This is a genomic window from Aquabacterium commune, assembly GCF_004362855.1.
GTDB lineage: Bacteria > Pseudomonadota > Gammaproteobacteria > Burkholderiales > Burkholderiaceae_C > Aquabacterium > Aquabacterium commune.
The window spans coordinates 1-55,007 of the sequence record NZ_SNXW01000001.1; the positions used below are offsets into that span (position 1 = coordinate 1).

Consider the following 55,007-nt stretch of genomic DNA (forward strand, 5'->3'; position numbering starts at 1 on the left):
TCCCAATCCAAGGCTGCTCTGCTTCATGGGCTCAATGCTCTCAGGCAATCAGGTCTGCGCCAAGCACGTGTCTGGGCGGTTTGTGCAGACCTTCCCTAAGCTCGACCCATGCCCGCCCTCGTCTGGTTCAAGCGCGACCTGCGCCTCACCGACCACGCTGCCGCCCACGCCGCGGGCCAAGCTGCGCCTGACCAGCCCCTGCGCGGCCTCTACATCGCCGAACCCGGCCTGTGGGCCCTGCCCGACGCCGCGGCCCAGCACTGGGCCTTCGTGCGCGAAAGCCTGCTCGACCTGGGCGTGGCGATGCGCTCGGTGGGCGGTGAACTGGCGGTGGACACCGGCGAGGCCGTGGCGGTGCTGGAGCGCCACTGGCAGGCCCAGCCCTTCGACACCATGCTGTCCCACGAGGAAACCGGCAACGACTTCACCTTCCAGCGCGACATCGCCGTGGCCCGCTGGTGCCGTGAGCGCGGCGTGCGCTGGCAGGAGTGGCCGCAGTTCGGCGTGGTGCGCCGGCTGCGCGACCGCGACCACTGGCACCGACACTGGCAGGCCTTCATGTCGGCGCCCACCTGGGCCGCACCCATTGAGCACGGCCTGTCCGACGACGAGGCGATGCGCACCCGCGCCCGGCTGGACCTCGCCCTGCCCACCCTCGCCGACCTGGGGCTGGATGGCGGCATTCCGCCCGCCCGCCAGCGCGGTGGCCGCCTGGCCGCGCTCGGTGTGCTCCACGACTTCCTTCACGACCGCTGCGGCCAGTACCGCGGCGGCATCTCCTCGCCGTTGTCAGCGCCCACGGCCTGCTCGCGGCTGTCGCCCTACCTGGCGCACGGCTGCCTGGGTGCGCGCGAGGTGGTGCAGGCCACCGTGGCGCGCATGGCCGAGCTCGACGCCATCGACAGCCCCAGCGCCAAGCGCCAACGCGCCGGCCTGAGCGCCTTCATGAGCCGCATGCACTGGCACTGCCACTTCATCCAGAAGCTGGAAAGCGAGCCGGAGCTGGAGTGGCGCAACCTGCACCGCGGCTACGACGGCCTGCGCGAGCCCGACTTCAACCAAGCCCACTTCGACGCCCTGCGCCAAGGCCGCACCGGCTGGCCCATGGTGGACGCCTGCGTGGCCATGCTGCGCCACACCGGTTGGGTGAACTTCCGCATGCGCGCCATGCTGGTCTCGGTGGCGAGCTACCCGCTGTGGCTGCACTGGCGGCCGGTGGGCGAGTGGCTGGCCACGCAGTTCCTGGACTACGAGCCCGGCATCCACTGGAGCCAGATGCAGATGCAGGCGGGCACCACGGGCATCAACACCACGCGGGTTTACAACCCCATCAAACAGGCGCAAGACCACGACCCGCACGGCCATTTCGTGCGGCGCTGGCTGCCGGCGATGCGGCGCGTGCCACCCGAGTGGTTGTTCGAACCCTGGCAGATGCCGCCCGAGCTGCAGGCCAGCCTGGGCCTGCGCGTGGGCCGCGACGCCGAAGCCGACATCCCCCAGCCCCTGGTGGCCCTGGACGTGGCCACGCGCGAGGCCAAAGCGCGCGTGCACGGCCTGCGCGCCCAGCCCGAGGTCAAGGCCGCCAAGGCCGAGATCGTGCGCAAACACGGCTCGCGGACCTTCCGCAACGGCAAGCCCAAGCGCGTGGCGAAAGACGCGCCCGAGCCCTCGCCCCAACTGTCCCTGGAGTTCTGAGATGCGCATGCGCCAAAAATCCGAGCTGCCCACCAAGGTGTGCGTGTGCTGCCAACGCCCCTTCGCCTGGCGCAAGAAGTGGGAGCGCGACTGGGAGGGCGTCAAGTACTGCTCCGACCGCTGCCGCCAGACGGGAACCAAGACCAGCGGCAAGGCCGCCCAAGCATGAGCTGCGTCGTCCACTGGTTCCGCAACGATCTGCGGGTGTCGGACAACCCCGCGCTGCTGGCCGCCATCGCCGAGGCCAAGGCGCGCAGTCTGCCCTTGCTGCCCGTCCTCGTCTGGGACCCGGCCCAGGCAGACGCCAGCCGCTGGCTGCCACAACGCATCGGCCCGCACCGCCAGGCCTGGCTGGCCGGCACCGTGGCCGCGCTGGACGCCGAACTGCGCGCCCGCGGCAGCCGCCTGCTGGTGCTGCACGGCGCGCCCGAGGTCGTGCTGCCTGAACTCATGTCGGCCACCGAGGCCGTGGCCCTGCACTCCGAAGACATCCCCGCCCCGGAAGAAGCAGATCAGGCCAAAGCGATCGCCCGCGCGGCCAAGCGCCTGGAGGCGTCCTGCACGTGGTCATGCACCTGGCATTGGCAGTCCACCATGCTGGCGCCCGACGACCTGCCCTTCTCGCAGCGGGACCTGCCCGCCGTCTTCACCACCTTCCGCCAGCACGTTGAGCAAGCCGGCATCGCGCCCCGCACGCCCCTGCCCGCACCGCAGGCCCTGCCGCCGGTGCCCGAGCTGCCAGCCCCGCACAAGGGCCAGCCCCTGCCCGTGGCCGTGCCTTCACCTGACGCGCGCTCGTCATTCCCCTTCCACCAACCGGCCTTCGCGGCCGGTGAACGCGGCGCCCAGGCCCACCTGGCCCAGTACTTCGCGCGCCGCCTGCCGCACAGCTACAAGGCCACGCGCAACGGCCTGAGCGGCACCGACTTCTCCAGCAAACTCTCGCCCTGGCTGGCCACCGGGGCGCTGTCGGCGGCCCAGGCCATCGCGGCCATCCGGGCGTTCGAAGCCGAGCATGGCGCCAACGACGGCTCCTACTGGCTCTGGTTCGAGCTGCTGTGGCGCGAACACTTCCGCCTGCTGCACCTGAAGCACGGCAGCGCGCTGTACCGCGCCCGCGGCCTGAGCCAGCTGCCCACGCCGCCGCACGACGAAGCCGCCTTCCGGTGCTGGTGCGAAGGCCGCACGGGCGAGCCCCTGGTGGACGCCGGCATGCGCGAGCTGGCTGCCACCGGCTGGCTGTCCAACCGCCTGCGCCAGGTGGTGGCCAGCTACCTGATCCATGACCTGGCCTGCGACTGGCGCGCCGGTGCCGCCTGGTTCGAGGCCTGCCTGATCGACTTCGACGTGCACAGCAACCAGGGCAACTGGCTCTACGTGTCGGGCCGCGGCACCGACCCGCGCGGCGGCCGCCGCTTCAACCCCGACAAGCAAACCCGCGAGCACGACCCCGACGGCGCCTACCGCCGCCTGTGGGGCACCGCCTGAGAGCATTTGCATGAAAGCTTCGGCATGACCACCCTGCGCCTGCTGCTGGCCGACCAGCTCGACCCCCAGCACCCCTGGTTCGACAGCGTCGATGAGGGCGTGGTCCACGTCTTCATGGAGGTGCGCCAGGAAACCGACCACGTCCTGCACCACGCGCAGAAAGTGCTGGCCATGTTCGCCGGCATGCGCGAGCTGGCGCGCCAGCTGCGCGAGGCCGGCCACCGCGTGCGCCACGTCGCCGTCGACGACCCAAGCAACCGCCAGTCCTTCACCGACAACCTCGACGCCTTGGTTGCGCACTACCAGGCCACTGCCGTGCAGTACCAGGCGCCCGACGACTGGCGGGTGGACGCGCAACTGGCCCGCTGGGCAGATGCCAGGCGCGCCGAAGGCCTGCAGGTGGACATGGTCGACACCGACCATTTCCTCACCACCCGCGATGAAGCCGCTGAGATTTTTGCCAAGCGCAAGCAGTGGCTGATGGAGCACTTCTACCGCCAGATGCGGCTCAAGCACCGCGTGCTGCTGGACGCCGAAGGCCAGCCCGAAGGCGGCCAGTGGAACTTCGACCACGACAACCGCAAGCCCTGGCCCGGCACCCCGGCCGAGCCTGCCGACTGGCGCACCCCGCACGACCACAGCGCCCTGTGGGCCACCATCGAAGCCGCGGGCGTGAAAACCTTCGGTGACCCGCAGGCCGAGCGCCTGGCCTGGCCCCTGAACCGCGCCGAGGCCTTGCAGCACCTGCAGGCCTTCGTCACCCACGCCCTGCCGCACTTTGGCGACTACCAGGACGCCCTCACCGGCAAGGCCTGGCGGCTCTTCCACTCGCTGCTGTCCTTCGCGCTCAACGTGAAGATGCTGCGGCCGCGCGAGGTGATCGACGCGGCAGAAGCCGCCTGGCACGCAGGCCACGTGCCCCTGGCCGCCGCCGAAGGCTTCATCCGTCAAATATTGGGATGGCGCGAGTACGTGCGCGGCGTCTATTGGGCGCAGATGCCCGGCTACGACGAGAAGAACCACTTCGGCCACGCCCTGCCCTTGCCACCCTGGTTCTGGACGGGCGACACGCAGATGGCCTGCATGGCCCAGGCGGTGGGGCAATCGCTGCGCGAAGCCTATGCCCACCACATCCAGCGCCTGATGGTCATCGGCAACTTCGCCTTGCTGGCGGGCCTGGACCCGCAAGCCGTGCACCGCTGGTACCTGGGCGTTTACATCGACGCCATCGAGTGGGTCGAGCTGCCCAACACGCTGGGCATGAGCCAGTTCGCCGACGGCGGCCTGCTGGCCACCAAACCTTACGTGTCCAGCGCGGCCTACATCGACCGCATGGGCGACCACTGCAAGGGCTGCCATTACCGCAAGAAGGAACGCATCGGCGAGCGCGCCTGCCCCTTCAACGCGCTCTACTGGGACTTCCACCTGCGCTACGACGACCAGCTGCGCCGCAACCCGCGCATCGGCATGGTCTATCGCAACATCGACAAGATGGACGAGGCCGAGCGCGACGCCATCCAGCAGCAGGCCCGCGGCATCCAGGCGCGGCTGGACAGGCTCTGAGCGCCTGCCTCAGCGCTTCAACGCTTCAAACGCCAGCCCGTCTTGAAGATCCAGCCCACCACGCCCAGCGAGCCCAGCATGAAGGCCAGCGTCATGCCCAGGCTGGTGCCCACGCTCACGTCGGCCTGGCCGAGGAAGCACCAGCGGAAGCCGCTGACCAGATAGACCACCGGGTTGAACAGCGAGACCGTCTGCCAGAACGCCGGCAGCATCTTGATGGAGTAGAAGCTGCCGCCCAGGAAGGTCAGCGGCGTGATGATCAGCAGCGGCACCACCTGCAGCTTCTCGAAGTTGTCGGCCCACAGCCCGATGATGAAGCCCACCAGGCTGAAGGTCACCGAGGTCAGCACCAGGAACACCAGCATCCACAGCGGGTGTTCGATGTGCAGCGGCACGAACAGGCCCGCCGTGGCCAGGATGATCAGGCCCAGCACCATCGACTTCGTGGCCGCCGCGCCCACATAGCTCAGCACGATCTCCAGCGGCGACACCGGCGCCGACAGCAGCTCGTAAATCGTCCCGGTGAACTTCGGGAAGTAGATGCCGAAGGACGCGTTCGAGATGCTTTGCGTCAGCAGCGACAGCATGATCAGGCCCGGCACGATGAAGGCGCCGTAGGCCACGCCGTCCACCTCCTGGATGCGCGAGCCGATGGCCGCGCCGAACACCACGAAGTACAGCGAGGTGGAAATGACCGGCGAGACGATGCTCTGCATCAGCGTGCGCCGCGTGCGGGCCATCTCGAAGGCGTAGATCGCACGGATGGCGTGGATGTTCAAGCTCATGCGCGCTCCTCCAGCAGGTTGACGAAGATGTCTTCCAGCGAACTCTGGGTGGTGTGGATGTCACTGAAGCGGATGCCCGCGTCCTGCACGGCCTGCAGCAGGCCGGGCACATCGACGCTGGCGTCGGCGGCGTCGTAGCTGAAGCTCAGGGCCTCGCCGCCCTCGGCCAGGCTCAGGCCCAGCGACAGCAGCCCCGAGGGCAAGGCGTCCAGAGGCTCGGGCAGGCTCAGGGTCAGCTGCTTCTTGCCCAGCTTGCGCATCAGCTCGTCCTTGTCCTCGACCAGCAACAGCTCGCCCTGGCGGATGACGCCGATGCGGTCGGCCATCTCCTGGGCCTCTTCGATGTAGTGCGTGGTCAGGATGATGGTCACGCCCGACTGCTGCAGGCGGCGCACCAGGGCCCACATGTCGCGGCGCAGGGCCACGTCCACGCCTGCGGTCGGCTCGTCGAGGAAGAGCACCCGCGGCTCGTGCGACAGCGCCTTGGCGATCATCACCCGCCGCTTCATGCCGCCCGAGAGCGTCATGATCATGTTGTCCTTCTTGTCCCACAGCGAGAGGTCGCGCAGCACCTGCTCGATCAGCGCCGGGTTCTTCGGCTTGCCGAACAGGCCGCGGCTGAAGCTCACGGTGTTCCAGACGGTCTCGAAGGCGTCGGTGGTCAGCTCCTGGGGCACCAGGCCGATCAGCGCTCGGCTGGCGCGGTAGTCCTGCACCGTGTCGAAGCCGCCCACCGACACGCGCCCGGCGCTGGCCGTGACGATGCCGCAAACGATGCTGATGAGCGTGGTCTTGCCCGCCCCGTTCGGCCCCAGCAGGGCCAGGATTTCGCCCTGGCGGATGTCCAGGTTGACGCCCTTGAGCGCCTGGAAACCCGAGGCATAGGACTTCGACAGCCCTTCGATGGCGATGATGTTCTGCATGGGCTCCAGTGCAGCGGGAAAGGCCTGTCAGGCGGAAAACCCAGCATACCAGCGCGCTAGACTGAACGTCCCGATGCAAGGCCTTGTCCCCAAGGCGCCAACCCATGTCCGGCCCCACCTCCGCCTTCTGGCAAGAACGCTTCGACAAACAGGAAACCCGCTGGGACCGCGGCGCCCCCAGCCCGCAACTGCTGGCCTGGCTGGACAGCGGCGCCCTGGCACCCTGCCGCATCGCCGTGCCCGGCTGCGGTGGCGGCTGGGAGGTGGCCGAACTGGCCCGCCGTGGCTTCGACGTCATCGGCATCGACTACACCGAGGCGGCGGTCGAGCGCTCGCGGGCGCTGCTGGCCTCGCAGCACCTGACGGCCCGCATCGAGCGCGCCGACGTGCTGGCCTGGCAGCCCGACGCCCCGCTGGACGCCATCTACGAGCAAACCTGCCTCTGCGCCATCCACCCCGACCACTGGACGGCCTACGCCGCGCAGCTGCAGCGCTGGCTGAAGCCCGGCGGCACCCTGTTCGCGCTGTTCATGCAGATGGTGCGGCCCGGGGCCACGCAGGAAGGGCTGATCGAAGGCCCGCCCTACCACTGCGACATCAACGCCATGCGCGCCCTCTTCCCCGCCACGCAGTGGGACTGGCCCAAGCCGCCTTATGCCCAGGTGCAGCACCCCAGCCTCTCGCACGAGCTGGCGGTGCCGCTGCGGCGGCGCTGAAGCACATCCAGGCACGCCCACGCAAACACACACACCAACACACACAGGAAGCCATCCCATGCCATTGACCGACGCCCAACGCCAGGCCATCCGAGACGAAGAACTCTTCCGCGACGAAGTGCGCCGCGAACTGACGGCCCTGGGCGGCAAGAAGGCCCCGCCCGGCTGGCTGGAGCGCATCTCCAGCTTCTTCGAATCGAAGACCGGCTTCTGGCTGCTCACCACGGTGCTGGCGGGCGTCACGGCCACGGGCTTCACCGAGCTGCGCAACTACCTCAACCGCGAGGAGATCGCGCAGCGCCAGGCGGCCGAGCGCTCACGCACCGACATGGAAACCGTGCTCAAGCTCGGCCCCATGCTCACCTCGGACAACCGCACCGAGGCCGACATGGCCATCATCCTGCTTGACGCCCTGCTGGTGGACAAGGCCGTGAACGACCGCATCGCCAAGCCCGTGCTGCTGCTGGTGCAGAACACCGTGACCAAGGGCCAGCGCCCCAACGCCACGCCGGCCGAACAAGGCAACGCCAACGCCATCCTGGCCTACATGGACAGCGCCCGCATCGACGCCATCCGCCGGCCCGACACGGCAGGTGCGAGCGCCGCACCGGCAGCGGCTGCGCCCACACCGCTGCTCAAGGCCCTGGACCAGACCGTCCTGCCCGCCCGCGTGTACCTGCAGATCGGCCGCGAAACCGACCGCCCCGTGGCCACCGCGGCGCAGAAGGCCCTGCGCGAAGCGGGCCTGATCGTGCCGGGCATCGAGGTGGTCAGCGACCGCCGGGCACCGGCCCGCAACGACCTTCGCTACTGCGCCGACCGCGTGGACGAGGCCGTGCTGGCGCGCGTGCGCAGCGCCGTGGACAGCGCCATCCAGCCGGCGCCCGTGGCCCTCACCCTGCCGCCCGCCATGTGCACCAAGGTGCGCCACAACCACTTTGAAATCTGGTACGCCCTGCAGCCGACCTGAGGCCCGACGCCGTCAACAGGCCAGGGATGGCCGGGGCACGCCGGCATCCGGCAGCACCACCGCCAGGCCCTGTGCCTGCAGCGTCCACACCGTGCCCAGGGCCGTGCACAAGCGCAGCGTGAGCGGCCCGGTCAGGGTGCCCGGCAAGTCGAAAGCCACACGGGCCCGCCCCTCGCCCGCCACCCGAAGTTCGCTGTCGGCCAAGCGGCCCCACAGGCCCTCGGGCGCAGGCTCGGCGCCCACCGCCGTGGCACCCAGCAAGCGCCACACCACACCGGCCAGGTAGGCCGTGTCGTCGCCCTGGCCGAGGCGTGGCGGCGTGGCGGGCTGCACCTGGGCCACGGCGAAGGCCAGCACGAGGTCATCGCCCTCCCGGGTGATGCGCGCCAGCTCAGAGCCCGACAGGCTCATGCGCCACAGGGGCGGGTCGGCCGTCACACGTCGATCTCAACGTCGTCCCCGCGCAGCTCCATCAGCTCGCGGCGCGAGGCGGCCTCGCCCTTGCCCATCAGCTTGTTGAAGGAAGTCTCGGTCAGCTCGAAGCCCGGCTCGCCATAGGCCACGGGCAGCAGGCGGCGGGTGTCGGGGTTCAGGGTGGTGTCCCACAGCTGCTCGGCGTTCATCTCGCCCAGGCCCTTGAAGCGGCTGATGCTCCAGGCGCCTTCGCGGCAACCTTCCTTGCGCAACTTGTCGAGGATGGCGGTGAGCTCGCCCTCGTCCAGCGCGTAGAGCTTGGCCGCCGGCTTCTTGCCACGCGCCGGCGCATCGACACGGTACAGCGGCGGGCGGGCGATGTGGATGTGCCCTGCCTCGATCAGCTTGGGGAAGTGGCGGAAGAACAGCGTGAGCAGCAGCACCTGGATGTGCGAGCCATCGACATCGGCGTCCGACAGGATGCAGACCTTGCCGTAGCGCAGGCCGCTCAGGTCGGGCGAGTCGTTGGGGCCGTGCGGGTCCACACCGATGGCCACCGAGATGTCGTGGATTTCGTTGTTCTTGAACAGCAGGTCGCGCTCAACCTCCCAGGCGTTGAGCACCTTGCCGCGCAGGGGCAGGATGGCCTGCGTCTCCTTGTTGCGGCCCATCTTGGCGCTGCCGCCGGCCGAATCGCCCTCGACCAGGAAGACTTCGTTCAGGCTGAGGTCGCGGCTTTCGCAATCGGTCAGCTTGCCGGGCAGCACGGCCACGCCGGAGCCCTTTTTCTTCTCGACCTTTTGCCCTGCGCGCTGGCGGGCCTGGGCCTGCTTGATGACCAGCTCGGCCAGCTTCTTGCCGTGGTCCACGTGCTGGTTGAGCCACAGCTCCAGCGCGGGCTTGACGAAGGTGCCCACCAGGCGCACGGCGTCGCGGCTGTTCAGGCGCTCCTTGGTCTGGCCCTGGAACTGCGGGTCCAGCACCTTGGCGCTCAGCACAAAGCTGGCGCGTGAAAAAACGTCATCGGGCATCAGCTTGACGCCCTTCGGGGTCAGCGCGTGCATCTCGATGAAGCCCTTGACCGCCTGGAACAGCCCGTCCTTCAGGCCCGCCTCGTGCGTGCCACCGGCCACCGTCGGGATGAGGTTGACGTAGCTCTCGCGCATGGGCGCGCCGTCTTCGGTGAAGGCCACGCACCAGGCGGCGCCCTCGCCTTCGGCGAAGTTCTCGCTCTCGGAGCTGGTGGCGTACTGCGCGCCCTCGAACAGCGGGATCACGGGCTCGGCGTTGAGCGACTGCGAGAGGTAATCGCGCAGGCCGCCCTTGTAGAGCCAGGTCAGCACCTCGGGCTCTTTGCCGGTTTTCTCGATGGTGAGCGTGATGGTCACGCCCGGCATCAGCACGGCTTTGCTGCGCAGCATGTGCACCAGCTCGCTGCGGGGCAAATCGGCGCTCTCAAAATACTTGGCGTCGGGCCACACGCGCACCGTGGTGCCCTGCTTGCGGTCACCCGCGGCCCCCGTGACGGCGGGGCGCACGGCCACCGGCTCGATGACGTCGCCGCCGCTGAAGGCCAGCGTGGCGACCTGCTTGTCGCGGCACACCGTGACTTGCAGGCGCGTGGACAGCGCGTTGGTCACGCTCACGCCCACGCCGTGCAGGCCGCCCGAGAAGCTGTAGGCGCCGCCCGAACCCTTGTCGAACTTGCCACCGGCGTGCAGGCGGGTGAAGACGATTTCCACCACGCTGACGCCTTCTTCCGGGTGCAGGCCGAAGGGGATGCCGCGGCCGTCGTCCTCCACGCTGATGGAGCCATCGGCGTGCAAAGTGAGGCCGATGCGCTTGCCGAAGCCCGCCAGGGCCTCGTCGGCGGCGTTGTCGATGACTTCCTGGACGATGTGCAGCGGGTTGTCCGTGCGGGTGTACATGCCCGGACGCTGCTTGACGGGCTCCAGACCCTTGAGGACGCGGATGGAACCTTCGCCGTAAGCGGCCGAAGGTGCGGAAGAGGAAGCGGTGGGTGCGGGGGTGGCCATGCGGGGATTCTAGTCAGCCCACCGCACACACAGCCTGACGCGCCAGGCAGGGAGGGCGGCACGCCGAGCTTGGCGCCCGAGCAGCGGCCCAACGCGAGCCGCACGTGGACGACAGAGCGCGGCGCGCGACTGGGAGAGGCTGGCGCACAAGCTTTGGCGGTGCTGAGACCGCCCCCCGCGTGCGGCGCGCAAGCCCCGTCGGGCGGGCTGCCGGGCGTTTGGCTCGGCGCGCAAGGCTTTGTGCGCGGCCCGCAAGACTTTTTGCTTTGCGCGCCGAGCCCGCACACCTTGCGCGCGACGCGTTTTGGCTTACGCGCCGCATGGCGAACCTTGCACACAAGCCAGCGAGCCTTGCGCGCCACACAAAAAGCCTTGCACGCGACGTTGCTGAACCTTGCGCGTGAGGGCTTTCGGATTGCGGACGGAGCTTTCTGGCTTGCGCACTGAGCGAAATGGCTGACGCGCAAGCGCCCGTGAGCGACTTGGCGGCGTCAAAGCCCCTCGTTATAGTGAGCGCGATACACAAACGAACACTTGGGAGCGGGGCATGGGGGCTTGTGCAGGGGTGCTGGAGCGGAAGGGGCGGCTGTACCGAAGGGTGCAAATGAATGAGATCAGCATGCGGCGATTTGACCGGCTGGTCTGATTGCATTCAGGCAACTCACACCACAAACACCATGAAACTTTTCATCGACTCAAACCACCTTTCCCCCTACGCAATGTCTGCGTTTGTCGCTCTACGCGAAAAATCCATCCCATTTGATGTTGTACCGATCGATCTTCAGGGCAATGAGCATTCAGGACCACTCTATGCTGGGGTTTCAACGACCCTTCGCGTCCCAACCCTTGGCCACGATCAATTCACCCTCTCAGAGTCGTCCGCGATTTGCGAGTATCTTGAAGAAATTCATCCGGCCACACCGATCTATCCGGCCAATGTTCGAGATCGCGCTAAAGCGCGGGAGATCCAAGCCTGGCTTCGCAGCGATCTGATGCCCATTCGGATGGAGCGCTCAACTGAGGTGGTGTTTCTGAAACGCACACCGGCTCAACTTTCCAGCGTCGCGCGAATTGCGGCCGAAAAATTGTTCAAGGCTTCCGAGCAACTCTTGTCAGCAGGCCACGCAACACTGTTTGAGCAGTGGTGCATCGCAGACACCGATTTGGCACTGATGCTAAACCGGCTTGTCATGGCAGGCGATCAAGTACCGGAGCGTTTGGCACAATATGCCAGGACTCAGTGGCAACGCCGAAGTGTTCAAGAATGGGTCAACATGCAACGGGCAATCCAATGACCGCCCTCCTCTCAAAGACCCCGCGATGGACCTCGAAGCCGCGTTGATCATTGTCCAATTGGCCGGACCCGTGGCGGTCTTCTTTGCGCCCGCTCGGAGGTTGCAAATGGCTTTCGCCATCGTCTTTGGCATCCAATGCCTTGCCATTTGGCATGGTGGCTGTGTCACATCAACATGGCAGTGCCCCAACTCATGCAAATGGTTCTTTGGCACATGCGAACGTGTTGGCGATGGCAACGATGCAGCGCCTTTCGGCATCGCTCTGCTCGCACTGGTTTCGCTTGCTGGGCTCGCTGTGGCCACGGGTATGCAGCAGCGGCGCCTGAGCCAGAGTCCCTGGCACTGTTTGTCATGGGCCTGATCACGGTGTCCGTGGCGAGCCGGCACGCAAATCGACAGTCCAATGGGCGCGCATCACGCAGCCACGCCTGACCCCATCGCGGGTGCGCCATCTTGGAGCGAGGCCATGTCGATCACGAAGCGGTACTTCACATCGGCCTTGATCAGGCGCTCGTAGGCCTCGTTGATGTCCTGGATGCGGATGAGCTCGATGTCCGACGTGATGCCGTGCTGGCCGCAGAAGTCCAGCATGGCCTGCGTTTCGGCGATGCCTCCGATCAAGGAGCCCGCCAGGGCCTTGCGGCCGCGCACCATGGGCACGGTGTTGAGCGGCACGGTCAGCGGCCCCAGGTAGCCCACCATCACGAGGGTGCCGTTCGACGCCAGCGTGGGCAGGTAGGGGTTCACGTCGTGGTCGCAGGGCACGGTGTCGATGACGAGGTCGAAGCGGCCCGTCACGCTGGCCATCTGCCCTTCGTCGGTCGAGATGACGATGCGGTCGGCGCCCAGGCGGCGCGCATCGGCCTCCTTGCCGGGCGAGCGCGAAAACAGCGTCACTTCGGCCCCCATGGCCTTGGCCAGCTTCAGGCCCATGTGGCCCAGGCCTCCCAGGCCCACGATGGCGACGCGGCTGCCCGGCCCCACCTGCCAGTGGCGCAGCGGTGACCAGGTAGTGATGCCGGCGCACAGCAGCGGTGCGGTTGCGGCCGGGTCCAGCGCCTCGGGCACCTTCAGCACGAAGTCCTGCGCCACGACGATCTGCTCGCTGTAGCCGCCCTGGGTGGCGCTGCCGTCGATCGGGTCCTTGCTGTTGTAGGTGTAGGTGGCGCCGCTTTCGCAGTACTGCTCCCAGCCCTTGCCGCAGCTGCCGCAATGGCGGCAGGAGGCGACCATGCAACCCACGCCGACGCGCTCACCCGGCTGGAAGCGGCTCACCTCGGCGCCCACCGCCACGACCCGGCCGATGATTTCGTGGCCCGGCACGATGGGGTACTGGGCGTTGCCCCAGTCGTTGCGCACGGTGTGCAGGTCGGAGTGGCAGACCCCGCAGTAGAGGACCTCGATGACCACGTCGTCGGGCCGCGGGCTGCGGCGGTCGAACTGGAACAGGCCCAGGCGGCCGGTGGGCGAGTGGGCGGCGTAGCTGCGAACGGGGGTGGTCATGGGCTGTCCTTGGGGTGAATGGGGTGGAGGAGCGGAAGGGGAGGAAGGGGTGCTCCAGTGTCGTTGCTGTTCACTCTTGCGGTGTGCGCTCCAGACGGCCGACGTCGAAGCCTTGCTGCGTCAGGCGGCCCAGCAGCGCATGGTAGGCGGAGGCGTCCACCTGCGGCGTGCGCGACAGCACCCACAGGAACTCGCGGCGGGGTTCGCTCACGGCCACCAGCTGGTAGCGCGCGTCCAGGTCGATGACCCAGTAATCGCCCCAGACCATGGGCAGGAAAGACAACCACGCCGGCGCGAAGCGCACCTCCAGCTTGGGCGATGTGGTCGCGCCAATCTGGCGGGCCTGGCCGATCGCTTCGAGGGTGTCGCCCTGCGCCGTGCGGCAGCGGTTGGCCACGCGCACGGTGCCGTCGCCCTGCAAGGCGTACTCGGCCGCGGTGTTGCGCGCGCATTTGCGCTGGAAACGGTTGGGAAAATTGGCAATCTCGAACCAGGTGCCCATATAGCGGGGCACGTCGAGCGCGGCGATGGGCGCGATGGGTGCGATGGGCATGACCGGTGCCGTCGGCTGCACGGGCTGCGCCGCAGCGGCATGCGCGTGCCAGGCCCACAGCGCGAGCGCCGCAGCCCGCAGTGTCAGCTTGAAAGTGGGGGGGGTTGTCATAGAGGTGCAGCTTAGCGCGCCAGCGCCGGCGCCGGGCGGCACGTTGCGCCTCACTACACTGGGCAGCCCTGCCCCATGAACACCCATGACCGCCCACACTGCCCCGCCCGCCCTGCCCGCCCTGCCCGATCTCAGCGACCACGCCCCCTCGCACTGCAGCGCCTGTGGTGCGGCCGCGCCACAGCCCCTGGGCGACAGGGACTTCGCCTACAGCTGCAACGACCACTTCGCCGGCACGGCGCAGTTCCCCCCGGCCAACGCCCCCGTGCGCTACCACCGCTGCGGCAGCTGCCAGTTCACCTTCACGGCCGCGCTGGACGGCTGGACGCCGCAGGATTTCCAGGCCCACATCTACAACGCCGACTACGTGCGCGCCGACCCGGTGTTCGCCGACGTCCGTCCCACGCGCAACAGCCAGATGGTGGCGGCCCTGTGGAACCGCGCCCTGCAAGACACCGTGGTGCTGGACTTCGGCGGCGGCGACGGCACCTTCGCGCGCCGCTTGCAGGCCATGGGCCACCGCTGCCACACCGTGGACCCCTTCCATGGCGAAGACACGCCCGAGCTGCTGGACCACTACGACCTCATCACCTGCTTCGAGGTCATCGAGCACGTGCCCCATGGCGACCTCGACGCCTGGTTCACCACCCTGCTCGGCCACCTGAGCCCGCAAGGCACCGTGCTGCTGAGCACCGAGTTGCTGGACGCCGACATGGCCCTGAGCAACTGGTACATCGCCCCGCGCAACGGCCACATCAGCCTGCACACTGCAGCCAGCCTGCGCGCCCTGGCCGCGCGCCACGGTCTGAGCTTGTTCAGCATCAACCATGAGATGCACCTGCTGCGCAGGGTGTGAGGGTGGTGGGCCCTGCGGCCCTCAGGGCATGTTCAGGGGCGGCTTGGGTGGCGTGTCGCCGGGGTTCATCGGGCAGGGGTTGATCTGGCTGGGGTTGATCTGGCTTGGGGTCGCACAAGCGGCGCCTGGGCCGACGAGTTGATCGCCGTCCCAGCGTTGGCCGCACCAGCAGCGCCCTTCGGCGTCGATGATGCAGGTGCCGCTGCCACAGCAGCGCGGGTCGTCAGACATGGGAATCCTTGGTTGATGAATGGACGATGTTGCGCCGCTGAAGGCGCGTCGCCGGGGCACTGCACGCACTTGTCCTGGCTTTGTCTCCGACCTCGGTCCGACCAGGCTGGCCGAGCACGCGGGGCTCAATGAACCCACAGCACCTCCAACTGCTGCCGGGCTGGCGCGCCAGGCAGCGACACCTCGTCACCTTCGCATTTGCCCAGCATGGCCTTGCCCAAAGGGGCTTCGCAGCTGATGACCTGAACGCGCTGGGCGCCGCAAACCAATTGCATGCTGCCCCCATCCGGGCCGAGAAAGAGCTGTTGCTGCTGGTCGTCGGCACCGATCAGGCAGACCAGTGCGCCAAGCTGGATGCCTTGGCGGGCGTCGTAAGCGCGCGGGCGGAATTGGCGCCAATGGGCCATCGCCTGGCGGATGGCTTCGGCGCGACGCGCTTGGCCGGTGGCCAGGTAGGCGGCTTCGAGCCCCAGCGTGTCGTATTTGTTTTCGGCGATGTTTTCTTCGTGCGTCGCCGTTTCATGGGCCGCGCGCGCTGCCTGTTCGACCTGCAGCAGGTCTTCGGCAAGCCTCTCCAGCACCTGCTGCTGCAGCCAGTGTTTGTCCATGGTGAAAGGTGGGCATGTCGCACAAGCGGTGGGCTTGCTTCGATGATGAGCGCCTCCCATGGCGCAACGGTGCCCATGCAGGTTGGGCGAGCACCACGGCCTGGGTCAATGCTGGCGGGCCAGCTTGAACACCGCCACCGCCTGCACGAGCTGCTGTGCCTGGCCCTTCAGGCTCTCTGCAGCGGCGGCACTTTCCTCGACCAGCGCGGCATTCTGTTGGGTGGCCTGGTCCATCTGCGTGACGGCTTGCCCCACTTGCTGGACGCCCGAGCTCTGCTCCACGCTGGCGGAGCTGATCTCGCTGACGATGTCGCTGACGCGCTTGATCGAGCCGACGATCTCGTCCATGGTCTTGCCGGCTTGATCGACCAGCGACGTGCCTTGCTCCACCTGCTCGACGCTGCGGCCGATCAGCGACTTGATCTCCTTGGCCGCATCGGCGCTGCGTTGGGCCAGGCTGCGCACCTCAGACGCCACCACCGCGAAACCCCGGCCTTGTTCGCCCGCACGGGCGGCCTCGACGGCTGCGTTCAGCGCCAGGATGTTGGTCTGGAAGGCGATGCCGTCGATGACGCTGATGATGTCGCCGATCTTGCGGCTGCTGTCGTTGATGCCCTGCATGGTGGTGACCACCTGACCCACGACATCGCCGCCACGCGCCGCCACGGCGGAGGCACTCTGCGCCAGCTGGTTGGCCTGCATGGCGCTGTCGGTGTTGTGCCTCACCGTGGTGCCCAGCTCCTCCATCGTGGCTGCGGTCTGCTGCAGCGCACTGGCCTGCTGCTCCGTGCGGCCGGACAGGTCCTGGTTGCCTTGCGCGATCTGCGCGCTCGCCGTGGCCACGCTCTCTGAGTTGTCGCGCACTTCGGTGACGACCTGCACCAGGCTGTTGCGCATGCGGGCCAGGCCCGCCATCAAACTGTCGGTGTCGCCCGGGCTCAGCACGATCTGCACCGTGAGGTCGCCCTGCGCCACCGCATTCACCGTGCTCGCTGCCTCGCTGGGCTCGGCCCCGAGCTGGCGGAAGATGCTGCGTGTCAGCGCCCAACCCAGCACACCTGTCAGGGCCAGCAGGCCCAGACCGCCCAAGAGCAGCGTGTAGGTCGTGCTGGCCATCGTTGACTCCTGCGCCTGAGAACGCACGACCAGCAGGGAGGACTCTTCCTTGGCAAAATCGGTGATGCCGGCCCTGAAGGCGTCCATGGCGACCTTGTCTTTGCCGGCACTGAACTCACGCAGCAATTCGTCTTGCGTCACCTTGCCAGCGGTGGTGTCGCGGCGCAGGGTGACCAATGCGTTGGCCACGGCCATGAACTGCTGGTGGTTGGCCATCAGCTTGTCCAAACGGTCCTGCTGTGCGGGGTTGTCCGAGGTGAGCGACTTGGCTTCTTTGAAGGCCAGGCCAAAGGCCTGCTGGCCGGCGGTGAAAGGCTCGAGGAACTTCTCTTGCCCACCCGCGACGAAGCCGCGCAGGCCGGTTTCGATGTTGACCATGTTCAGCAGCATGCTGTCGGCCTCGGCCAGCACCTTGCGGGTGTGCGTGTTCCAGTTCACGGTGTCGCGCAACTTGTCGGTGTTGACCAGTGCGACGCCGATGAGCGCCACTGCCAGCATCAGGATGGCTGCAAACGTGAGCGTCAGGCGTTTCTTCAGCGACCAGTGATGGAACATGGGGAGATCTCCGTTGGGTTTGGCAGCCTCTGGGCTGTTGTGCATGGGTGGCGCTGCGGCCCGCCACAGCACGCTGACAACCATGACTTGGGGATTCATCGGCACGTTCAGGGCGACATTGAGCACGCCCGGAAGACCCATGGCCAAAACCGACGAAAACTGGGCGGAGAGACCCCGTTGAAGCCGAATCCATCGACGATCGTCGAAGCGTGCGGGTGGGTAGAGAATCACGGCCTGGACTGTCCCCCGCTGGTGCCGCCAGCCCCCCCATGAACGACACCCCCTACACGACCTTGCCGCAGTGGCCCCACGCTCATCCGGTCAGCGGTGCCAGCGCCACCCTGAAATGCCGCAACGAGGATTTCACCGTGACCGAACTGCCGTTGCAGTTGCCCTGCGGTGAGGGCGAACACCTCTGGCTGGACATCGAAAAGAACGGTGCCAACACCGCCTTCGTCGCCCAGCAACTGGCCGAGGCCGCAGGCGTGCAGGAGCGGGACGTGGGCTATGCCGGCCTCAAGGACCGCCACGCCATCACCCGCCAGTGGTTCAGCATCTATTTCCCAAGCGGCAAAGCCGGCGAGACGCCCGACCTGACCCAGCTCCAGCACCCGGAATTCAAGGTGCTGGGCCAGAGCCGCCACGTGAAGAAACTGCGCCCTGGTGACCTGCAGGGCAACCGATTCCGCATCGTGCTGCGTGACGTGACCGGCGGCCCGGGCGCCATCGAAGCCGTCGAGGCCAACCTGAAGGCCATCGCCGCACAGGGCGTGCCCAACTACTTCGGTGCCCAGCGTTTCGGCTTTGAGGGCGGCAACGTCGCGCAAGGCCGGGCCATGCTGGCGCGCGAAATCCGCGTGCGCAACCCGAAGAAGAAGGGCATCTACCTGTCGGCGGTGCGCTCTTTCGTCTTCAATGAGGTGCTGGCGCTGCGCATCCAGCAGGGGCTCTGGGGCCAGACCCTGCCCGGCGACGTGATGGACGAGTCGGGCCGACCCACCGGCCCCTTGTGGGGACGCGGCCGCGTGACCACCACCGACCAGGCGCAGGCCCTGGAAAACGGCGTGGCCGAGCGTCACGCCACCTTGTGCGACGGCATGGAACACGCGGGGCTGGACCAGGAGCGCCGCGCCTTGGTGGCGAGCCCAGCGGACATGTCATGGGCGTGGCAGAAAGCCAATCACCAGGGCGACCACCAGGCCGACCAACTCGTGCTCACGTTCAACTTGCCCGCCGGGACCTACGCCACGTCCGTGCTGAACGAAATCCTCCGCACCACGGAGCCGGAGCGGCACACAGAGGGCGACCCCGCGGCCGTCGAGTGACGGCGTCCTCACCCCCCGAACATCCCCAGCATCCGCTCGATCGCCATCGTGAACGGCACCTGCATGGTCGGCAGGGTCAGCCACAGGCCGGTCAGGCCCACGCCCAGGGTGAAGGGGAAGCCGATGGAGAAGATGTTCATCTGCGGGGCCACGCGGGCCACCAGGCCCATCACCACCTGCGTGAGCGACAGCATGGCCACCACCGGCAGTGACACCCACAGGCCCAGCTTGAAGACCTCGGCGCCCCAGACCTGCGGCTTGACCACCGCCAGGAAGGCCAGCGGCTCGGCCGACACGGGGAAGGTCTGGAAGCTGCCCACGACCGCGGCCGTCAGCAGCAGGTGGCCGTTCATGACGATGAACAACCAGGCGGCCATGGTGCCGTAGAAGCGGCTCACGGCGGTGGCCTGGCCGCCTTGCAGCGGGTCGAAGAAGGCGGCGAAGTTCAGGCCCATCTGCAGGCCGATGATTTCGCCGGCGAACTCGATGGCGGCGAACACCACGCGGGCGGCAAAGCCCAGCGTCAGGCCGATCAGCACCTGCTGGGCCAGCACCATCAGCGCCATGCCGGAACTCAGCGGCACCTCGGGCATGGGCGGCAGGCTGGGCTGGGCACAGATCACGACCAGCAAGGCCAGGCTGATGCGCACGCGGCGCGGCACGGCCTTCATGGACAGCACCGGTGCCGAGGTGAACAAGGCCAGCACGCGCACGAAGGGCCACAGCCAGGCGGTGATCCAGGCGAGCACTTCGGCTTCGGTGAAGCTGACCATGGTGGCTGGATGCGGGCCTCAGCCCACCACGTTGGGAATGGACTGCAGCACCTGCTGGATGTACTCCACCAGGGTGTTGATCATCCAGGGGCCGGCCACGGCCAGGGTGGCGAAAGCGGCCAGCAGCTTGGGCACGAAAGACAGCGTCTGTTCGCTGATCTGCGTGGCCGCCTGGAAGATGCCGACCACCAGGCCCACGACCAGCACCACCAGCACCAGCGGGCCCGCCACGGTCAGCAGGGTGAGCAGGCCGTCGCGGCCGATGGTCAGGACTTGTTGGGGATCCATGTCTTGTTCCGCGGCACCGTCACTGCACGAAGCTGGCGGCCAGCGAGCCGAGCAGCAGGTTCCAGCCATCGGCCAGCACGAACAGCATCAGCTTGAAGGGCAAGGCCACCATCACCGGCGACAGCATCATCATGCCCAGGCTCATCAGCACGCTGGCCACGATCATGTCGATGACCAGGAAGGGGATGAAGATGAGGAAGCCGATCTGGAAGGCCGACTTCAGCTCGCTGGTCACGAAGGCCGGCACCAGCACACGGAAGGGCACGGTCTCGGGCTTGACGTCACCTTGCAGCTTGGCCAGCTTGGTGAACAGGCCCAGGTCGGACTGGCGGGTCTGCTTGAGCATGAAGCTGCGCATCGGGGCCTGGCCGCGCTCCAACGCCTGGGTGAAGGTGATCTGGTTGGCCGAGAAGGGCTCGTAGGCGTCCTTGTAAACCTTGTCCAGCGTCGGACCCATCACGAACAGCGTGAGGAAGAGCGACAGGCCGATGACGACCTGGTTGGGCGGTGCGGCCTGGGTGCCGATGGCCTGGCGCATCAGGCTGAGCACGATGGCGATGCGGGTGAAGCCCGTCATCATCAGCAGCACGGCCGGCAAGAAGCCCAGGGCGGTGAAGAACAGCAGGGTCTGGATGGGCACCGAGTAGCTGCTGCCTCCCCCGCCCTGACCGATCATCAGCGGCAAGGTCGCACCACCGACGGGGGCGGCTGGTGCAAGGGGTGCGACCTGCGCCCACGACGAGGCCGCGGCCGTCAGCAGGGACAGCAGCACGAGGCCGCCACGGATCCAGCGGGAGCGGTTCATGGCGATGCGCGGCAGGCGCAGGCCAGGGGCGCGACGGGGTGCGGCGATCGCCATCATGAGGCTCCGGGAGGGGTGTCGCCGGCCTTGCCAGCGCGTTTGAGCAGGGCCGCGAACCCAGGGTGCACCGCGGGTGCGGCGGCTTCGGCCGGAGCCTGGGGCGCCATGGTGTGCAGGGTCTGGATGCTCTGGCCGGTCACGCCGAGCACGAGCCAGGTGCGTGCATCGCCCTGCCCCACTTCGACGGTCAGCAGGCGCTGGCCCGGACCGATGTTGAGCTGCCCGATCGTCTTGACCAGGGCCTCGGCCTTGGCACCGGCCAGGGCGCCCGAGGCCAGGCCAGAGCGCTTGAGCGCCCACAGGCACAGCGGGATCAGCGCCACGATGAGCACGAACCACACCACCGACATGCCAGTTGCAGCCATGTCAGCTCCCGCGGCTCAGGCGACGCATGCGCTCGGACGGCGTCACGATGTCGGTCAGGCGGATGCCGAACTTGTCGTTGACCACCACGACCTCGCCCTGCGCGATGAGGAAGCCGTTGACCAGCACGTCCATGGGTTCGCCGGCCAGCGCGTCCAGCTCCACCACCGAGCCCTGCGCGAGCTGCAGGATGTTCTTGATGGGGATGCGCGTGCGGCCCAACTCCACCGTGAGCTGCACGGGGATGTCCAGGATCATGTTGATGTCGTTGCCCGCGCCGCTGGTTGGGGCCGAGTTGCCGAAGTTGGCAAAGGCGGCAGGCGTCATCTGCTGGGCCGAGGCGGTCACCTCGCTGGCGGTGCCAGCCGATCCGGACATGGCGCCATCGAAGGCGGCATCGGCCGAGGCGGCGTTGCCCTGCTGCGCCAGTGCGGCCTCCCATTCGGCGGCCATGGCGTCTTGCTCGCCTGCGCCGCCTTCGGGCGGGAACTCTGCTGCAGATTCAGACATGTTGGTCTCCAAGCCAGCTGGTGTTGCCGGTGGTCAAAAGCTTCTCGACGCGAAGCGCGTATTTGTTGTCCGAGGTGCCGTAGTAGCAGTCGAAGACGGGCACGCCATCAACCTTGGCCTGGATGATCTTGTTGAGGTCCAGCTCGATGAAGTCACCGGGCTTGAGCGCCAGCAACTGCTCGACGGTGGCGGGGGCATGGCCGAGCTCGGCCACCAGGTCCACCTGGGCAGACTGGATCTGCTGCGTCAGCAGCTTGACCCAGCGGCGGTCGGGCTCGGCCGAATCGCCCTGGATGGAGCTGAACAGGATGTCCCGGATGGGCTCCAGCGTGGCGTAGGGGATGCAGATGTGGATGGTGCCGCTGGTGTCGCCGATTTCCAGCGTGAAGGAGCAGCACACCACGATCTCGCTGGGCGTGGCCACGGTGGCGAACTGGGGCTGCATCTCGGAGCGCTGGTAGTCCAGCTCGACCGGGTAGATGCCCTGCCAGGACTTCTTGTATTCCTCGGTGATGACGTCCACCAGCCGGCGGATGATGCGCTGCTCGGTGGCGGAGAAATCACGGCCTTCGATGCGGGTGTGGAACTTGCCGCCGCCGCCAAAGAGCGCGTCGATCACGGCAAACACCAGGGTCGGCTCACAGACGATCAGGCCCGAGCCGCGCAGCGGGCGCACGGCCATGATGTTGAAGTTCGTGGGCACCACGATCTCGCGCAGGAAGGCGCTGTACTTCTGCACCTTGATGCCGCCCACCGACACTTCGGGGGACTTGCGGATGAAGTTGAACAGGCCGATGCGGATGTTGCGGGCAAAGCGCTCGTTGATGATCTCCATCGTGGGCATGCGCCCACGCACGATGCGCTCTTGCTGTGCCAGGTTGTAGTCGCGGATGCCTTCCTTGGGCAGCTCCTCCTGCTCCAGCTTCTGGCTTTCGCCCGTGATGCCCTGGAGCAGGGCATCGACTTCGTCTTGGGAGAGGATTTGCTGGTTCATGGCGGACGACTTCTCAAACGGCGGGCAAGCGGCGGTGGCCCTGGCTCACTGGATGATGAAATTCGAGTAGTGGACGTGCACGATCGGGTTGTAGGACTCGACCTTCTTCTTTTTCTTCTTTTTCTTCTTGGGCGCGTCTTCCTCGGCCTTGGCCGCGGCTTCCTCGTCTTCCGGGTCCTCGATCTCGTAGCCCATGGCGCGGGCGGCGTCGCGGCGGATCTCTTCGGCCAGCTTTTGCTTGCCCTCGATGGACAGCAGCTCGGCCGAGGTCTTGTGCGAGAGGATCAGCAGCACGGAATTGCGGATGGCGGGCATGTAGCCCTTCATCTCTTCGCCGATCTTGGCGTCATCGACCTGCAGGCTCACGCCGATCTGGGCGAAGCGCTCGCCTTCCTTGTCGGCCAGGTTGACGATGAAGGGGTCCAGGGGCACGAACGTGGGCGGGCCCTTGTGCTCGTCCTTGCCATGCTCGGGCTTCTTGGCTTGCTTGGCCGGTGCGGCGTGCTCGGCGTCACCGTCTTCACCCTCGGCCGCAGCGGCGGCTTCGGCATCGGCCTTCTTCTTCATCATGAAGAACGCACCGCCACCGCCGGCCAGGAGCACGGCCACGGCGGCACCGATGATGATGAGTTTCTTGCTGCCCTTCTTGGGGGCTTCGCCTTCGGCCGGAGCGGCGGCGGGGGCTGCTGACATGCGTTTTCTCCTGGGGTCATGCCTTGAAGGGCATGGGGGGATTATTCGAAGTCAGCGCCCTCCGCGATGGACGGATAAGCGGCGGGAAAGGCGTGCGATTTCCACATCGCGCGCTTTTGCCTGCGTCCAGCCTCCATGCTCAGGCATAGAGGTCGAGCCCGCCCAGGCGGCCGGGCCGTGGCGCGCTGACCTGGCGCAGGGGTTCGGCGTCGTCGCCCTCGCTGCGGTCACCGCGGCCCTGGCCGGTGCGTCCGGAGGCGTTGGCGCCGCCATTCGGGCCCTGCGAGAAGGCTTGCTGCTGCTGGGGCGTCTGCGAGAACACCCCGCCCCCGCTGAGGCTCAGGCCCACGTCGTTGAGCGAGGACGACAGCATGGAGAGGCTGGCTTCGATGGCCTGTCTCGTTTCTAGCGCAGCGGCGGCGAAGTCCACGTGGGCGGACTGGCCATCCAGTGAAATCTTCACGTTGATGGGGCCCATCTCGGCCGGGTTGAGGTGCAACTCGGCCGTCATCGGGCCGTCGTTGCGGGCCTGGCCCACCCACAGACCGATCTGGTCGGCGAGCTCTTGGGTGAATTCGGGGGCGTCCAGCGGGGTGGGCAGGCTGGCCTGTGCGTGGGGCATGGCTTGGCGCGCTTCGGACAAGGCCTGGCCGAAGCTGGCCACGCGGGCACCGTCGGCGGCCATCAGCGCGGCGGCATCCTGCCCCACGCCCTTGGCACCTTCGCCCACCAGGGCCTGGGCCTCGCGGCCCTTGCCCAGCAAGGCATCGACCTGGAGCGAGGCATCGCCCTGGCCTGCCGCCAGACCGGCCTTGCCAGCCGCAGCGTCCTGACCGAGTTCCAGCTTGCGCAGGCCCCATGCGATGCCCTGGCCCCGTCCGTGTCCGAGGGCCTTGCCGCGGCCCTCCTCGTCCTGGCCGAGTTGGAGGCCAGGGCCTTCGCCCTCGGTGCCAGCCAGCTCGCTGCCTTCGGCGTGGGTGCCTGCTTCGCCACCCTGGGTGAGGCTGGCCAGCCAGGCCATCATGCCGGCGGGGTCGTTGGCTTGCACGGTGGGTGGGGGCGTGAGTTCGCGCACCACGGCCGTGCCCTCGCCCTGGGCGGTGACCAAGCGGGTCTCGTCCTTGGCTTCGTCAGCGGCCAGGGTGGCTTCGGTCTCGTGGCCCGCCGAGGTGGCATCGGTGTCCATGCCGTCCCTGGCGCTGGCCGTGCGCTTGGCCTGGGCGGTGTGGGCATTTTGGGTGCCGTTGGCGGAGTTGGCCGCATTGGCCGAATTGGCCTTGGCGGCTTCGGCCCTGGCCTGGCCCTGGGCGGCCGCGGCCTGGCGAGCGGCTGCGCCTGGCGAGGTCTGCGAGGCGGTCGCCGGTGCGCGGGTGGCGTTGGCCTGGCTGCGCGCCGCCGCCAGCTTTTGCTGGGTGGCGTTCCAGCCGGGCCCCTTGGCGGCCGTGGGCGTGTCTGTGGGTGAGGCACTGGGAGGTGTCTGCGCAGCCGGTGTGGCCTGGGCCGTCCGGGCGGCTTGCGGCAGGGGCGTCTGGGCCTGCGGCTTGTGCTGTTCCATCCAGCGGGAGAAGCTGCCGGCGTTGGCGCCCTGGCCGTCCGAGCCCAGGCGCGCCAACCAGTCGGCGGGCTGCGCGGCGGCCGTGCCTTGCACGCCCGTCACGGCGTTGGTGGAAGACTGGATGGCTTTGCTCATGGTGGGCCTCGTTCGGGATGTCGGTGTATCGGGGGTGTCAGGCCGCGCTCACAACGCGCCGGTGGCCAGGCCGCTGGCCGCCATGCCCTGGGACTGGGCCATGCGCACGGAACGCGCGGCCTGCTCGTCGGTGGCTTTCTGTTCCTGGCGGTTCTGCTTGAGTTGCGCCTCCGCCTGGCGGCGATCGATGAGTTGCGACACGGCCGCCACGCGGCGCTCGCGCTCGATCAGCTGGGCGCGGCAGCGCGCCAGTTGCTGCTCGGCCATGGTGACGCGGCGGTCCTGTTCGGAGACCGCCTCGCCAAGGCGCACGGTGAAATCCTGGTAGCAGTGCACGATTTCCATGCCGCCAGACTGCTGGAACTGTGTCTGCCAGCGGCGCTGGTATTCCTGGCGCCAGTCGGTGAGCGACTGCGCCTGCTGGCGCGACGATTCATGCGCCTGGCGTGCCGCTTCCATCGCGGACACGGCCTCGTCGCGCGCCTTCTCGGCCGCTTCCAACACCATCAGCAGGGCCTGGATACCGCTCATCAACCTTGCCTCCTGCCCGGGACGGGCTCACGCACCGACACCGGCGCCACAACGTCAATGCGAGACGATCTGCTGCAACTCGCCGATCGAGTCGCCCAGCGTGGCCTGGGTGTGCATGCCTTGTTGCAGCATCTGCACCATGGCCGGGTGGGCGTGCACGGCCTGGTCCAGGTCGGGGTCGCCCCCGGGCACATAGGCGCCCAGCTGGATCAGGTCGCGCGCCTTGCTGTACTTGGACCACAGCTGGCGGAAGCGTCTCGCGCTGTCGATATGTTGCCCGTCTGCGACGTTGTGCATCACCCGAGAAGCACTGCGTTCGATGTCTATTGCGGGGAAATGGCCCGCCTCGGCCAGCTCACGCGACAGCACGATGTGACCGTCCAGGATGGCGCGGGCGGCATCTGCGATGGGGTCTTGCTGGTCGTCGCCCTCGGACAGCACGGTGTAGAACGCGGTGATGGAGCCGTGGCCGTTCAGGCCATTGCCGCTGCGCTCGACCAGCTGGGGCAGCTTGGCAAAGCACGAAGGCGGGTAGCCCTTGGTGGCGGGCGGCTCGCCGATGGCCAGTGCGATTTCACGCTGCGCCATGGCGTAGCGGGTCAGCGAATCCATCAGCAGCAGCACGTGCAGGCCCTGGTCGCGGAAGTGCTCGGCCACGGCGGTGGCATAGGCAGCGCCTTGCATGCGGGTCAGCGGCGGTGCATCGGCAGGTGCGGCCACCACCACCGAGCGGGCCAGGCCCTCTTCGCCCAGGATGTCTTCGATGAATTCCTTGACTTCGCGGCCCCGCTCGCCGATCAGGCCCACGACGATGACGTCGGCCTGGGTGTAGCGGGCCATCATGCCCAGCAGCACCGATTTGCCCACGCCCGAACCGGCGAACAGGCCGATGCGCTGGCCGCGGCCCACGGTGAGCATGGCATTGATGGCGCGCACGCCCGTGTCCAGCGGCAGGCGGACCGGGTCGCGCTCCATGGCGTTGATGGCGCGGCGGGCCAGCGGCTCGCTGCGGATGTGCTGCAGCGGGCCCTTGCGGTCCATCGGCACGCCCTGGGCATCGACCACGCGGCCCAGCAGGCCCGCGCCCACCGGCAGGTGGCGGGTGCGGTCTTCGCTGCGGCGCCAGGGGTGGTTGGGGCGGCCCAGCACCGGCGTGTTGACCGGGATCTGGCAAGGGATGACGCGGGCGCCGCTGGCCAGGCCATGCACTTCGGCCGTGGGCATCAGGTAGGCGCGGTCACCGGCGAAGCCGACCACCTCGGCCAGCACCGGGGTGGATTCCAGCCGGGTTTCGGAGTGGATTTCGCAGACAGCGCCCACGGGCAGGCGCAGGCCGGTGGCTTCCAGCACCAGGCCGGCTACGCGCACCAGCTTGCCCTGGTTTTCCAGGGGCATGCGGCTGGCGGCACAGGCGTCCAGGTCGTCCAGGAAGCGGCTCCAGCGGCCCAGGGCCACGTCGTGGTGGGCTCGGATGGGCATGTTCATGGGTGGTCCTCCTCAGGGGCAGGTTCGTCTTCATCGCTCACCATCGGGTGGGCGTCGGCGGCGCTGGTGGCTTCGCGGCCCTCGTGCCAGGGCGCTTCGTAGCCCAGGGCCGAGGCCGCGCGCGACCAGCGGGCTTCCACCGTGGCGTCCACCACGGCGATGTCGGATTCGACGATGCAGCCGCCGCGCTGCACGCTGGCATCGGGCACCAGGCGGGCGCCGCGGGCGGCGAGCATCTCGGACAGCTGGGCCTGCGCCAAGGCGTGGTCGTCGGGGTTGAGCCGCACGATGACCTGGCGGGCCGAGGCCAGCAGCGCACCCAGGGCCTGCTCGGCCACATCGACCACCAGCTCAGGGCTCTGGCGCAATTCGGTGCGCACCACCTGGCGGGCCAGCTCCAGCGCCACACCGGCGATGCGGCCGGCGAGTTGCTGCTCCAGCGACTCCAGGCGGTGGTGGAAATCGGAGGCCAGCGCGCCGACCTGGTCGCTCATGTAGGCGGCCATCTGGGCGGCTTGGGTCTGCTTGTAGCTTTCCAGCGCGGCCAGGCCGTTGCGGTAGCCGTCCTGGTAGCCCTGCTGGCGGGCCTGGTTGAGCAACTCTTCCACCGGCGGGCCGGCGGGCGCGGCGCTGGCTTCGGCCGCGCGGGCGGCTTCGCGCTCCTGCGCTTCGGCCTGGCCAGGCATGCCACCCACCACGGGGCGACGGCCGGCGGGCTTGGCGCCGGCGGCTGCACCGTTGGCGGACATGCCCTGCGCTGTTGCCTGAGCTGTTGCCTGCGCGGAGGCCTGTCCCTTGGCCTGGGGCGCGTGCTGGGCCGGCTGCTGCGGCTTCATGTTGGGGCGCATCTCGGCGGCGGCGCGTTCGGCCAGGGTGGGCTTGCGCACGCCCACGTCGGGCTGGTCTGCGGGGCGGGGCTCGAAGGTCTGCGGCGCCCAGGCCGAGAAATTGCCCAACTCCTCGCGCGGGATGAAGCGTGCGTAGGGATTGGGGGCGGCGTTGCTGCCGGCGGCACCGTTGGCGCCCTGCCCTGCAGGCGGCACGCCGGGGCGAGGCTGCTGGGGCTTAGACGTACTCATCGTCGCCTCCGCTGCTCATGACGATCTGGCCTTCGTCGGCCAGGCGGCGCACGATCTTGAGCAGCTCCTTCTGCTCGGCTTCCACGTCGGAGAGCTTGACCGGCCCGCGGGACTCCAGGTCCTCGCGCAGGGTTTCGGCCGCGCGACTGGACATGTTCCTGAAGACCTTCTCGCGGATCTCCGGCGAAGCCCCCTTGAGCGAGATGATGAGCGACTCGGTCTGCACTTCCTTGAGCATGGACTGGAAGCCCTTGTCGTCAAGCTTGCCCAGGTCGTCGAAGGTGAACATGTTGTCCGTGATCTTCTGCGCCAGGTCGCTGTCGGCTTCGCGGATGTAGTCCAGCACCGAGGTCTCCAGGCTGGAGCCCATCAGGTTGATGATTTCGGCCGCGGGCTTGACGCCGCCCAGCGAGGACTTGCGGATCTGCGAGCCGCCGGCCAGCACGCGCGACAGCACCTCGTTGAGGTCCTTCAGCGCGGCGGGCTGGATGCCGTCCAGCGTGGCGATGCGCACCATCACCTCGTTGCGGTGTCGCTCGGTGAACACTTTCAGGATGGAGGACGCCTGGTCCGGGTCCAGGTGGACCAGGATGGCGGCGACGATCTGCGGGTGCTCGTGGCGCAACAGCTCGGCCACCGAGATGGCGTCCATCCACTTCAGGCTCTCGATGCCGGTGATGTCGCTGCCCTGGATGATGCGGTCGATCAGCAGGTTGGCCTTGTCGTCACCCAGCGCCTTGCGCAACACGGACTTGATGTACTCGTCGGTGTCGGCCACCAGCACGCCCATCTCGGTTGACTCCTGCGCGAAGCGGTCCAGCACGTTGTCGATGCGCTCGCGGGTCACCGTCTTGAGCTTGGCAATCGTCTCGCCCAGGTGCTGCACCTCTTTGGGCTCCAGGTTCTTGAAGACCTCGGCCGCCTCTTCCTCGCCCAAGGACATGAGCAGGATGGCGGCGTCTTCCAGGCCTTTTTCGTCCATGACGCGCTTCCTCGGTCAGTTGTTCATCCAGCCGCGGACCACCCCGGCCATGGCCATGGGGTTCTCTTTGGCGAGCTTGCGGGCGGTTTCCAGGCGCGGATCGACACCGTTGTTGCCTGGGCCACCCAGTGCGGGCAGCTCCTGGCCATCGGCCCCCACCACGACCGGGCCGTTGCCACCGGCGATGGCGGGCAGCTCCAGCGCGTCGTCCACCGCGGCATTGAGGCGGTTGGCCTCGCCTTCGGGCTTGGGCAAGGGCTTGGCGGCGTTGATGGCCGGGCGGATGGCGCCGAACACCACGATCAGGGCCGCCAGCGTCAGGGCGCCTGGCACGGCCAGGGTGCGGATCAGGTCCACCGTCTCGGGCTGCTTCCACAGCGGCGTGGTGTCCACCTCTTCCTTGGGCACCTGGAAGGGCGTGTTGATGACCTTGATCGAATCACCGCGCTTGTCATCGGCACCGATGGACTCGCGCACCAGCGAGGTCAGCTTGTCGAGCTCTTCCTGCGGGATGGCCTGGGTCGTGGTCTTGCCCTTGGCATCGGTCACGCTGCGGTGGTTGAGCACCACGGCGGCGGTCAGGCGGCGGATGTTGCCGGTGGCGCTGCGGATCACACGCACCGTCTTGTCCACCTCGTAATTGGTGACGGCGTCACGGCGGCTGGTCGCGCTGGCGGTGCTGCCATTGGCAGCTTGCAAGGGGGCCGAGGCGCCATTGACAGGCGCGGTGGCCGGCGTCGGGGGCTGGTTGCTGGCCGCGCCGGGCACGCCCGAGGGGGTGGCGCTGCCCTGGCCGTTGCTCTCGCTGGTCTGCTGGCTGCGCACGGTGGCGGTGGCCGTCTGGCCCTGGTTGGGCTTGTATTCCTCGGCGGTGGACTCAACCTGCGAGAAGTCCACCTCCGCCGTCACCTGGGCGCGCAGGTTGTCCTTGCCCAGCACGGGCTCCAGGATGTCGCGGATGCGCTGGGTGTAGTTGGTCTCGATCTGGCGCACATACTGCAGCTGCTGGGCGTCCAGGCCGGCCTGGTCGTTGGCACCCCCGTCTTGCGCGCCCGACAGCAAGGTGCCGCTCTGGTCCACCACGCTGACGGCCTTGGGCGACATCTCGGGCACGCTGGACGACACCAGGTGCACGATGCCAGCCAGCTGACCGCGGTCCAGGGTGCGGCCGGCGTACAGCGTCAGCACCACCGAGGCCGAGGCCTTTTGCTGCTCGCGGAAAAAGCCGTTCTGGTTGGGCAAGGCCAGGTGCACGCGGGCGCTCTGCACGCTGGCAATCGCCTGGATGGAGCGGGTCAGCTCGCCTTCCAGGCCACGCTGGAAATTCAGGCGCTCCTGGAACTGGGTCACGCCGAATTTCTGCGATTCCATCAACTCGAAGCCGACCACCGAGCCCTTGGGCAGGCCGGCAGACGCCAACTTCAATCTCACATCGTGAACTTTGTCGGCCGGCACCAGGATGGCCGCGCCGCCATCGGCGTGCTTGTAAGGCACCTGCATCTGCTGCAGCTGGGCGAGGATGGCGCCGCCGTCCTTGTCAGACAGGTTGGTGTAGAGCACGCGGTAGTCGCCCTCACGGCCCCACAGCAGCATGGCCGCGAAGATCATGACGATGGCCGCGATCCCGCCTGCCAGCATCAGCTTGCGCTGCATGGGCAAGCCCATGACGCGCTGCGCGAAACCGGGCGGCGTGGCGTCGATCACCTGGCTGGCAGATGAGGCAACGGCGGCAGAGGTGGTGGGTGCGACAGTGACTTCCATGGGCGGGCAGTGCGTTGAGCCGCGCATCGATACAGACGATGCCGCAATCCAGCTTCAACGGAGCCAATGTTCGCAGTCCGGTCGGGCAAAAGTGCCGGGAACAGCAAGCCATTTGCCGACCTCTTCGCAGCATCGGCGCCCAGGAAAATGCCTAGAGTGGCAACTGTGGTGATCTGAACCACGCCCTGTCGGATGTATCGGCACCATGGACCTCAAACTCAAGCCCTTTGATTTCGCCCAGGCAGCCACCCGCGCTGGCATGGCCGACGTCGCCCGGCGCGTCGAGGCCAAAACCCGCACGGACGCCACGGGCAGCAGCACCGGCGTGCAAGGTGCCAGCTTCCAGAACGCCTTCAGCGGTGCCCTGCAGTCGATCAGCGCCGCCCAGACCAAGGCCAGCACCCTGCAGCGCGAGGTGCAGTTCGACAACCCCACCGTCAGCCTGGAAGAAACCATGATCGCCATGCAGAAAGCGCAATTGGGCTTCCAATCGGCCGTGCAAGTGCGCAACAAGCTGGTCCAGGCGTACACCGATATCATGAACATGCAGGTGTGAGGTCGCGCGTGGCGGCTTGACCTGCCACGCCCACACCTCACACACCATGACGCCCACCTCCTCCCAGGCCGACGCCCAGTTGCCACTGCGGCAAATGCTCATCTGCGGCGCACTCATCGTGACGCTGTCCATGGGCATCCGCCACAGCTTCGGCCTGTGGCTGCAACCCATCACGATGGCCCACGGCTGGACCCGCGAGGACTACTCCGTGGCCATGGCCGTGCAGAACCTGGTATGGGGCGCCGCCGGCCCCCTCGTGGGTTGGTGGGCCGACCGCAGCGGCGCCTTCCGCGTGCTGTGGCTGGGCGCCCTGCTCTACGCCCTGGGCCTCTTCGGCATGGCCACCACCGACCAGCACCTGAGCTTCGTGCTCACCTGCGGCGTCACCATCGGCCTGGCGCAAGCCTGCACCACGTACGCGGTCATCTACGGCGTCGTCGGTCGCAACATCGACGCCTCGCAACGCTCCTGGGCGATGGGCATCACCGCCGCGGCCGGCTCCTTCGGACAGTTCCTGATGGTGCCGCTGGCCAGCACCCTCATCCACAAACTCGATTGGTCGCCAGCGCTCAGCAGCCTGTCGCTGGCCGCCCTGCTGATCGGCCCCCTGGCCTTTGGCTTGCGGGAAGCGCGCCGCCAAGCCCCTGCCGCCGCGCCATCACAGCACGGCAAGACCGCCGCCCTGCTGGACGGCACCCCGATCTCGGCCGGCGCGGCGCTCAAGGAAGCCTTCGGTCACCGCGACTACCTGCTGCTGACCGCCGGCTACTTCGTCTGCGGCTTCCAGCTCGCCTTCATCGGCGTGCACCTGCCCAGCTACCTGCGCGACCACCAACTCGACCCGCAAGTCGCCACCACGGCGCTGGCCCTCATCGGCCTGTTCAATGTGTTCGGCACCTACGCGGCGGGCACCCTGGGCCAGCGCATCCGCAAGACCTGGATCCTGTCCTTCATCTACGCCATGCGCGGCGTCGCCATGATCGCCTTCGTCTTCACGCCGCCCACCCCGCTGAGCGTCGGCCTGTTCGCCGCCACCATGGGCGCGCTGTGGCTGTCCACCGTGCCCCCCACCAACGCCGTGGTGGCGCAGATGCTGGGCGTCAAGCACCTGTCCATGTTGGGTGGCATCGTCTTCTTTTCCCATCAGATCGGGTCTTTCATGGGCGTGTGGCTGGCCGGCAGGCTCTACGATGCCACGGGCAGCTACCAGGTGGTCTGGTGGATCGCCATCGTGCTGGCCTTCGCCGCGGCGCTGATCAACCTGCCCATCCGTGAGCAGCTGCAGCCGGCACGCCGGCTGGTGAGCGCATGACGGACCGCATGGGCCCGCGCCCGCGCCTCGCCAGATTGCTGGCCTGGCTGCCCGCTGGCGCACTGCTGCTGGCCGTTTTCCTTTGGTACCTCAGCCCGCACCTCGTGGTCGAGATGGCCGGGCGTCTGTGGAGTTGCATCTGACATGAGCGTGGTCATCATCACCGGGGCGTCCGACGGCATCGGCGCCGAACTGGCGCGCCAACTGGCGCAAACGCAAGGCTCGAAACTCACCCTGGTGCTGGCCGCGCGCAGCGCCGACAAACTCGAAGCCGTGGCGCAGCAGTGCCGCCAGCACGGCGCCCGCGTCAAGGTGCGCCCCACCGACGTCGGCATCGAGGCCGACTGCCGGGGCCTGGTCCAGGACACCGTGGAAGCCTTCGGCCAGCTCGATGCCCTGGTCAACAACGCCGGCATGTCGGCCCACGCCCTGCTGGAAGAGGTCACCGACCTGGCCTGGTACGAGCAGCTCATGCGCATCAACCTCTGGGGCAGCGTGTGGTGCACCCACGCCGCGCTGCCGCACCTGAAAGCCAGCAAGGGGCGCATCGTGGCCGTCTCCAGCCTGGCCGGGCTGGTCGGCGTGCCGGGCCGCACCGCCTACAGCACCACCAAGTTCGCCATGAACGGCTTCTTCGAGGCCTTGCGGGTGGAGTTGCAACCGCACGGCGTGTCGGTCACCCTCGCCTACCCCGGCGTGGTGGCCACGGAGATCCGCTACCGCGGCTTCAACGCCCAGGGAGATGCCGCTGGCAAGAGCGGCCTGGACGAGTCCGGCGCCATGACGGTGGAAGAATGCGCCCGACTCATCCGCGAGGGCATGGCGCGCCGCGAGCGCGACATCGTGATGTCCTTCAAAGGCAAGCTCAGCCGCTGGATGAAACTGATCGCGCCCCGCCTTGTGGACCGTTTGGCGCTCAAAGCGTTGAACCAGGACGTCCGCCCCCACTGAGCCCCCACTGAGCGCCCGCCGACCTCCCACTTGACGCCCGCGCAGCCCTGAACCCGCACAGATCAGGCCGCAGGCGCCCAGCACACCCGCATGACACCCGACCATGCCCTTTAGAATGGTCAGGGATTGAAGGAATCACCATGGAACCCATCATTGGCAGCATCGTCGCCCTGATCACGCCCCTGCATGCAGACGGCAGTGTGGACTACCCCACCCTGCGGGCCCTGATCGACTGGCACATCGCCGAAGGCACCGATTGCATCGGCGTCGTCGGCACCACCGGCGAATCGCCCACCGTGTCGGTGGAAGAGCACTGCGAAATCATCCGCGTGGCGGTGGAGCAGGCTGCGGGCCGCGTGCCCGTCATGGCCGGCGCTGGCGCCAACTCGACGCGCGAAGCCATCGAGCTCACGCAATTTGCCAAGAAGGTCGGCGCCGACTGCACCTTGCAGGTCGTGCCCTACTACAACAAGCCCACGCAAGAAGGCATCTACCAGCACTTCAAGGCGATTGCCGAAGCCGTTGACTTGCCGATGATGCTCTACAACGTGCCCGGCCGCACCGTGGCCGACATGAGCGTCGAGACCGCCCTGCGCTGCGCCAGCCTGCCCGGCGTCTTCGGCATCAAGGAAGCCACCGGCAACCTGGAACGCGCCGCCTGGCTGATCAAGCAAGCGCCCGAGGGATTCCACATCTACTCGGGCGACGACCCCACCGCCGTGGCATTGATGCTGCTGGGCGGGCATGGCAACGTCAGCGTGACGGCCAACGTCGCGCCGCGCGCCATGGCCCAGCTGTGCAAGGCGGCCATCGCCCAGGACGCCGCCCGCGCCATCGCGCTGCACATGCAACTGCTGCCGCTGCACAAGCACCTGTTCGTCGAGCCCAACCCGATTCCCGTGAAGTGGGCCCTGACCCGCATGGGCAAATCTGGTGGTACGCTGCGCCTGCCGCTGACCGAACTGTCGGCCTCGGCGCAGCCTGTGGTCGAAGCCGCACTGCGCGAGGCCGGCGTGCTCTGAGCCTTGCTGCTGCCCCCGGCCCCCCGTCTGCGGCACAGCGCCAGACGGAAGGCCCCAGATTGCCTGCCAGATTGCCCGCCCCATCGCCCTGACCCCATGCGCATCACACCCCGCACCACCCACGTCCTGACCCTGGGCGCGGCATTGGCCTCGGCCATGCTGGCAACCGGTTGCTCCTCCGTCTCCAGCGCCCTGTCGGGCGACAAGATCGACTACCGCACCAGCGGCGCCCAGAGCGTGCGCCTGGACGTGCCGCCCGACCTGAGCCAACTGCCCGGTCAGCAACGCTACAACCAGGCCACGCCGTCCATCGTGTCGGCCAGCAGCCTGAGCCGCCAGAACCCGCAAGCCGAGGCGGCGCCCGTTGCCATCGCCCCGGCCGAGCGCGGCGGCATCAAGCTGGAGCGCCAGGGCCAGACACGCTGGTTGGTCGTGAACCAGCCGCCCGAAGCCATCTACAGCCAGGTGCGCGGCTTCTGGTCGGACGTCGGTTTCGAGTTGACGGTCGATCGCCCTGAAGCCGGCGTGATGGAGACCAACTTCTCCGAAAACCGTGCCAAGCTGCCCGAAGACGGCGTGCGCAACCTGCTGGGCCGCGTTTACGACATGCTGTATGACACCGGCCTGCGCGACGCCTTCCGCACCCGCATCGAACGCACCGCCACGGGCAGCGAGATCTACATCAGCCACCGCGGCATGTCCGAAGAATTTGTGGACAGCACCCGCAAGGACCAGACGACCTGGCGCATCCGCCCCAGCGACCCCAGCCTGGAGGCCGAGATGCTGGCGCGCCTGATGGTCAAGCTGGGGGCGCCGAAGGAAGCTGCTGCTGCCGTGCGTGAGCAAGCTGCCACCCCTGCCACCGCCCCCCAGGCTACCGCGGCCTCTGCCGTGAAGCTGGGCGCCGATGGCACCACGCTGACCCTGCAAGCAGAAGGCGATCTGGCCTGGCGCCGCGTGGGCCTGGCCCTGGACCGCAGCGGCTTCACCGTCGAGAACCGCGACCGCAAGAGCGGCAGCTACGAAGTGCGCATTTCCGTGGACGACCCGGAAGCCGCCAAGCCGGGCTTCTTCGGACGCCTGATGGGCCGCAGCGAAGCCGAAACGCTGGCGCGCTACAAGGTGCGCGTGCAGCCGCAAGGCGGTGCCACCCTGGTCAGCGTGTTGACAGACAGTGGCGCAGCGGCCAACTCGCCCACGGGCAAGCGCATCGCCAAACGACTGGCCGAAGAACTCAACTGAGGCATGCCCTGACGCCGCATGCCCTGGCGCCGGGCTGACCGGCGGGGGCTGATACCAGAAAACCGGCACACCGCAAGGTGGCCGGTTTTTTCTTGGCTGGCGTCAGGATTTGCCACTCAAGCGTGACATCCAGACGAAAAAAAGCCGCTCTTGCGAGCGGCTTTTTTGTACGCTGAACTGAAGATCAGTTCGAAGCGGCCGAAGCAACTTCGGAAGCGGCAGCAGCCACTTCGGAAGCGGCAGCGGAAGCAGCGTCCACGGCAGCGGAAGCAGCCACAGCGACTTCGGAAGCAGCGGAAGCGACTTCGGAAGCGGCGGTAGCAGCAGCTTGTTCTTCTTTCTTACCGCAGGCGGCCAGAGCCATGGCAGCGATCAGCGAAGCCAGCAGGAGCGACTTTTTCATGCTTGTGTCCTCAAAAGGAGTGTCAAAAACGGTGGTCTTGGAACTGTGTTCAAAGCCCGAGACCCGTCAGTGATCGAACACGGTGCGGGCCACAAGGGCAGAGGATGCATCGCAACTGGCGTTGCTCCACATTCAGCCATCGATTATACGGCGCATCGGGCAGTTCCCTATAGACCGAGGGTCGTGCCTGGCATCGCCTCCGCTGAGCGTTGCGAAATAACGTCAAAATCAGCCTGCCAAACGTGCAGTGTGGCCGGATCCGAGCTCCAGACACCCCGCCCGGACAAGCCATCCAGCAAGCGCAGGCCCAAACGCCCAGGCCACAGCAGCATCGGGCGCAGCTGAGACGCGTCCTCCTCGTTGGCCTGCAAACAGCGCACGCGGTGCGACCAATTCTGCCGCCACGCCAGCCAGCGCGGGTGCTTGCGCGGGAACTCATCGAACCGGGCAGCCAGCACAGTCAGGTGGGTGCGTGGATGCGCCAGGACGCCTTGTTGCAGGACTTCGACAAGGGCCCGCTCCCCGAGGGGCCATTGCCCAAAGTCTGGGTCGCTCAGGCGCCAGTCCGCGGGCTCGGTGCTGCCCATGGCCAGGGCCGCCCGCAGGCGGTCTTCGAAATCGCGCCAACCGTCGATGCGCCCTGAAGGGTGGGCCGTGGCATGGTCAGTGGGGCGGGGCTCGTCAGACGTGTCCATGGCCATGCTCCGCTTCAGGGCTGCGGGTGCAGCCAGCCGTCTTCCGCCCACTGGTTGAGCAACTCGCGCAAGGTCGCACTGGCGCGTGCCACGGTCTTGGCGCTCAAGCCACGTCGGTCGGCCAGCTCGCACAGGTGGCGGGCGTCTTGCCCGGCGGCGCGCCAGGACTCCCCGTTGGCGAACACGCGCTGGCCGTCATAGACCATGCGGGTGCGGGCGTCCAAGCGCACACCCACGCCTTCGGGCAAGGGCTCGCCGGCCTCGAACCACACGCGCGGCTTGGGCTCGGTGAGGATTTCGCCCAGCGCCGAGCGCAGGCCATCGCGGTCCTTGAGCAGGCGCTCGATGGCATCGGCGGCAAACGCCTCCAGCGCATCGGGGATGAGGCCAGGCGTCTCGGTGGCCTCTTGCTTGGGGTCGCGGTAGAGGCGGCGCGGGGCCTCGCTGTCGAGCTCCTCGACGAACCGGATCAGCACCTCGCGCGCCAGCTCGGTGGCCTCGGGCACGCGGAAACCGATGGAGCAGGTCATGCACTCGCCCTGCGCGACGCCGTCGTGCGCCCACATGGGCGGCAGGTAGAGCATGTCGCCAGGCTCCAGCAGGTACTCCTCCTCAGGCTCGAAGTGGCTGAGGATTTTCAGCGGCACATCGGGCTGCAGGCTGTCGTCCTTGAGCTTGCCGACCCGCCAGCGGCGCTGACCGTGCACTTGCAGCAGGAAGACATCGTAAGAGTCGTAGTGCGGGCCCACGCCACCGCCATCGGTCGCGTAGGAGATCATGAGATCGTCCAGGCGGGCGTCGGGCACGAAGCGGAAGCGCTGCAGCAGCTCGTGCGCGGCCGGCACGTGGAGGTCCAGGCCCTGCACCAGCAGCGTCCAGCCGGGCTGGGTCAGTGGCGGCAGACTGCGTCGGTTCAAAGGGCCGTGCTTGAGCGACCAGCCGGCGTCGTCCGCGACCGCGGCAGCAGCCTTCGCGCCCTTGCCGACCTTGCCTGGCTGGGCTTGCGCCAGCCGCTGCTGCACGATCAAGCGGGACTCCACGGCCTCTTCGCCGGCCAACGCGAACAGCGCGGCACGGTCCAGCGGCGCCTGCACGCCCGGCACCGCCTGGCGGATCAGCAAGGGCTTTTTCTGCCAGTGGCGGCGCATGAAAGCGCTCGGCGACAGGCCGCCCAGCAGGGGCGTCGGGGTGTCAGGAGACGGCGGCAGCGGGAGGGAGGATGCAGGTGCGTTCATGCCCCGCATTGTGCTGCGTCCCGCGCAGGGGCGGTGCACAGTCGTGAGATGATCTGCGCATGATCATTTCTTCCCCCTGTGTGGTCAGTCTGACGTGGCGCCTTGAAGACGCCCAAGGCCAGCTGATCGACGAGTTGACCGAGCCCATGGAGTTCCTGCTGGGCGGCGATGACCTGCTGGCCAAGGTGGAGCACGCGCTCATCGGCCAGACCGCGGGCTTCGAGGCGAACCTGCACCTGGAGCCGGAGCATGCCTTTGGCGACTACCGCGCCGAGCTGGTGTTTTTCGAGGCGCGCGACATCTTCCCCGATGCCGTGACCGAGGGGATGCAGTTCGACGGCCCGCCCGAAGGCAGCACCACGCCCGACCTGTCCAAGGACGCCATCTACACCGTCACCGAGGTCTATGAGACCCACGTGGTCCTGGACGGCAACCACCCGCTGGCCGGCATCTCGCTGAACCTGACCTTGCAGGTGTGCGATGTCCGCCCGGCCACAGAGGAGGAGACCGAACAGGGCTCGGTGGCGCTGTCGCCGCTGTCCCTCGGTGGCCACGCGGCGCCCGAAGGCACCACCCTGCACTGATCAAGCCAGCCTCAAGCGCGGCCGGTCGATCCGAAACCGCCCTCGCCGCGCTGGCTGGCGTCGTCGAAAGCCTCGACCACGCGGAACTTCGCTTGCACCACGGGCACGATGACCATCTGTGCGATGCGCTCCATCGGCTGGATGGTGAAGGGCTGGCTGCCGCGGTTCCAGCAGCTCACCATCAAAGGGCCCTGGTAGTCGGAGTCGATCAGGCCGACCAGGTTGCCCAGCACGATGCCCTGCTTGTGGCCCAGGCCCGAGCGCGGCAGGATCATGGCCGCCAGGCCCGGGTCGCCCAGGTGCATGGCCAGGCCCGTGGGGATGAGCTGGGCCTGACCGGGCGCCAGCACCAGGGCCTCGTCCAGGCAGGCACGCAGGTCCAGCCCAGCGCTGCCAGGCGTGGCGTAGGCCGGCAAGGTGTCGGTCATGCGGGGATCGAGGATGCGGATGTCAACGGTGGTCATGGTGAGCGGGGTCAGGATGCGTGGTCTGAAGGATCAAGCGGCCAGGCGTTGGGCCAACTCGGTCATGAGCGCACGCGCCAGGGTGAGTTTGTCGGCCTGGCTGCCGTCGGCGGGCAAGGGGCGCTCGCTGTGGGCGTCCACCAGCAGCAGGCTGTTGTCGTCGCGGCCGAAGGTGGCCGGACCCAGGTTGCCGACGATCAGCGGGATGCGCTTGCGCAGCAATTTGGCACGCGCGTGCGCCAGCAGCTGCTCGCTCTCGGCCGCGAAGCCCACGCAGTAAGGCGGCTGCGCCAGCGAGGCCACCGCGGCCAGGATGTCGGGGTTCTCGGTGAGCTCGAAGGTGGGCGCCTGCTTCTTGCCCTCCTTCTTGATCTTGTGCTCGCTCAGGGACGCAGGGCGCCAATCGGCCACCGCGGCCGTGGCCACGAACACATCGTGCTGGCCGGCCTGGGGCAGCACGGTGTCGAACATCTGCTGGGCGGTCATCACGTCGATGCGGCGCACGCCGCGCGGCGTGGGCAGGTGCACGGGCCCTGCCACCAGCGTGACCTGGGCACCGGCCTCGGCCGCCGCCCGCGCGATGGCAAAGCCCATCTTGCCGCTGGAGTGGTTGGTGATGCCCCGCACCGGGTCGATGGGCTCGAACGTCGGGCCTGCCGTGATGAGCAGGCGCCGTCCGGCCAGCACCTTGGGCTGGAAAAAGGCCACGAGCTCGTCGAGCAACTCCTGGGGCTCCAGCATGCGGCCGTCGCCCACCTCGCCACAGGCCTGATCGCCACTGCCCGGGCCCAGCACCACGGCGCCATCGGCCTGCAGTTGCGCCACATTGCGTTGCGTGGCCGGGTGGGACCACATCTCGCGGTTCATGGCCGGGGCCACCAGCAAAGCGCAGCGCTCACGCGGGCGTGCCAGGCACAGCAGGCTGAGCAGTTCGTCCGCCCTGCCCTGCACCAGGCGCGCGATGAAGTCCGCGCTCGCCGGCGCGATCAGGACCGCATCGGCCTCGCGCCCCAGGTTGATGTGGGCCATGTTGTTGCCCTCGCGGGCATCCCACTGGCTGGTGAAGACCGGGCGGCCCGACAGGGCCTGCATCGTGACCGGGGTGATGAAGGCCTCGGCGGCCTCGGTCATGAGCACCTGAACGGTGGCGCCAGCCTTGGTGAGCAGGCGCACGAGTTCGGCCGATTTGTAGCAGGCGATGCCGCCCGAGAGGCCCAGCACGATGTGCCGGCCCTGGAGATCTGCGCGTTCTGACATGGGCCCGACTCTAGCAGGCCCTGAGCCCCCGCTTCAGGCGCAGATGCTGGTGCGATAGACGCTGGGCGACATGCCCATCCAGCGCTTGAAGGCGAAGGTGAAGGCACGGCGGTCGGAGAAGCCGAGCTCCGCGCTGATGGACTCCATGCTGATGGCGCGGCGGCGCAGCATGATCTGGGCGCGGTGGCACTTGGCCTCCGACTGGATGTCCACGTACTTGACGCCATCGGCCTGCAGGCGACGCTGCAGGGTGCGCGGGTGCAGGCCCAGCGCTGCGGCGGTGGCTTCCAGGCCTTCGCGCAGCAACTCCGGGCGACGCTCCAGGGCCCAGCGGACCTCGTCCACGATGTGGCGCTCGGCGCCCTCCTGGCTGAGGCGGCGCTCGATGCGCTGGCGCGCCTCGGTCAAGGCCTGCGGCAGCGGGGCGTTGAGCGGCTGGTCCAGCCAGCGGCGGTCCATGACCAGCGCGTCGGCGTCCTCGTTGAAGGTCACCGGCACACCGAAGTGCTCGGTGTACTTCTCAGGGTGGGCCGGCGCCGGCCCCGCCATGCGCACCGACAGCAGCACGTGGGCGCTGTGCGCGGCACGGCGCAGCAACTGGTTGATGGCGGCCAGCAGCACTTCACGCACGTGGCAGAACTCGCGCGGGTCCTGCCCCGGCACGGTCATCACGACGCGCACATGGGCCTCGGCACCGAACTCGTCCAGGCGCACGTTCATCCAGGGCGTCAGGACTTCGCGGGCCCAGCCGGCGAGTTCCAGGATCTCGCGCAGCGTGGTGCAGGAGTCGAGGAAGGCATCGAACTCGGCGAAGTGCTCGAAGACGAAATTCTCGCCCAGGGCGAAGGGAAAGTGGTGGGTGCGCGCACGCTCCACACACATCGAAAAAGCCTTGAACAGGCTGGCAGGTGGCACGCGCAGGGGCACCTGCGGGTCATGCGGGTTGATGCCCACTTCGCGGAGGACGGGGTCGATGGTGAAACCACAAACCGAAGCCGCCTGACGCCAGCTTGCGAGAGCGGGCACAGGGACGGGAGACGAGGACAGCCGAGGTTGCATAGCGGTACGACAAGCCAATATCGATTAACGATCAGCCAAAGGGCTGGCTGAGGACTAATCTATGTGACGCAATGACCCCACGCAAGGAACCTTGCGCGCCACAAAGGGCGAGCACACGACACGACCACTCAAATGATGTGCTCGTTGCTACGCATATCGTGTGCTTTGAGGGCCAAACGTGGCGGCCGCGGCACACTGCGGCACATCGTCCGCACCGCTGCGGAATGCTCAGGCTTGCTGCTCTCGCCAGGCGCTCGGGGTCGTGCCTTCCCAACGCTTGAACGCGGCCGTGAAGGCGCGGCGGTCCGAGAAACCCAGGCGTGCGCTGATGTCATCGATGGAGACATCGCCCTGGCGCAGCCACTGGCAGGCCAGGCGGTGGCGCATGCGCGCCTGCACGTGCAGGTAGCTGTCGCCCTCGTCCTTCAAGCGCCGCTGCAGGGTGCGCGGGTGCAGGTTGAGGCGGTCGGCCATGTCTTCCACACCGAGCGCCAGCAGGTTGGGCTCGCGGGTGATGAGCTCTTCGATCTCGGCGGCCACGCCCTGGCGGCGCGCCTCCTTGCCCAGGCGCTGCTCGGCCAGGAACTGCGCCTGCTCGTGCAAGGCGGGGAAGGCGCCTTCCAGGGGCAGATCGAGGATGCGCCGCTCGAACACCAAGGCATCGGCCGACGCGTTGAAGGTGACCGGAACACCAAAAAACGGCTCGAAACTGGCGGCGTACTTCGGAGGCGGTCCCTTGACGGTGACGCCCACGAAACCCAGGTCAGAACCCTGCAGGGTGCGACCGAACTTGCGGATGCACGCCAGGATGGCCTCGATGACGAGGTGCAGGGGCAGGCCGGACAAAGCGGCATGGGGCACGGGCACATCGAAGCCCACGCAGACGCGCGCGAGTTCGCCCTCTTCCTTGACGTCCAGCGTCAACCAGGGCAGGACCATGCGCTTGGCCAGATCGGCCACACGCAAGGCTTCGCGCAGCGTGGGGCTGGTCGTCAGCAGGGTCTCGAACTCGGGCAGGGACTCGAAAGCGAAGGTGTCGCCCAGCACGAAGGGGAAGTGCTTCTCCGGCGACAGTGCCACGCACTGCTCCAGCAAGGAGATGAGCTGCAGCGGCGAGACGCGGGCGTCTTCCAGGCGGATCAGGTCGATCTTGATGCCTGCTTCTTTGAACAGCGGCTGGACGTTGAATCCGCACTTGGCGCCGGCCTTGATCCAGGCCGAGAGCATGAACAAGGGGATGGGCTTGATGCCCAAGGCCTCCAGCATGGCCGCAGGGGGAAGTGGAATGCGCATAAAGAAAATCGGCACACCCAAGACAGGTGTGCCGAAGTCTAACCAACTACAGGGGTGTCACGCAGGAAATTTGCGCGACAGAACTCAGCGCACGGCGGCCAGGTCCGCACGCATCAACTCGCTGGCCTCGACCGGGTCGTTGTGCTTGGCAAAACCGCGCAGCCACTCCTCGTAGCCAGGCTGTTCGGTCTCTTGCCAGGGGTGATAGCCCGGCTTGTAGTACTGCACGTAGTGCTTGTGCAGGGGCGCGGCGAAACCACCGGGCTTGAGCAACCACCAGATGCCCTTGGCGTTGAGCTGAAGGCGCTGGAAGAAGCTGAAACCATCGGCTTTGAGCATGGCGTTGGCGAACTTCAGGATCACGTGCGGGAACATGAAGGTGGCGTGGATCAGGGCACCGCAACGCTTGAAGTAGCCCACCTTGGCGTAGTCGATCATGACGTCGTAGGCCACGCCCTTGTGCTCGACTTCTTCGATGGCGTGCCAGGCGTACATGGCGCGGACTTTGGGGTGCGCGTCGCCCATGATGTCGCGGTCGTCGAACATGGCGTGGGCCCCCAGGGCCGTGAAGTGCTCCAGCGCGCCGGTGATGGCCAGGGTGTATTCGCGGCTGTGGCGGTTGCGGTACTTGTCGAACAGCAACTGGTCCAGCCAGCCGATGAGCTTGTCCACCGGCATGCCTTGCTTGCGCAGCACGTTGTTGTACTGCTCATGGACCATGCTGTGCTGGGCTTCCTGGCGGTTGAAGTCCTTGATGTCTTTCAGCAGCTTGGAGTCGTTGATCTGGTCGCGGAAGTCGCGCACGGTGACCATGAAGAACTTTTCGCCCGGCGGGAAGATCAGGGACATCGCGTCGAAGAAACGGGTCTTGAACGCGTCACCGCCGAACCAGTACTTGGGGATGCTGGGGTCGTCGAGACCGAAATCCAGCTTCTCGCGCGGCACGATGGGGTGTTGCTTGTCGGATGCGTGTGCCATGTGGTCGTCCTCTGTGTGTTGTCTCCAGAATGACGCCATCGTAGGAAGCGCTGGGGTGACGCAACAGGATGTCGCGTGACAGCAAGGCATCGTCAACGACAGCACGGCAGCCGGGAGCCCCGCAGGTTTGCGCTGGATCAAATCCATGAAAAAAGGCCCCCGAAGGAGCCTTTGTGCGCCCGAACCGAACAGGTGTCAAGCCATGGCCATGACCGAGCGCATTTGCTCGCTGGCTTTGACCGGGTCGCGCTCGTTGTGGTCGAAGGCGGCCAGCCACTCGGCATAGCCAGGCTGGTCGGCTTCGTGCCAGGGGTGGTAGCCGGGCTTGTAATACTGCACATAGTGCTTGTGCATCGGGGCCAACAGGCCACCGGGCTTGAGCAGCCACCAGATGCCCTGGACGGTCATCTTCAGGCGCTCGGCACGGCTGAAACCGTCCTGGATCATCAGCTGGCGCTGGATGTGGAAGATGGTGGCCGGGAACATGTAGGTGGAATGCAGCAAGGCGCCGACACGCTTGAAGTAGCCCACCTTGGCATAGTCCTCCATGACGTCGTAGGCCACGCCCTTGTGCTCGACTTCCTCGATGGCGTGCCAGGCGTACATGGCGCGCACGCGGTGGTCGGCGTCTTTCATGACATCGCGCTTGTCGAAGAGGCTGTGCGCGAAGATGGAGGTGAAGTGCTCCAGGGCCGAGGTGATGGCCAGGGTGTAGTCGCGGCTGTAGTGCTTGCGGTAGTGGCCGTTGAGCAGCTCGTCCACGTACTGGGTCAGGCTGTCCACGTCGATGCCTTGCTGGCGCAGGCGGTCGTTGTCCTGGCGGTGGACCATGCCATGTTGGGCTTCCTGGCGGTTGAAGTCCTTGATGTCCTGCAGCAGCTTGGGGTCGCTGATCTGGTCGCGGAAGTCGCGCACGCAGGTCATGAAGAACTTTTCGCCCGGCGGGAAGATGATGGACAGGGCGTCCCAGAAGCGGGTTTTGAACGGGTCGCCGCCGTACCAGAAGCGGGGAATGTCACCGTCCAGGCCGAATTGCAGGCGCTCGCGGGGAACGATGGGATGCTGTGCAACGGGGGTGGTCATGGTGTCTCCTCTTGCGGGATGGGTCTCTGTTGGTCTCGAATGTCGCGCTTTGATCTGGGTCAACACAGGATGCTGTGTGACACGAAGGGTTCGTTGCCGACACCCCGGCCTGCACCCCGGCAAAAGTACCGCCGAAAGCCGATTCAAGCGTGCGTCAAGGTCGTCGGTGGCATCCCACTCGCAAGTTCATGGGTTTGCTGTATTTTCAGTAATTACTGAAATTTCAGCATATCATTGCGGCATCTCAAATGTCTGTCAGAACTTTCGAGGCCCGCCATGACCACGCTCAGCCCCCTTGCCCACAGCTTTGTCTCTCACTTCGGCGAAATGGGCAGCCGATGGGGCATCAACCGCACCGTGGGGCAGATCTACGCGCTGATCTACGTTTCGGCACTTCCCATCCATGCCGACGAGATGGCTGAGACGCTGGGCTTCTCGCGCTCCAACGTCAGCATGGGCCTGAAAGAGCTGCAGGCCTGGCGCCTGGTGCGGCTGCGTCACATGCCCGGCGACCGCCGTGAGTACTTCGAGCCCTCGGGGGACGCCTGGGACACCTTCCGCCGCCTGGCCGAGGAGCGCCGCCGCCGCGAGATCGAGCCGACACTGAGCATGCTGCGCGACGCCCTGCTGCAAGAGCCCGCCAGCCCCGAGGACGCCCATGCCCAGGCCCGCATGCGCGAGATGCGTGACCTGATCGAGCAGCTGACGCAGTGGTTCGACGAGGTCAGCCACATGGACGCGCAAACCCTGTCCAAGCTGATGAAGATGGGCGCCAAGGTGGGCAAGCTGCTGGACTTCACCGGCATCGCCAAGCGCGGCGCCGCCAAGCCCGCCAGCACAGCCAGCACCGGCCACACGGGCACGGAGGGATGAGCCATGGACGCCCTGCTCCTGTCGCGCATCCAGTTCGCGGCCAACATCTCCTTCCACATCCTGTTCCCGACGATCAGCATCGCGCTGGGCTGGTGGCTGGTGTTTTTCCGCTGGCGCTGGGTGCGCACGCGCGATGTGCGCTGGTTGATGGCCTGGCGCTACTGGACCAAGATTTTCGCGCTGACGTTTGCCATGGGCGTGGTCAGCGGCATCACCATGAGCTTCCAGTTCGGCACCAACTGGCCGGGCTACATGGAGCGCGTGGGCAACATCGCCGGGCCGCTGCTGGGCTATGAGGTGCTGACGGCCTTCTTCCTGGAGGCCACTTTCCTGGGCGTGATGCTGTTCGGTGCCGAGCGGGTGTCGGAGCGCGTGCACCTGCTGGCCAGCTGCCTGGTGGCGTTCGGCACGAGCTTGAGCGCCTTCTGGATCCTGAGCCTGAATTCGTGGATGCAGACGCCCACGGGCTTCGAGGTCATCGATGGCGAGTTCCACGTGCGCAGTTGGGCGGAGGTGGTCTTCAACCCCTCCTTCCCGTATCGGCTGGTGCACATGCTGCTGGCTTCGGGTCTGACGGTGAGCTTCCTGCTGGCGGGTGCGACGGCCTTGCGCGTGCTGCGCGGCACGGCCAGCCCGGCCGCCCCGCTGGTGATGCGCGCGGCCTTGAGCGTGGCCGCCGTGCTGGTGCCGCTGCAGATCCTGGCGGGGGACGCGCACGGGCTCAACACCCTGCAGCACCAGCCGCAGAAGATCGCGGCCATCGAGGGCGTGTGGCACACCGAGCGGGGCGCGCCGCTGGTGCTGTTCGGCCTGCCCGACGAGGCGACACGAACGACGCGCCACGCCATCGAAATCCCCCGGGTGGCGTCCCTGATCCTGACGCACGATGCCGATGGCGAGATCCGCGGGCTGAACGAATTCGCCGGCCAGCACCCGCCGGTGGCGCCGCTGTTCTGGGGCTTCCGGGTGATGGTGGGCGTCGGGCTGTTGATGCTGGCCGTGAGCTGGCTGGGCTGGTGGCAGCTGCGCCGGGTGCAGTGGCAGCCGCAACGCTTGCCCCGCTGGCAACTGCAGGCGCTGCGCTGGATGGGATTTTCCGGCTGGGTGGCCACACTGGCTGGCTGGTACGTCACGGAAATCGGTCGCCAGCCCTTCATCGTCTTCGGTCAGCTGCTGACGCGGGACGTGGTCGCGAGCGTGCCGGCCTCCCACGTGGCGCTGACCCTGACGGGCTACCTGCTGGTGTACGCGCTGCTGCTGTCGGCCTACGTGATGGTGCTGCGCTACATGAGCGAAAAACCCCTGGCTCAGCCCGGGACGCCCTCCCCCGAGGAGTTTGTGAAAGGACACCCCGCATGACCCCGCACCTCACCAACGGAGACTGGCTGCCTGTGGCCTTCATGGCGCTGATGGGCCTGTCCATGCTGATTTACGTGGTGCTGGACGGCTACGACCTGGGTGTGGGCATGTGGATGGCCCGCGCCAGCGCCGAGGAACGCGACGTGATGGTGGCGTCCATCGGCCCCTTCTGGGACGCCAACGAAACCTGGCTGGTGCTGGGTGTGGGCCTGTTGCTGATCGCCTTCCCCAAGGCGCAGGGCGTGGTGCTGGGTGCGCTCTACCTGCCGGTGGCGCTGATGCTGCTGGGCCTGACGCTGCGAGGCGTGGCCTTTGACTTCCGCGTCAAGGCGCGAGACGCGCACAAGGCCCTGTGGAACCGGGCCTTCATCGCGGGCTCGGCGCTGGCATCGCTGTCGCAGGGCTGGATGCTCGGGCGCTACATCACCGGCTTTGCCGACGGGGCCTGGCCCGCGGCCTTCGCCGGCTTGATCGCGCTGTCACTGAGCGCGGCCTACCTGCTGTTGGGCGCCGGCTGGCTGATCATCAAGACCGAGGGCGCGCTGCAGCAACGTGCGGTGCGGTGGGGCAAGGCGGCATGGCCACTGGTGGTGGTGGGCATCGGGCTGATCTCGGTGGCCACGCCGCTGGTGAGCCCGGCGGTGCGTGCGCGCTGGTTCGCCATGCCCGACTTCATCGCCTTGCTGCCCATCCCGCTGGTGACGCTGGGTGCCCTGGTGGCGGCGCGCGCCGTGCTGAACTCGAAGCTGGTGCTCGACCGCCTGAGCGCCCTGCCCTTTTTCGCCACCGTGCTGGTGTGCGCGATGGCGGGCATCGGCCTGGCCTACAGCCTCTTCCCCTATGTGGTGATGGACCGCCTCACCGTGTGGCAGGCGGCCAGTGCCCCCGAATCGCTGCAGGCCATCGGCCTGGGCGCCGCCATCACGGTGCCGGCCATCCTGGGCTACACGGTGTTTTCGTACCGTGTGTTCCGCGGCAAGGCCTCGGCGCTGAGCTACGGCTGATCAGAGGCGTTCGGCGACCCAGGCCTGCACGCCCGCCAGGGCCTGGGGCAAAGCCGATGCATCGGTGCCACCGGCCATGGCCATGTCGGGCTTGCCCCCCCCCTTGCCGCCGACCTGCTGCGCCACGAAGTTGACCAGCTCGCCGGCCTTGACCTTGGCGGCGGGCTTGGCCAGCACGTCGGCGGTGACACCGGCGGCCAGTTGCACCTTGCCGCCATCGACCGCGGCCAGCACGATCACGGCCGTCTTCAGCTTGTTCTTGAGCTGGTCCATGGTGTTGCGCAGCGTGGCGGCATCGGCGCCCTCCAGCGTCGCGGCCAAGACCTTCACACCCTTGACGTCGGCAGCCTGGGCCATCAATTCGTCACCCTGCGAAGAAGCCAGCTTGCCCTTGAGCGAAGCAATTTCCTTTTCCAGGGCGCGGATCTGGTCCTGCGCAGCGGCCACGCGGGCCGGCACGTCGTGCGGGGTCGCCTTGAGCAGCGCAGCCACACCCTTGAGCGTGCCTTCGAGGTTCTGCGTGTAGCTCAGGGCGTTCGCGCCCGTGATCGCCTCGACGCGGCGCACGCCAGCGGCCACACCGCCTTCGGCGACGATCTTGAACAGGCCGATGTCACCGGTGCGCCGCACGTGGGTGCCACCGCAGAGTTCCTTCGACGAGCCAATCGACAGCACGCGCACGGTCTCGCCGTACTTCTCGCCGAACAGCATCATGGCGCCGCTCCTTTGGGCGTCGTCCAGGGCCATCACCTGGGCCTGGGCTTCGGCGTTGGCCAGCACCTCGGCGTTGACCAGTTCTTCGATCTCGCGGATCTCTTCGTCGCTCAGCGGCTGGCCGTGCGAGAAGTCGAAGCGGGTGCGGTCGGGCGTGACCTGCGAGCCCTTCTGGGCCACGTGATCGCCCAGCACCTCGCGCAGGGCCTTGTGCATCAGGTGGGTGGCGCTGTGGTTGCGCACGGTTTTGGCACGCAACTCGGCGTCAACCCGGGCGTTGAGCTTGTCGCCCACCTGGACGCTGCCTTCGACGATGCGGCCATGGTGGCCGAACACGTCGGCCTGGATCTTCAGCGTGTCTTCCACCAGGAAGCGGCTGGTGGCGTTGCGCAGCTCGCCGCTGTCGCCGCACTGGCCGCCGGACTCGGCGTAGAAGGGGGTGTGGTCCAGCACGATGACGGCGTCGTCACCGGCATGGGCCTGCTGCACCGAAGCGCCATCGACGTAGATGGCCGTGACGTTGGCGGCGTCCACCGTCAGGTGCTCGTAGCCGTGAAAGCCCGTGGCCACGCCGCTGTATTCGAGGCCAGCGGCCATCTTGAACTTGCCGGCGGCGCGGGCCTGCTCGCGCTGGCGGGCCATGGCGGCGTCGAAGCCGCCCTGGTCCACCGTGACGTCGCGCTCGCGGCAGACGTCGGCGGTCAGGTCAACGGGGAAGCCGTAGGTGTCGTGCAGCTTGAAGGCGGTTTCGCCGTCGATCTGCTTCGTGCCGGCCGTCTCCACCGTCGCCAGGGCCGCGTCCAGGATCTCCATGCCGTTGGCAATCGTCTGGAAGAAGCGCTCTTCCTCGGTCTTCAGCACCTCGGTGATGCGCTTCTCGTTCTGGCGCAGCTCCGGGTAGGCCTCGCCCATCTCGGCCACCAGCGCGGCCACCAGCTTGTGGAAGTAGGGGGTGCGGGCACCCAGCTTGTAGCCGTGGCGGATGGCGCGGCGGGTGATGCGGCGCAGCACGTAGCCGCGGCCTTCGTTGCTGGGGATGACGCCGTCAGCGACCGTGAACGAGCAGGCGCGGATGTGGTCGGCGATCACCTTCAGCGAGGGGCTGTTGGCGTCGAAGCCTTCGCCACCGGGCGACGCGGCTGCCACGGCCGTGCGCGCGGCGGCCAGCAGGTTCTGGAACAGGTCGATCTCGTAGTTGCTGTGCTTGCCCTGCAGCACCGTGGCGATGCGCTCCAGGCCCATGCCGGTGTCCACCGAGGGCTTGGGCAGCGGGTGCATGACGCCATCTTCGGTGCGGTTGTACTGCATGAAGACGTTGTTCCAGATCTCGATGTAGCGGTCGCCGTCTTCGTCGGGGCTGCCCGGGGGGCCGCCGGCGATCTCGGGGCCGTGGTCGAAGAAGATCTCGGTGCAGGGGCCGCAGGGGCCGGTGTCGCCCATCATCCAGAAGTTGTCGGACATGTAGCGGCCGCCCTTGTTGTCGCCGATGCGCACGATGCGCTCAGCGGGCACACCCACCACCTTGTGCCAGATGTCGTAAGCCTCGTCGTCTTCAGAGTAAACGGTGACCCAGAGCTTCTCTTTGGGCAGCTTGAACTCTTCGGTCAGCAGGCCCCAGGCGTACTGGATGGCGTCGTGCTTGAAGTAGTCACCGAACGAGAAGTTGCCCAGCATCTCGAAGAAGGTGTGGTGGCGCGCGGTGTAGCCGACGTTGTCCAGGTCGTTGTGTTTGCCGCCGGCGCGGATGCACTTTTGCGAGGTGGTCGCGCGGCTGTAAGGGCGCTTGTCGAAGCCCAGGAACACGTCCTTGAACTGGTTCATGCCGGCGTTGGTGAACAGCAGCGTCGGGTCATCGCCAGGCACCACGGGGCTGGACGCCACGATGGTGTGGCCCTTGGACTGGAAATACTCCAGGAAGGTCTTGCGGATGTCGGCGGCTTTCATGGGCGGCTTTCGAGAGGGTGATGTCGCAGGGCGGCAGCGCGAGGCTGAACCCGGGATTATAGAGAGCGCCGGTGTCACGGCCCCCAGCGCACCAGGCCCTGCACGACGTGGCGCGACAGCTTCTGCGCACGGGCCCAGACGCGGGTGCGGCGCAGCGCCTCGGCCGTGTCAGCACCTGCGGCCAGGTCGGCATGGAAATGCTCCATGAAGCGGCGGGAGTCCTCGTCTTCGATGGGCCACAGCGACAGGATGGACGAGACGGTGCCAGCCTGGAACAAGGCCATCGACAGGCCGGCGGCGCCGCCACCGCCCGGGCTGGCGTTCGCGCCCGAGTCACAGGCCGAGACGACAACCAGGTCGCTGTGCAGCTCCAGGGTGGCGATCTCGGCCGCGGTCAGGTAGCCGTCGGTGCCAGGTTCGCGGTTGACCTGTTTGAGCACGATGGCGCTCAGCGCGGGCTCGTCGTCGCTCAGGAAGCCGTGGGTGGTGAAGTGCAGCAGGCGAAAGCTGCCCAGCTCGCCCGTGTCGGCCAGCTGCTGGACCATGGCCTCGCTGGCCTGGGCGCCGCGCAGCACAAGCGAGCGCCGAGGGCCTGCGCCATCGGCCGTGCGCGCGATGGCATCGACCTCGGCGAGCGAACCGGGCAGATCGTCCCAACCGCCCTGCGACCACTGCGCCAGCGCCAGGGGCAACAGGCTGCGGTCACGCTGCACGCCTTGCCAGATCTGCTTCATGTCCATGGCCCCGAGTTGGCGACCGGCATCCGGGCGGACGAACTGGACGAGACCGACCTTCGCGATGCGCGCATAGTGCGCGCCGCCCACCGCCAGCAAGGGGCGGCGTTCCGACTTGGCGTAGCGGCGCTGGCGCTCACCGAGGGTGTCCAGCAAGGCCAAAGACGGCAGCAGCCCCACGGCCAGGCGGTCGCCCAGCAGGGCCGGCTCGCCCGAGGCACCCTTGGCCTGTGGCTCGGCCGTCAGCGGCAAGGACTCGAAGGGCACGTGCCCGAGGTTCTGGTCCACGCCGATCAGCAATCGCTCGCGGCCAGCCAGCTTCGGCCACAGCGGCTCGACCAGCCACTGCGACAGGCTGCGCAGCACCTCGTCGATGTCATCCACACGGCGCGCCTCGGGCTGGGGCTCGGTGGGGCTGTGCTGGTAGGCGCCGCTGGGCAAGCGCCACAGCGGCAAGGTGGACAGCGGCTTGCCGCGAGGGGCCATGGCGATGGCACGCATGGTCAGGCGGTAGGCCTCGATGCTGGGGCGCACGCGGTCCTGGGTGTCCAGCACCACGACGCGGACGCCGCTGCCTTCGGTGACGAAGGCCAACAGCGTCGGCCCGAAGAAGCGGTAGCCCACCACCGCGCCCGCTTGCTGCACCACGGCCGCCAGCCAGGGCGGTGGCGCCTGGACACTGGGCAAGCTGGCCGCGGGCATTTGCGCCCGCAAGCGCTGCCACTCGGCAAAAGCGATGGCACGCTGCGCCATCAGCGGGCCAGTGTCCTGGTTCAGGCTGCGGGCAAGGGCCACTTTCTGGTCGATCAGGTGAAGCCGGCGCGAGGCGGCCTTGCGCGCAGCGCGGGCCTCGCCCGACCCGCTGTCGGCGCCCTCCTGCCCGTTGAGCGAGAGGCTCTGGCGGCGCAGCTTCAGCGACTCGGACACCAAAAAGGCATCGGCAACGCGCTGATTGCGCAGCAGCAACTCGATGTACAGGCCGTGGAGGCGGGACTGCATGGCCAGCCAGGCATCGAGGCTGCGGTCGTCGAACAGGAGGGTGTCCGGCCGCGCGAGCGTGTCGCGCATGGTGGCCTCGGCCACGCTGAGCGCCTCTCTGTTCTGCGACAGGCGCATCAGACGCTCCGCCTGGTTCGTGCTGGTCAACAGCACCTCGGGGTGCGCGGGGCCCAGGCGCTGCCTGAGCTGGGCCAGTTGCGCCCCCTGCCCCTCGCTGGCCGCCTGCAACTCGCCCGCGCTGCGGGCCGACGCGCCGAAGTCCAGTTCGGCCTTGCGGGTGAGCTCATGGCTCGGGCCCAGGGCCTGGCGGGCCTGGTCACGCACCTGCTGCTGCAGCGCGCGTGCCTCGGGGATGCGGCCAGCGTCGATCAGGGCCGACGCCAGGATCAATTGCGCGTCCAGGGTGTTGGCGTGCAGCGGCCCCAGGCTGGCGCGCTGCAGGTCCACCCCGCGCTGCGCCAAGGGCAAGGCCTCTGCATGCCGCCCCAGGCGGATCAGCGTGCTGGCCAGGTTCTGCGCGGCGCGGCCGCGGATCGCGTCACAGGTCCCAGGCGTGTCGCAACTGCCGGGCCCGGGCACCAGTTGCTCGGCGATGGCCAGCGCGCGGGTGTCCAGTGGCAAGGCATCGGCGTAATTGCCCACCCAGTGCAAGGCCGTGGAGGTGTTGCGCAGCAGGGTCAGCACCGGCAGCGACGACGCGCCATGGCGCTTTTCCGCGATGGACAGCATCGCCCGGTACACCGGGATGGCCTTGTCGTACTGGCCCAACTTGCTGTACGCGGTGGCCAGGTGGAACGCGGCCTCCTGGGTGGCCTCGTGCCCGGGACCCAGCAGCTTCAACGCATCGGCATGGGAAGCCTGCAGCTGCGCCTCAGCTTCATGCAACTCGCCCAGCCTGGCCAGGACGCCGCCCAGCAAGGTGCGCATGCAGATGCGCAAAGCGGGCTCGGGCGCCTCCGGGGTGCGCTCGATGCGTTGCTGCATGAGCGTGCGCACCCGCGCCCACTGGCCGGTCTTGATCAGGGCCACCGTGGCCTCATCGGTGCAGGGCTCGCGGGGCGCTGCCTGGGCACCAAAGCACCACAGCGCCAGGCACCCGCTGGCGAGCACTGCGCGCACAGATCGGTCCGGCTGCGGCGAGGGCGTCACGAAACCCATGGATCACACCTGTTTTCATTGGAAGTTCGCGCAACTGTAAACATGGCCTGTGACACCCCAGGCGACCTGCCGCAGGATGAGGGGCCCTCCCACGACCTCAGCCCAAACCACCACGGTCCGAACGAGGCACCTGCTTGTGCTCCAATCTGTGCTGTCACCCCAAGCTGGAGCGTTCGCTCGCCTGTGCCCATGAACACCTCGACCTCCCCCCTGGCCGCGCTGCAAGACCCCACCCTGCTGAAAACCCAGGCCCTGATCGACGGGCAATGGGTGGATGCCACCCAGCGTTTCGCTGTGCGCGACCCGGCCACCGGCACCGTGCTGGCCCAGGTGGCCAACCTCGGAGCCGCTGAGACCGAGGCGGCGATCGCCGCGGCCAACCGCGCCTGGCCGGCCTGGCGCGCCTTGCCCGCCAAGGCGCGCTCGGCCGTCCTGATGAAGTGGTTCCACCTGCTGCACCAGCACGCCGACGACCTCGCCCGCATCATGACCGCCGAGCAAGGCAAGCCCCTGGCCGAGGCCAAGGGCGAAGTCGGCTATGGCGCCAGCTTCCTGGAGTGGTTCGCCGAGGAAGGCCGCCGCATCTACGGCGAAACCGTCCCCTCCACCGACCCGAGCAAGCGCTTCCTGGTGCTCAAGCAGGCCGTGGGCGTGTGCGCGGCCATCACGCCGTGGAATTTCCCGATCGCGATGATCACGCGCAAGGTCGCGCCGGCCCTGGCCGCAGGGTGCCCGGTGGTCATCAAACCGGCCGAAGCCACCCCGCTGTCGGCCCTGGCCGTGGCCGAGCTGGCCCAGCGCGCCGGCATGCCCCCGGGCGTGCTCAACGTCATCACGGCCGATGCCGACCGCTCCATCGACGTCGGCAAAGCGCTGTGCGCCTCCGACGTGGTGCGCCACCTGTCCTTCACCGGCTCCACCGAGGTCGGCCGCATCCTGATGAAGCAGTGTGCACCCACGGTGAAAAAGCTCTCGCTGGAGCTGGGCGGCAACGCGCCCTTCATCGTCTTCGATGACGCCGACCTGGACGCCGCCGTCGAAGGCGCGCTGGTCAGCAAATACCGCAACGCCGGCCAGACCTGCGTGTGCGCCAACCGCCTGTACGCCCAGGCCGGCATCTACGAGCGCTTCGTCGAAAAGCTCACCGCCAAGGTGGCCGAGATGCGCGTGGGCAACGGTTTCGACGACTGTGTGGCGCAAGGCCCGCTGATCGACGACCAGGCCCTGGCCAAGGTCGAGGAACTGCTGGGCGATGCGATCGCCAAGGGCGCGCAAGTGCGCACGGGCGGCCAGCGTGCCGTCGTGCCCGGTGGCCAGGGCGCCTTCTTCCAGCC

At 67.7% G+C, this 55,007-nt stretch carries 54 protein-coding genes (1 of these 54 running past the window's edge); 21 read left to right on the forward strand and 33 right to left on the reverse strand.

The window, feature by feature from the left end:
* The first annotated feature begins 108 nt into the window (after positions 1-108).
* Genes EV672_RS00005 through EV672_RS00020 form a run of 4 tightly spaced genes read left to right on the forward strand, consistent with a single transcriptional unit; the run spans position 109 to position 4,746 of the window.
* Positions 109-1,695: a cryptochrome/deoxyribodipyrimidine photo-lyase family protein gene (locus EV672_RS00005; protein WP_133605556.1), complete on the forward strand. Its 1,587-nt coding sequence runs from the start codon at positions 109-111 to the stop codon at positions 1,693-1,695.
* Positions 1,696-1,702: 7 nt separating this feature from the next.
* Positions 1,703-1,864 (forward strand): DUF2256 domain-containing protein, encoded by a 162-nt coding sequence (locus EV672_RS00010; protein WP_133605557.1) that lies wholly within the window; start codon positions 1,703-1,705, stop codon positions 1,862-1,864.
* Positions 1,861-3,183: a DASH family cryptochrome gene (locus tag EV672_RS00015; protein WP_133605558.1), complete on the forward strand. Its 1,323-nt coding sequence runs from the start codon at positions 1,861-1,863 to the stop codon at positions 3,181-3,183. The genes EV672_RS00010 and EV672_RS00015 overlap by 4 nt, the downstream gene beginning before the upstream one ends.
* A gap of 24 nt (positions 3,184-3,207) precedes the next feature.
* Entirely contained in the window at positions 3,208-4,746 is a 1,539-nt protein-coding gene (locus EV672_RS00020) for a cryptochrome/photolyase family protein (RefSeq protein ID WP_133605559.1), read from the forward strand.
* 17 nt (positions 4,747-4,763) lie between these two features.
* Here EV672_RS00020 and EV672_RS00025 read toward each other — a convergent pair whose 3' ends face one another.
* Both EV672_RS00025 and EV672_RS00030 read right to left on the reverse strand, forming a co-directional pair.
* Positions 4,764-5,525, reverse strand: a complete 762-nt coding sequence (locus tag EV672_RS00025) for an ABC transporter permease (protein WP_133606357.1) — start codon at positions 5,523-5,525, stop codon at positions 4,764-4,766.
* Between the two features lie 2 nt (positions 5,526-5,527).
* Positions 5,528-6,454: an ABC transporter ATP-binding protein gene (locus EV672_RS00030; RefSeq protein ID WP_133605560.1), complete on the reverse strand. Its 927-nt coding sequence runs from the start codon at positions 6,452-6,454 to the stop codon at positions 5,528-5,530.
* Positions 6,455-6,558: 104 nt separating this feature from the next.
* Between EV672_RS00030 and EV672_RS00035 the strand changes: the two genes are divergently transcribed.
* Complete coding sequence (locus EV672_RS00035) at positions 6,559-7,170, forward strand: methyltransferase domain-containing protein (RefSeq protein ID WP_133605561.1); 612 nt, start codon at positions 6,559-6,561, stop codon at positions 7,168-7,170.
* 58 nt (positions 7,171-7,228) lie between these two features.
* Positions 7,229-8,140 carry a hypothetical protein gene (locus EV672_RS00040; RefSeq protein WP_133605562.1) on the forward strand — a complete coding sequence of 304 codons (912 nt, stop codon included), beginning with the start codon at positions 7,229-7,231 and terminating at the stop codon, positions 8,138-8,140.
* Positions 8,141-8,152: 12 nt separating this feature from the next.
* Here the strand turns inward: EV672_RS00040 and EV672_RS00045 are convergent, their stop codons facing one another.
* Complete coding sequence (locus EV672_RS00045; RefSeq protein WP_133605563.1) at positions 8,153-8,578, reverse strand: hypothetical protein; 426 nt, start codon at positions 8,576-8,578, stop codon at positions 8,153-8,155.
* Complete coding sequence (locus EV672_RS00050; RefSeq protein ID WP_133605564.1) at positions 8,575-10,590, reverse strand: DNA topoisomerase IV subunit B; 2,016 nt, start codon at positions 10,588-10,590, stop codon at positions 8,575-8,577. The genes EV672_RS00045 and EV672_RS00050 overlap by 4 nt, the downstream gene beginning before the upstream one ends.
* 677 nt (positions 10,591-11,267) lie before the next feature.
* Between EV672_RS00050 and yfcF the strand changes: the two genes are divergently transcribed.
* Both yfcF and EV672_RS00060 read left to right on the forward strand, forming a co-directional pair.
* Entirely contained in the window at positions 11,268-11,885 is a 618-nt protein-coding gene (gene yfcF / locus EV672_RS00055; protein WP_133605565.1) for a glutathione transferase, read from the forward strand.
* A gap of 25 nt (positions 11,886-11,910) precedes the next feature.
* Positions 11,911-12,246 carry a hypothetical protein gene (locus tag EV672_RS00060; protein ID WP_133605566.1) on the forward strand — a complete coding sequence of 112 codons (336 nt, stop codon included), beginning with the start codon at positions 11,911-11,913 and terminating at the stop codon, positions 12,244-12,246.
* 53 nt (positions 12,247-12,299) lie between these two features.
* On the opposite strand, the gene EV672_RS00065 is transcribed toward EV672_RS00060, so the two are convergent.
* Together EV672_RS00065 and EV672_RS00070 are read right to left on the reverse strand one after the other, a co-directional pair.
* Positions 12,300-13,388, reverse strand: a complete 1,089-nt coding sequence (locus tag EV672_RS00065; protein WP_133605567.1) for an NAD(P)-dependent alcohol dehydrogenase — start codon at positions 13,386-13,388, stop codon at positions 12,300-12,302.
* A gap of 70 nt (positions 13,389-13,458) precedes the next feature.
* Entirely contained in the window at positions 13,459-14,052 is a 594-nt protein-coding gene (locus EV672_RS00070; protein WP_424923092.1) for a lipocalin family protein, read from the reverse strand.
* Positions 14,053-14,137: 85 nt separating this feature from the next.
* Here EV672_RS00070 and EV672_RS00075 point away from each other — a divergent pair, with 85 nt between their 5' ends.
* Positions 14,138-14,908: a class I SAM-dependent methyltransferase gene (locus EV672_RS00075; protein WP_133605568.1), complete on the forward strand. Its 771-nt coding sequence runs from the start codon at positions 14,138-14,140 to the stop codon at positions 14,906-14,908.
* A gap of 21 nt (positions 14,909-14,929) precedes the next feature.
* On the opposite strand, the gene EV672_RS00080 is transcribed toward EV672_RS00075, so the two are convergent.
* The 3 genes from EV672_RS00080 to EV672_RS19180 all read right to left on the reverse strand — a co-directional run bounded on the left by EV672_RS00080 (position 14,930) and on the right by EV672_RS19180 (position 17,418).
* Complete coding sequence (locus tag EV672_RS00080; RefSeq protein ID WP_133605569.1) at positions 14,930-15,139, reverse strand: hypothetical protein; 210 nt, start codon at positions 15,137-15,139, stop codon at positions 14,930-14,932.
* Positions 15,140-15,264: 125 nt separating this feature from the next.
* Positions 15,265-15,747, reverse strand: coding sequence for a GreA/GreB family elongation factor (locus EV672_RS00085; protein WP_133605570.1), 483 nt, complete (start codon positions 15,745-15,747; stop codon positions 15,265-15,267).
* A 105-nt stretch (positions 15,748-15,852) separates the two neighbouring features.
* Positions 15,853-17,418 carry a methyl-accepting chemotaxis protein gene (locus EV672_RS19180; RefSeq protein ID WP_279536161.1) on the reverse strand — a complete coding sequence of 522 codons (1,566 nt, stop codon included), beginning with the start codon at positions 17,416-17,418 and terminating at the stop codon, positions 15,853-15,855.
* Positions 17,419-17,687: 269 nt separating this feature from the next.
* Here EV672_RS19180 and truD point away from each other — a divergent pair, with 269 nt between their 5' ends.
* Complete coding sequence (gene truD / locus EV672_RS00095) at positions 17,688-18,743, forward strand: tRNA pseudouridine(13) synthase TruD (RefSeq protein WP_133605571.1); 1,056 nt, start codon at positions 17,688-17,690, stop codon at positions 18,741-18,743.
* An 8-nt stretch (positions 18,744-18,751) separates the two neighbouring features.
* On the opposite strand, the gene fliR is transcribed toward truD, so the two are convergent.
* The 13 genes from fliR to fliF form a co-directional block, all read right to left on the reverse strand.
* Positions 18,752-19,516 carry a flagellar biosynthetic protein FliR gene (fliR, locus tag EV672_RS00100; RefSeq protein WP_133605572.1) on the reverse strand — a complete coding sequence of 255 codons (765 nt, stop codon included), beginning with the start codon at positions 19,514-19,516 and terminating at the stop codon, positions 18,752-18,754.
* A gap of 18 nt (positions 19,517-19,534) precedes the next feature.
* The gene (gene fliQ, locus EV672_RS00105; RefSeq protein WP_133605573.1) at positions 19,535-19,804 is read right to left on the reverse strand and encodes a flagellar biosynthesis protein FliQ; all 270 of its coding nucleotides are present in this window, start codon (positions 19,802-19,804) and stop codon (positions 19,535-19,537) included.
* 19 nt (positions 19,805-19,823) lie between these two features.
* On the reverse strand, positions 19,824-20,609 hold the full coding sequence (gene fliP, locus EV672_RS00110) for a flagellar type III secretion system pore protein FliP (protein WP_133606363.1): 786 nt from the start codon (positions 20,607-20,609) through the stop codon (positions 19,824-19,826).
* Positions 20,610-20,662: 53 nt separating this feature from the next.
* Complete coding sequence (locus tag EV672_RS00115; protein ID WP_133605574.1) at positions 20,663-21,031, reverse strand: FliO/MopB family protein; 369 nt, start codon at positions 21,029-21,031, stop codon at positions 20,663-20,665.
* Between the two features lies 1 nt (position 21,032).
* Entirely contained in the window at positions 21,033-21,539 is a 507-nt protein-coding gene (gene fliN / locus EV672_RS00120) for a flagellar motor switch protein FliN (RefSeq protein WP_133605575.1), read from the reverse strand.
* A complete protein-coding gene (gene fliM / locus EV672_RS00125) occupies positions 21,532-22,533 on the reverse strand; it encodes a flagellar motor switch protein FliM (RefSeq protein ID WP_133605576.1) in 1,002 nt (333 codons plus the stop codon). The genes fliN and fliM overlap by 8 nt, the downstream gene beginning before the upstream one ends.
* Before the next feature lie 45 nt (positions 22,534-22,578).
* Positions 22,579-23,226, reverse strand: a complete 648-nt coding sequence (locus tag EV672_RS00130) for a flagellar basal body-associated FliL family protein (RefSeq protein ID WP_133605577.1) — start codon at positions 23,224-23,226, stop codon at positions 22,579-22,581.
* Between the two features lie 139 nt (positions 23,227-23,365).
* Complete coding sequence (locus EV672_RS19185; protein WP_133605578.1) at positions 23,366-24,916, reverse strand: flagellar hook-length control protein FliK; 1,551 nt, start codon at positions 24,914-24,916, stop codon at positions 23,366-23,368.
* A 48-nt stretch (positions 24,917-24,964) separates the two neighbouring features.
* A complete protein-coding gene (fliJ, locus tag EV672_RS00140; protein WP_133605579.1) occupies positions 24,965-25,447 on the reverse strand; it encodes a flagellar export protein FliJ in 483 nt (160 codons plus the stop codon).
* Between the two features lie 54 nt (positions 25,448-25,501).
* Positions 25,502-26,932 carry a flagellar protein export ATPase FliI gene (gene fliI / locus EV672_RS00145; protein WP_133605580.1) on the reverse strand — a complete coding sequence of 477 codons (1,431 nt, stop codon included), beginning with the start codon at positions 26,930-26,932 and terminating at the stop codon, positions 25,502-25,504.
* Positions 26,929-28,011, reverse strand: a complete 1,083-nt coding sequence (locus EV672_RS00150) for a FliH/SctL family protein (RefSeq protein ID WP_133605581.1) — start codon at positions 28,009-28,011, stop codon at positions 26,929-26,931. Before EV672_RS00150 ends, fliI begins: the two co-directional genes overlap by 4 nt.
* Positions 27,998-28,993, reverse strand: coding sequence for a flagellar motor switch protein FliG (fliG, locus tag EV672_RS00155; protein ID WP_133605582.1), 996 nt, complete (start codon positions 28,991-28,993; stop codon positions 27,998-28,000). The genes EV672_RS00150 and fliG overlap by 14 nt, the downstream gene beginning before the upstream one ends.
* Positions 28,994-29,008: 15 nt before the next feature.
* The gene (fliF, locus tag EV672_RS00160) at positions 29,009-30,754 is read right to left on the reverse strand and encodes a flagellar basal-body MS-ring/collar protein FliF (protein WP_133605583.1); all 1,746 of its coding nucleotides are present in this window, start codon (positions 30,752-30,754) and stop codon (positions 29,009-29,011) included.
* A gap of 205 nt (positions 30,755-30,959) precedes the next feature.
* Here fliF and fliE point away from each other — a divergent pair, with 205 nt between their 5' ends.
* The 6 genes from fliE (at position 30,960) to bamC (ending at position 35,837) form a co-directional block, all read left to right on the forward strand.
* On the forward strand, positions 30,960-31,310 hold the full coding sequence (gene fliE, locus EV672_RS00165; protein ID WP_133605584.1) for a flagellar hook-basal body complex protein FliE: 351 nt from the start codon (positions 30,960-30,962) through the stop codon (positions 31,308-31,310).
* Between the two features lie 46 nt (positions 31,311-31,356).
* Complete coding sequence (locus EV672_RS00170; RefSeq protein ID WP_133605585.1) at positions 31,357-32,622, forward strand: MFS transporter; 1,266 nt, start codon at positions 31,357-31,359, stop codon at positions 32,620-32,622.
* Positions 32,619-32,765: a hypothetical protein gene (locus tag EV672_RS18640; RefSeq protein ID WP_166643389.1), complete on the forward strand. Its 147-nt coding sequence runs from the start codon at positions 32,619-32,621 to the stop codon at positions 32,763-32,765. Before EV672_RS00170 ends, EV672_RS18640 begins: the two co-directional genes overlap by 4 nt.
* A gap of 1 nt (position 32,766) precedes the next feature.
* Entirely contained in the window at positions 32,767-33,573 is an 807-nt protein-coding gene (locus EV672_RS00175; protein ID WP_133605586.1) for an SDR family oxidoreductase, read from the forward strand.
* Positions 33,574-33,713: 140 nt separating this feature from the next.
* Positions 33,714-34,595: a 4-hydroxy-tetrahydrodipicolinate synthase gene (dapA, locus tag EV672_RS00180; protein WP_133605587.1), complete on the forward strand. Its 882-nt coding sequence runs from the start codon at positions 33,714-33,716 to the stop codon at positions 34,593-34,595.
* 96 nt (positions 34,596-34,691) lie between these two features.
* The gene (gene bamC, locus EV672_RS00185; protein WP_243738434.1) at positions 34,692-35,837 is read left to right on the forward strand and encodes an NlpB/DapX family lipoprotein; all 1,146 of its coding nucleotides are present in this window, start codon (positions 34,692-34,694) and stop codon (positions 35,835-35,837) included.
* Between the two features lie 184 nt (positions 35,838-36,021).
* Here bamC and EV672_RS00190 read toward each other — a convergent pair whose 3' ends face one another.
* From EV672_RS00190 to EV672_RS00200, 3 genes are all read right to left on the reverse strand, one after another.
* Complete coding sequence (locus tag EV672_RS00190; RefSeq protein ID WP_133605588.1) at positions 36,022-36,240, reverse strand: hypothetical protein; 219 nt, start codon at positions 36,238-36,240, stop codon at positions 36,022-36,024.
* Positions 36,241-36,407: 167 nt separating this feature from the next.
* Positions 36,408-36,935, reverse strand: coding sequence for a hypothetical protein (locus EV672_RS00195; RefSeq protein WP_133605589.1), 528 nt, complete (start codon positions 36,933-36,935; stop codon positions 36,408-36,410).
* 14 nt (positions 36,936-36,949) lie between these two features.
* Positions 36,950-38,170: a JmjC domain-containing protein gene (locus EV672_RS00200; protein ID WP_133605590.1), complete on the reverse strand. Its 1,221-nt coding sequence runs from the start codon at positions 38,168-38,170 to the stop codon at positions 36,950-36,952.
* 59 nt (positions 38,171-38,229) lie between these two features.
* On the opposite strand from EV672_RS00200, the gene EV672_RS00205 reads away from it, so the two are divergent.
* Positions 38,230-38,754, forward strand: coding sequence for an FKBP-type peptidyl-prolyl cis-trans isomerase (locus EV672_RS00205; RefSeq protein WP_133605591.1), 525 nt, complete (start codon positions 38,230-38,232; stop codon positions 38,752-38,754).
* 11 nt (positions 38,755-38,765) lie between these two features.
* Here EV672_RS00205 and dut read toward each other — a convergent pair whose 3' ends face one another.
* The 6 genes from dut to EV672_RS00235 form a co-directional block, all read right to left on the reverse strand.
* Positions 38,766-39,218 (reverse strand): dUTP diphosphatase, encoded by a 453-nt coding sequence (dut, locus tag EV672_RS00210; protein WP_133605592.1) that lies wholly within the window; start codon positions 39,216-39,218, stop codon positions 38,766-38,768.
* A gap of 33 nt (positions 39,219-39,251) precedes the next feature.
* Complete coding sequence (gene coaBC, locus EV672_RS00215; RefSeq protein ID WP_133605593.1) at positions 39,252-40,475, reverse strand: bifunctional phosphopantothenoylcysteine decarboxylase/phosphopantothenate--cysteine ligase CoaBC; 1,224 nt, start codon at positions 40,473-40,475, stop codon at positions 39,252-39,254.
* A 33-nt stretch (positions 40,476-40,508) separates the two neighbouring features.
* The gene (locus EV672_RS00220; protein WP_166643390.1) at positions 40,509-41,501 is read right to left on the reverse strand and encodes an AraC family transcriptional regulator; all 993 of its coding nucleotides are present in this window, start codon (positions 41,499-41,501) and stop codon (positions 40,509-40,511) included.
* Positions 41,502-41,762: 261 nt separating this feature from the next.
* Complete coding sequence (locus EV672_RS00225) at positions 41,763-42,827, reverse strand: AraC family transcriptional regulator (protein WP_133605595.1); 1,065 nt, start codon at positions 42,825-42,827, stop codon at positions 41,763-41,765.
* A gap of 84 nt (positions 42,828-42,911) precedes the next feature.
* Positions 42,912-43,805 (reverse strand): metal-dependent hydrolase, encoded by an 894-nt coding sequence (locus EV672_RS00230; RefSeq protein WP_166643391.1) that lies wholly within the window; start codon positions 43,803-43,805, stop codon positions 42,912-42,914.
* Positions 43,806-44,000: 195 nt separating this feature from the next.
* Positions 44,001-44,888, reverse strand: coding sequence for a metal-dependent hydrolase (locus EV672_RS00235; protein WP_133605597.1), 888 nt, complete (start codon positions 44,886-44,888; stop codon positions 44,001-44,003).
* A 276-nt stretch (positions 44,889-45,164) separates the two neighbouring features.
* On the opposite strand from EV672_RS00235, the gene EV672_RS00240 reads away from it, so the two are divergent.
* The 3 genes from EV672_RS00240 to EV672_RS00250 are packed head-to-tail and all read left to right on the forward strand — an operon-like array spanning position 45,165 to position 48,124.
* Positions 45,165-45,761, forward strand: coding sequence for a GbsR/MarR family transcriptional regulator (locus EV672_RS00240; RefSeq protein WP_133605598.1), 597 nt, complete (start codon positions 45,165-45,167; stop codon positions 45,759-45,761).
* A 3-nt stretch (positions 45,762-45,764) separates the two neighbouring features.
* A complete protein-coding gene (locus tag EV672_RS00245) occupies positions 45,765-47,120 on the forward strand; it encodes a cytochrome ubiquinol oxidase subunit I (protein WP_133605599.1) in 1,356 nt (451 codons plus the stop codon).
* Complete coding sequence (locus tag EV672_RS00250) at positions 47,117-48,124, forward strand: cytochrome d ubiquinol oxidase subunit II (protein WP_133605600.1); 1,008 nt, start codon at positions 47,117-47,119, stop codon at positions 48,122-48,124. The genes EV672_RS00245 and EV672_RS00250 overlap by 4 nt, the downstream gene beginning before the upstream one ends.
* On the opposite strand, the gene alaS is transcribed toward EV672_RS00250, so the two are convergent.
* Positions 48,125-50,782 (reverse strand): alanine--tRNA ligase, encoded by a 2,658-nt coding sequence (alaS, locus tag EV672_RS00255; RefSeq protein ID WP_133605601.1) that lies wholly within the window; start codon positions 50,780-50,782, stop codon positions 48,125-48,127.
* A gap of 74 nt (positions 50,783-50,856) precedes the next feature.
* A complete protein-coding gene (locus EV672_RS00260; protein WP_133605602.1) occupies positions 50,857-53,673 on the reverse strand; it encodes a CHAT domain-containing protein in 2,817 nt (938 codons plus the stop codon).
* Between the two features lie 189 nt (positions 53,674-53,862).
* Here EV672_RS00260 and EV672_RS00265 point away from each other — a divergent pair, with 189 nt between their 5' ends.
* Positions 53,863-55,007: the 5' portion of an NAD-dependent succinate-semialdehyde dehydrogenase gene (locus tag EV672_RS00265; RefSeq protein WP_133605603.1), read on the forward strand. 349 nt of this gene lie beyond the right edge of the window; 1,145 of the gene's 1,494 nt are visible here — the first part of the coding sequence; it begins with the start codon at positions 53,863-53,865; its stop codon lies beyond the right edge, outside the window.

Bases quoted from the DNA above. Each gene is read 5' to 3' on its own strand.
- EV672_RS00005 (WP_133605556.1), top strand. From the start codon at position 109: ATGCCCGCCCTCGTCTGGTTCAAGCGCGACCTGCGCCTCACCGACCAC.
- EV672_RS00010 (WP_133605557.1), top strand. From the start codon at position 1,703: ATGCGCCAAAAATCCGAGCTGCCCACCAAGGTGTGCGTGTGCTGCCAA.
- EV672_RS00015 (WP_133605558.1), top strand. From the start codon at position 1,861: ATGAGCTGCGTCGTCCACTGGTTCCGCAACGATCTGCGGGTGTCGGAC.
- EV672_RS00020 (WP_133605559.1), top strand. From the start codon at position 3,208: ATGACCACCCTGCGCCTGCTGCTGGCCGACCAGCTCGACCCCCAGCAC.
- EV672_RS00030 (WP_133605560.1), bottom strand. From the start codon at position 6,454: ATGCAGAACATCATCGCCATCGAAGGGCTGTCGAAGTCCTATGCCTCG.
- EV672_RS00035 (WP_133605561.1), top strand. From the start codon at position 6,559: ATGTCCGGCCCCACCTCCGCCTTCTGGCAAGAACGCTTCGACAAACAG.
- EV672_RS00040 (WP_133605562.1), top strand. From the start codon at position 7,229: ATGCCATTGACCGACGCCCAACGCCAGGCCATCCGAGACGAAGAACTC.
- EV672_RS00050 (WP_133605564.1), bottom strand. From the start codon at position 10,590: ATGGCCACCCCCGCACCCACCGCTTCCTCTTCCGCACCTTCGGCCGCT.
- yfcF (WP_133605565.1), top strand. From the start codon at position 11,268: ATGAAACTTTTCATCGACTCAAACCACCTTTCCCCCTACGCAATGTCT.
- EV672_RS00060 (WP_133605566.1), top strand. From the start codon at position 11,911: ATGGACCTCGAAGCCGCGTTGATCATTGTCCAATTGGCCGGACCCGTG.
- EV672_RS00065 (WP_133605567.1), bottom strand. From the start codon at position 13,388: ATGACCACCCCCGTTCGCAGCTACGCCGCCCACTCGCCCACCGGCCGC.
- EV672_RS00070 (WP_424923092.1), bottom strand. From the start codon at position 14,052: ATGACAACCCCCCCCACTTTCAAGCTGACACTGCGGGCTGCGGCGCTC.
- EV672_RS00075 (WP_133605568.1), top strand. From the start codon at position 14,138: ATGACCGCCCACACTGCCCCGCCCGCCCTGCCCGCCCTGCCCGATCTC.
- EV672_RS00080 (WP_133605569.1), bottom strand. From the start codon at position 15,139: ATGTCTGACGACCCGCGCTGCTGTGGCAGCGGCACCTGCATCATCGAC.
- EV672_RS00085 (WP_133605570.1), bottom strand. From the start codon at position 15,747: ATGGACAAACACTGGCTGCAGCAGCAGGTGCTGGAGAGGCTTGCCGAA.
- EV672_RS19180 (WP_279536161.1), bottom strand. From the start codon at position 17,418: ATGTTCCATCACTGGTCGCTGAAGAAACGCCTGACGCTCACGTTTGCA.
- truD (WP_133605571.1), top strand. From the start codon at position 17,688: ATGAACGACACCCCCTACACGACCTTGCCGCAGTGGCCCCACGCTCAT.
- fliR (WP_133605572.1), bottom strand. From the start codon at position 19,516: ATGGTCAGCTTCACCGAAGCCGAAGTGCTCGCCTGGATCACCGCCTGG.
- fliQ (WP_133605573.1), bottom strand. From the start codon at position 19,804: ATGGATCCCCAACAAGTCCTGACCATCGGCCGCGACGGCCTGCTCACC.
- fliP (WP_133606363.1), bottom strand. From the start codon at position 20,609: ATGAACCGCTCCCGCTGGATCCGTGGCGGCCTCGTGCTGCTGTCCCTG.
- EV672_RS00115 (WP_133605574.1), bottom strand. From the start codon at position 21,031: ATGGCTGCAACTGGCATGTCGGTGGTGTGGTTCGTGCTCATCGTGGCG.
- fliN (WP_133605575.1), bottom strand. From the start codon at position 21,539: ATGTCTGAATCTGCAGCAGAGTTCCCGCCCGAAGGCGGCGCAGGCGAG.
- fliM (WP_133605576.1), bottom strand. From the start codon at position 22,533: ATGAACCAGCAAATCCTCTCCCAAGACGAAGTCGATGCCCTGCTCCAG.
- EV672_RS00130 (WP_133605577.1), bottom strand. From the start codon at position 23,226: ATGTCAGCAGCCCCCGCCGCCGCTCCGGCCGAAGGCGAAGCCCCCAAG.
- EV672_RS19185 (WP_133605578.1), bottom strand. From the start codon at position 24,916: ATGAGCAAAGCCATCCAGTCTTCCACCAACGCCGTGACGGGCGTGCAA.
- fliJ (WP_133605579.1), bottom strand. From the start codon at position 25,447: ATGAGCGGTATCCAGGCCCTGCTGATGGTGTTGGAAGCGGCCGAGAAG.
- fliI (WP_133605580.1), bottom strand. From the start codon at position 26,932: ATGAACATGCCCATCCGAGCCCACCACGACGTGGCCCTGGGCCGCTGG.
- EV672_RS00150 (WP_133605581.1), bottom strand. From the start codon at position 28,011: ATGAGTACGTCTAAGCCCCAGCAGCCTCGCCCCGGCGTGCCGCCTGCA.
- fliG (WP_133605582.1), bottom strand. From the start codon at position 28,993: ATGGACGAAAAAGGCCTGGAAGACGCCGCCATCCTGCTCATGTCCTTG.
- fliF (WP_133605583.1), bottom strand. From the start codon at position 30,754: ATGGAAGTCACTGTCGCACCCACCACCTCTGCCGCCGTTGCCTCATCT.
- fliE (WP_133605584.1), top strand. From the start codon at position 30,960: ATGGACCTCAAACTCAAGCCCTTTGATTTCGCCCAGGCAGCCACCCGC.
- EV672_RS00170 (WP_133605585.1), top strand. From the start codon at position 31,357: ATGACGCCCACCTCCTCCCAGGCCGACGCCCAGTTGCCACTGCGGCAA.
- EV672_RS18640 (WP_166643389.1), top strand. From the start codon at position 32,619: ATGACGGACCGCATGGGCCCGCGCCCGCGCCTCGCCAGATTGCTGGCC.
- EV672_RS00175 (WP_133605586.1), top strand. From the start codon at position 32,767: ATGAGCGTGGTCATCATCACCGGGGCGTCCGACGGCATCGGCGCCGAA.
- dapA (WP_133605587.1), top strand. From the start codon at position 33,714: ATGGAACCCATCATTGGCAGCATCGTCGCCCTGATCACGCCCCTGCAT.
- bamC (WP_243738434.1), top strand. From the start codon at position 34,692: ATGCGCATCACACCCCGCACCACCCACGTCCTGACCCTGGGCGCGGCA.
- EV672_RS00190 (WP_133605588.1), bottom strand. From the start codon at position 36,240: ATGAAAAAGTCGCTCCTGCTGGCTTCGCTGATCGCTGCCATGGCTCTG.
- EV672_RS00195 (WP_133605589.1), bottom strand. From the start codon at position 36,935: ATGGACACGTCTGACGAGCCCCGCCCCACTGACCATGCCACGGCCCAC.
- EV672_RS00200 (WP_133605590.1), bottom strand. From the start codon at position 38,170: ATGAACGCACCTGCATCCTCCCTCCCGCTGCCGCCGTCTCCTGACACC.
- EV672_RS00205 (WP_133605591.1), top strand. From the start codon at position 38,230: ATGATCATTTCTTCCCCCTGTGTGGTCAGTCTGACGTGGCGCCTTGAA.
- dut (WP_133605592.1), bottom strand. From the start codon at position 39,218: ATGACCACCGTTGACATCCGCATCCTCGATCCCCGCATGACCGACACC.
- coaBC (WP_133605593.1), bottom strand. From the start codon at position 40,475: ATGTCAGAACGCGCAGATCTCCAGGGCCGGCACATCGTGCTGGGCCTC.
- EV672_RS00225 (WP_133605595.1), bottom strand. From the start codon at position 42,827: ATGCGCATTCCACTTCCCCCTGCGGCCATGCTGGAGGCCTTGGGCATC.
- EV672_RS00230 (WP_166643391.1), bottom strand. From the start codon at position 43,805: ATGGCACACGCATCCGACAAGCAACACCCCATCGTGCCGCGCGAGAAG.
- EV672_RS00235 (WP_133605597.1), bottom strand. From the start codon at position 44,888: ATGACCACCCCCGTTGCACAGCATCCCATCGTTCCCCGCGAGCGCCTG.
- EV672_RS00240 (WP_133605598.1), top strand. From the start codon at position 45,165: ATGACCACGCTCAGCCCCCTTGCCCACAGCTTTGTCTCTCACTTCGGC.
- EV672_RS00245 (WP_133605599.1), top strand. From the start codon at position 45,765: ATGGACGCCCTGCTCCTGTCGCGCATCCAGTTCGCGGCCAACATCTCC.
- EV672_RS00250 (WP_133605600.1), top strand. From the start codon at position 47,117: ATGACCCCGCACCTCACCAACGGAGACTGGCTGCCTGTGGCCTTCATG.
- alaS (WP_133605601.1), bottom strand. From the start codon at position 50,782: ATGAAAGCCGCCGACATCCGCAAGACCTTCCTGGAGTATTTCCAGTCC.
- EV672_RS00260 (WP_133605602.1), bottom strand. From the start codon at position 53,673: ATGGGTTTCGTGACGCCCTCGCCGCAGCCGGACCGATCTGTGCGCGCA.